Source organism: Christensenellaceae bacterium 44-20 (genome assembly GCA_041223705.1).
Classification (GTDB): domain Bacteria; phylum Bacillota; class Clostridia; order Christensenellales; family Christensenellaceae; genus QANA01.
Genome location: JBCLQU010000002.1, coordinates 165,428 through 214,376, shown reverse-complemented (window position 1 = coordinate 214,376; position 48,949 = coordinate 165,428). Strand labels below are relative to the sequence as shown.

At 55.8% G+C, this 48,949-nt stretch carries 40 protein-coding genes, 3 tRNA genes, 3 rRNA genes and 2 riboswitches; of the genes, 17 read left to right on the top strand and 29 right to left on the bottom strand.

Annotated features, from left to right (window positions below; all coding sequences use genetic code 11):
- From AALG83_07985 to purR, 10 genes are all read right to left on the bottom strand, one after another.
- A partial coding sequence (locus AALG83_07985; GenBank protein MEY8383089.1) for a collagen-like protein occupies positions 1-878 on the bottom strand: 878 nt, incomplete at its 3' end.
- A 119-nt stretch (positions 879-997) separates the two neighbouring features.
- Positions 998-2,089: a glycosyltransferase gene (locus tag AALG83_07980; GenBank protein MEY8383088.1), complete on the bottom strand. Its 1,092-nt coding sequence runs from the start codon at positions 2,087-2,089 to the stop codon at positions 998-1,000.
- Between the two features lie 424 nt (positions 2,090-2,513).
- A tRNA-Asn gene (locus tag AALG83_07975) sits at positions 2,514-2,589 on the bottom strand.
- Positions 2,590-2,630: 41 nt separating this feature from the next.
- Positions 2,631-2,747 (bottom strand): 5S ribosomal RNA (gene rrf / locus AALG83_07970).
- 115 nt (positions 2,748-2,862) lie between these two features.
- A 23S ribosomal RNA gene (locus AALG83_07965) occupies positions 2,863-5,774 on the bottom strand.
- A 147-nt stretch (positions 5,775-5,921) separates the two neighbouring features.
- Positions 5,922-5,998: transfer RNA gene (locus tag AALG83_07960), tRNA-Ile, on the bottom strand.
- Positions 5,999-6,002: 4 nt separating this feature from the next.
- Positions 6,003-6,078: transfer RNA gene (locus tag AALG83_07955), tRNA-Ala, on the bottom strand.
- A 100-nt stretch (positions 6,079-6,178) separates the two neighbouring features.
- Positions 6,179-7,711 (bottom strand): 16S ribosomal RNA (locus AALG83_07950).
- Together the 16S, 23S and 5S rRNA genes with 3 tRNA genes alongside form the textbook arrangement of a ribosomal RNA operon.
- Before the next feature lie 375 nt (positions 7,712-8,086).
- Complete coding sequence (gene spoVG, locus AALG83_07945) at positions 8,087-8,362, bottom strand: septation regulator SpoVG (GenBank protein MEY8383087.1); 276 nt, start codon at positions 8,360-8,362, stop codon at positions 8,087-8,089.
- Positions 8,363-8,455: 93 nt separating this feature from the next.
- Positions 8,456-9,268 (bottom strand): pur operon repressor, encoded by an 813-nt coding sequence (gene purR / locus AALG83_07940; GenBank protein MEY8383086.1) that lies wholly within the window; start codon positions 9,266-9,268, stop codon positions 8,456-8,458.
- 204 nt (positions 9,269-9,472) lie between these two features.
- Between purR and murC the strand changes: the two genes are divergently transcribed.
- A complete protein-coding gene (gene murC / locus AALG83_07935; GenBank protein ID MEY8383085.1) occupies positions 9,473-10,852 on the top strand; it encodes a UDP-N-acetylmuramate--L-alanine ligase in 1,380 nt (459 codons plus the stop codon).
- Positions 10,853-10,916: 64 nt separating this feature from the next.
- Here murC and AALG83_07930 read toward each other — a convergent pair whose 3' ends face one another.
- The 7 genes from AALG83_07930 to secA form a co-directional block, all read right to left on the bottom strand.
- A complete protein-coding gene (locus AALG83_07930; GenBank protein MEY8383084.1) occupies positions 10,917-11,447 on the bottom strand; it encodes a hypothetical protein in 531 nt (176 codons plus the stop codon).
- A complete protein-coding gene (locus AALG83_07925) occupies positions 11,419-11,829 on the bottom strand; it encodes a DUF4430 domain-containing protein (protein MEY8383083.1) in 411 nt (136 codons plus the stop codon). The genes AALG83_07930 and AALG83_07925 overlap by 29 nt, the downstream gene beginning before the upstream one ends.
- A 106-nt stretch (positions 11,830-11,935) precedes the next feature.
- Positions 11,936-12,124, bottom strand: a riboswitch (cobalamin riboswitch).
- A gap of 83 nt (positions 12,125-12,207) precedes the next feature.
- The gene (locus AALG83_07920; GenBank protein ID MEY8383082.1) at positions 12,208-13,119 is read right to left on the bottom strand and encodes an RluA family pseudouridine synthase; all 912 of its coding nucleotides are present in this window, start codon (positions 13,117-13,119) and stop codon (positions 12,208-12,210) included.
- Positions 13,119-13,259: a hypothetical protein gene (locus AALG83_07915; GenBank protein MEY8383081.1), complete on the bottom strand. Its 141-nt coding sequence runs from the start codon at positions 13,257-13,259 to the stop codon at positions 13,119-13,121. Before AALG83_07915 ends, AALG83_07920 begins: the two co-directional genes overlap by 1 nt.
- Positions 13,228-13,794 carry a signal peptidase II gene (gene lspA, locus AALG83_07910; protein MEY8383080.1) on the bottom strand — a complete coding sequence of 189 codons (567 nt, stop codon included), beginning with the start codon at positions 13,792-13,794 and terminating at the stop codon, positions 13,228-13,230. The genes AALG83_07915 and lspA overlap by 32 nt, the downstream gene beginning before the upstream one ends.
- Before the next feature lie 7 nt (positions 13,795-13,801).
- Positions 13,802-14,903 (bottom strand): peptide chain release factor 2 gene (gene prfB / locus AALG83_07905; GenBank protein MEY8383079.1). Its coding sequence is split into 2 segments (ribosomal slippage): positions 13,802-14,827 and positions 14,829-14,903, totalling 1,101 coding nucleotides; the frame shifts between segments, so codons are not numbered across the junction.
- Positions 14,904-15,000: 97 nt separating this feature from the next.
- On the bottom strand, positions 15,001-17,673 hold the full coding sequence (gene secA / locus AALG83_07900; GenBank protein MEY8383078.1) for a preprotein translocase subunit SecA: 2,673 nt from the start codon (positions 17,671-17,673) through the stop codon (positions 15,001-15,003).
- A gap of 194 nt (positions 17,674-17,867) precedes the next feature.
- Between secA and AALG83_07895 the strand changes: the two genes are divergently transcribed.
- Entirely contained in the window at positions 17,868-18,746 is an 879-nt protein-coding gene (locus AALG83_07895) for an aldose 1-epimerase family protein (GenBank protein ID MEY8383077.1), read from the top strand.
- A 12-nt stretch (positions 18,747-18,758) separates the two neighbouring features.
- The gene (locus AALG83_07890) at positions 18,759-19,355 is read left to right on the top strand and encodes a GNAT family N-acetyltransferase (GenBank protein MEY8383076.1); all 597 of its coding nucleotides are present in this window, start codon (positions 18,759-18,761) and stop codon (positions 19,353-19,355) included.
- 40 nt (positions 19,356-19,395) lie between these two features.
- Here the strand turns inward: AALG83_07890 and raiA are convergent, their stop codons facing one another.
- The 4 genes from raiA to metK form a co-directional block, all read right to left on the bottom strand.
- Positions 19,396-19,935: a ribosome-associated translation inhibitor RaiA gene (gene raiA, locus AALG83_07885; protein MEY8383075.1), complete on the bottom strand. Its 540-nt coding sequence runs from the start codon at positions 19,933-19,935 to the stop codon at positions 19,396-19,398.
- 433 nt (positions 19,936-20,368) lie between these two features.
- Entirely contained in the window at positions 20,369-21,028 is a 660-nt protein-coding gene (locus AALG83_07880; GenBank protein ID MEY8383074.1) for a phosphoribosyltransferase family protein, read from the bottom strand.
- Positions 20,982-23,261, bottom strand: a complete 2,280-nt coding sequence (locus tag AALG83_07875; GenBank protein MEY8383073.1) for an ATP-dependent RecD-like DNA helicase — start codon at positions 23,259-23,261, stop codon at positions 20,982-20,984. The genes AALG83_07880 and AALG83_07875 overlap by 47 nt, the downstream gene beginning before the upstream one ends.
- Before the next feature lie 13 nt (positions 23,262-23,274).
- On the bottom strand, positions 23,275-24,438 hold the full coding sequence (gene metK, locus AALG83_07870) for a methionine adenosyltransferase (GenBank protein MEY8383072.1): 1,164 nt from the start codon (positions 24,436-24,438) through the stop codon (positions 23,275-23,277).
- A gap of 64 nt (positions 24,439-24,502) precedes the next feature.
- Positions 24,503-24,598: riboswitch (SAM riboswitch) on the bottom strand.
- A gap of 128 nt (positions 24,599-24,726) precedes the next feature.
- Here metK and AALG83_07865 point away from each other — a divergent pair.
- Positions 24,727-25,455 (top strand): ATP-binding protein, encoded by a 729-nt coding sequence (locus AALG83_07865; GenBank protein MEY8383071.1) that lies wholly within the window; start codon positions 24,727-24,729, stop codon positions 25,453-25,455.
- A gap of 65 nt (positions 25,456-25,520) precedes the next feature.
- On the opposite strand, the gene AALG83_07860 is transcribed toward AALG83_07865, so the two are convergent.
- Positions 25,521-26,312, bottom strand: coding sequence for an SDR family NAD(P)-dependent oxidoreductase (locus AALG83_07860; protein MEY8383070.1), 792 nt, complete (start codon positions 26,310-26,312; stop codon positions 25,521-25,523).
- A gap of 21 nt (positions 26,313-26,333) precedes the next feature.
- Positions 26,334-26,801, bottom strand: coding sequence for a hypothetical protein (locus AALG83_07855; protein MEY8383069.1), 468 nt, complete (start codon positions 26,799-26,801; stop codon positions 26,334-26,336).
- A 151-nt stretch (positions 26,802-26,952) separates the two neighbouring features.
- On the opposite strand from AALG83_07855, the gene nagA reads away from it, so the two are divergent.
- The gene (gene nagA, locus AALG83_07850) at positions 26,953-28,086 is read left to right on the top strand and encodes an N-acetylglucosamine-6-phosphate deacetylase (protein ID MEY8383068.1); all 1,134 of its coding nucleotides are present in this window, start codon (positions 26,953-26,955) and stop codon (positions 28,084-28,086) included.
- Positions 28,087-28,203: 117 nt separating this feature from the next.
- On the opposite strand, the gene AALG83_07845 is transcribed toward nagA, so the two are convergent.
- The 3 genes from AALG83_07845 to mreB form a co-directional block, all read right to left on the bottom strand.
- Complete coding sequence (locus AALG83_07845; GenBank protein MEY8383067.1) at positions 28,204-29,862, bottom strand: phosphoenolpyruvate carboxykinase (ATP); 1,659 nt, start codon at positions 29,860-29,862, stop codon at positions 28,204-28,206.
- A 116-nt stretch (positions 29,863-29,978) separates the two neighbouring features.
- Entirely contained in the window at positions 29,979-30,827 is an 849-nt protein-coding gene (gene rsmA, locus AALG83_07840) for a 16S rRNA (adenine(1518)-N(6)/adenine(1519)-N(6))-dimethyltransferase RsmA (GenBank protein MEY8383066.1), read from the bottom strand.
- Between the two features lie 69 nt (positions 30,828-30,896).
- On the bottom strand, positions 30,897-31,940 hold the full coding sequence (gene mreB, locus AALG83_07835; GenBank protein ID MEY8383065.1) for a rod shape-determining protein MreB: 1,044 nt from the start codon (positions 31,938-31,940) through the stop codon (positions 30,897-30,899).
- 178 nt (positions 31,941-32,118) lie between these two features.
- Between mreB and AALG83_07830 the strand changes: the two genes are divergently transcribed.
- Entirely contained in the window at positions 32,119-32,400 is a 282-nt protein-coding gene (locus tag AALG83_07830; GenBank protein ID MEY8383064.1) for a hypothetical protein, read from the top strand.
- Between the two features lie 134 nt (positions 32,401-32,534).
- Here the strand turns inward: AALG83_07830 and spoIIID are convergent, their stop codons facing one another.
- Positions 32,535-32,786 carry a sporulation transcriptional regulator SpoIIID gene (spoIIID, locus tag AALG83_07825; GenBank protein MEY8383063.1) on the bottom strand — a complete coding sequence of 84 codons (252 nt, stop codon included), beginning with the start codon at positions 32,784-32,786 and terminating at the stop codon, positions 32,535-32,537.
- 144 nt (positions 32,787-32,930) lie between these two features.
- On the opposite strand from spoIIID, the gene AALG83_07820 reads away from it, so the two are divergent.
- The 9 genes from AALG83_07820 to AALG83_07780 all read left to right on the top strand — a co-directional run bounded on the left by AALG83_07820 (position 32,931) and on the right by AALG83_07780 (position 43,518).
- The gene (locus AALG83_07820) at positions 32,931-34,439 is read left to right on the top strand and encodes an FGGY-family carbohydrate kinase (protein MEY8383062.1); all 1,509 of its coding nucleotides are present in this window, start codon (positions 32,931-32,933) and stop codon (positions 34,437-34,439) included.
- A gap of 370 nt (positions 34,440-34,809) precedes the next feature.
- Positions 34,810-36,003 (top strand): DUF3798 domain-containing protein, encoded by a 1,194-nt coding sequence (locus AALG83_07815; GenBank protein ID MEY8383061.1) that lies wholly within the window; start codon positions 34,810-34,812, stop codon positions 36,001-36,003.
- Positions 36,004-36,135: 132 nt separating this feature from the next.
- Positions 36,136-37,722, top strand: a complete 1,587-nt coding sequence (locus AALG83_07810) for a sugar ABC transporter ATP-binding protein (protein ID MEY8383060.1) — start codon at positions 36,136-36,138, stop codon at positions 37,720-37,722.
- Positions 37,723-37,724: 2 nt separating this feature from the next.
- Entirely contained in the window at positions 37,725-38,810 is a 1,086-nt protein-coding gene (locus tag AALG83_07805) for an ABC transporter permease (protein MEY8383059.1), read from the top strand.
- Positions 38,803-40,287 (top strand): ABC transporter permease, encoded by a 1,485-nt coding sequence (locus tag AALG83_07800; protein MEY8383058.1) that lies wholly within the window; start codon positions 38,803-38,805, stop codon positions 40,285-40,287. Before AALG83_07805 ends, AALG83_07800 begins: the two co-directional genes overlap by 8 nt.
- A gap of 114 nt (positions 40,288-40,401) precedes the next feature.
- Entirely contained in the window at positions 40,402-41,118 is a 717-nt protein-coding gene (gene nagB / locus AALG83_07795) for a glucosamine-6-phosphate deaminase (protein ID MEY8383057.1), read from the top strand.
- 89 nt (positions 41,119-41,207) lie between these two features.
- Positions 41,208-41,750, top strand: coding sequence for a GNAT family N-acetyltransferase (locus AALG83_07790; protein MEY8383056.1), 543 nt, complete (start codon positions 41,208-41,210; stop codon positions 41,748-41,750).
- Between the two features lie 40 nt (positions 41,751-41,790).
- The gene (locus AALG83_07785) at positions 41,791-42,714 is read left to right on the top strand and encodes an AEC family transporter (GenBank protein MEY8383055.1); all 924 of its coding nucleotides are present in this window, start codon (positions 41,791-41,793) and stop codon (positions 42,712-42,714) included.
- 69 nt (positions 42,715-42,783) lie between these two features.
- Positions 42,784-43,518, top strand: coding sequence for a hypothetical protein (locus AALG83_07780; protein ID MEY8383054.1), 735 nt, complete (start codon positions 42,784-42,786; stop codon positions 43,516-43,518).
- 60 nt (positions 43,519-43,578) lie between these two features.
- Here the strand turns inward: AALG83_07780 and AALG83_07775 are convergent, their stop codons facing one another.
- The gene (locus tag AALG83_07775; GenBank protein ID MEY8383053.1) at positions 43,579-44,280 is read right to left on the bottom strand and encodes a transaldolase family protein; all 702 of its coding nucleotides are present in this window, start codon (positions 44,278-44,280) and stop codon (positions 43,579-43,581) included.
- 143 nt (positions 44,281-44,423) lie between these two features.
- On the opposite strand from AALG83_07775, the gene AALG83_07770 reads away from it, so the two are divergent.
- Positions 44,424-45,659, top strand: a complete 1,236-nt coding sequence (locus AALG83_07770; protein MEY8383052.1) for an aminopeptidase — start codon at positions 44,424-44,426, stop codon at positions 45,657-45,659.
- A 172-nt stretch (positions 45,660-45,831) separates the two neighbouring features.
- Positions 45,832-48,339 carry a cation-translocating P-type ATPase gene (locus tag AALG83_07765; GenBank protein ID MEY8383051.1) on the top strand — a complete coding sequence of 836 codons (2,508 nt, stop codon included), beginning with the start codon at positions 45,832-45,834 and terminating at the stop codon, positions 48,337-48,339.
- A gap of 61 nt (positions 48,340-48,400) precedes the next feature.
- On the opposite strand, the gene AALG83_07760 is transcribed toward AALG83_07765, so the two are convergent.
- A complete protein-coding gene (locus AALG83_07760) occupies positions 48,401-48,850 on the bottom strand; it encodes a zinc ribbon domain-containing protein (GenBank protein MEY8383050.1) in 450 nt (149 codons plus the stop codon).
- Positions 48,851-48,949: the final 99 nt, after the last annotated feature.

The following is a 48,949-nucleotide window of genomic DNA, read 5'->3' as shown; positions in this document are numbered from 1 at the left end:
TTAGCTCCTGCTGCTCCGGTTGCGCCTGTCGGGCCGGTTGCGCCGTTAGCTCCTGCTGCTCCGGTTGCGCCTGTCGGGCCGGTTGCGCCGTTAGCTCCTGCTGCTCCGGTTGCGCCTGTCGGACCTGTTGCACCGTTAGCTCCTGCTACGCCCTGCGGACCCGTTGCTCCTGTGGGGCCGGTCGGGCCCATCGCGCCGTTTAGACCATTCGCGCCAGTTGCTCCCGTGGGACCCTGAGGCCCGGTTGCCCCCGGCATACCGGTTGCTCCAGCAGGCCCTGTGTGACCCATCGGGCCAGTCGCGCCGGTATTGCCCGGTGCACCCATGGCGCCGGTCGCTCCGGTAGAACCAGTTGCACCTACAGGGCCAGCCGCACCTTGTGCTCCAGTTGCGCCAGTCGCGCCCGTTGCACCTGTCGGGCCAGTCGGTCCCATTCTACCGTTGGTTCCCGCGGCACCCGTCGGGCCTGTGGGACCAGTGGGGCCCATCGCACCATTCGTCCCCGGCGCACCTGTCGGGCCGGTCGGGCCCATTGCGCCGTTCGTTCCCGGCGCACCTGTCGGGCCCTGCGGTCCAGTCTCTCCTTTGGGCCCCGTCGGGCCGGAAGGGCCAGTAGGTCCCGTCGGGCCGGTGGGTCCGGTCGGGCCGCCTGCAGGGCCAGTGGGGCCGGTCGGCCCGGGAATGCCCGGGAAACCCATTGGCCCGGTTGCTCCAGTCGCACCCGTCGCGCCCGGAATCCCCTGGGGGCCAGGCACACCCTGCGGGCCAGGAAGCCCGGGAATTCCCATCGGCCCCTGCGGGCCAGTCGGGCCGGTGGGGCCGGTTGCGCCCCTATGGCAGCAGCACTGATTGATGGGTCTGCCGCATCTCGGGCAAATGGGCTGTCTATTAAAAGGATAAGGACTCACTTTTCTTCGCTCCTTTTCTCATATTTATGAACTGCGTTCATATCCTAAGGCTATCGCTTGCCTCGCTCTACTATATTCTAAGCAACGCCCTACTGTGATAGCTCTTTGTGTTCTGCAAAGAGTTTTTCATAATAGGCCTTGTTATATTGATAAGCCGGCGAATCCGGCCTAAATTTTCCTGCCTTTTCGTTATACTCCCTGGCCTTCCTTTTCTGCCCCAAGCGGTCATAGCAGACGCACAGCTGAATATAGGGCAGGTAGCCATAGCAGTCAGGGGAAACAAAAGCACCGGAAGCATCGTTTCTCTTTTTGGTCAGCGCAAGCTCATACCAGAAGATCGCCTGCTCATATTTTTCCTCTGTCAAAAACAGCTCCCCTAAATCACAGCACACCTCCGCCCTCGGTGTATCGTATTCAAAGGAGTGCAGAAGCGCCGTCCGGGCTTTCCTCGCCTCCCCCTTCATTTTGTAGCAAAGGGCCATCGTTCGGCAGGCCTCTATCTTGTTTTCCAGCCAGCCGCGGCCTTCCTCCAAAAACTCGCGCAACGCGGAAATCGCCGCATCGTAATTTTCGTGATAGTAGAGCTCTCTTGCATAGTAGAACTGATCTCTTGGCGAAAAAGCTTCCCCCGCTTTTTTCTGCATCTCATAGATGCGCAGGTTGCGTCCGGAATCCGCCTCTTTTACCTTTCGATGCGAGACGGCAATCTCAGAATAGACGACATTTCCCACAGGCACAATCGCCTCGTGTACCCTGCCCTCCCAGCGATATTGCCGGGTGTTGCGCACAATTCTCTCTCGATAGTAGGAAAAAGTCGGCTGGCCTTTCTCGTCAAAGGCAGTGTGGTAGCGCATCATGACGACGTCCACCTCCTCTGGCAGCAAAGCTTTGAGCCGCAGCAGCGCCTCTCGATCAGCAGTTTCCAAGATGTCATCCGCATCCAGCCACATGCAATACTGCCGTGTTGCCTTGGAAAAAGCAAAGTTGCGCGCAGCAGCGAAATCATCCACCCATGGAAAATCATAAATTTTCTGGGTATAGCGCTTTGCGATATCTATGGTATCATCTGTGCTCCCCGTATCCACAATAATGATCTCATCTGCAACGTCTTTGGCGCTTTCCAGGCATCGCTCCAGGCTCTCCTCTTCATTTCGCACAATCATACAAAGGCTAATCGTCATGCTTCTCTCTCCCCTCGCATCTATTTATCATATGAGGGAAAAGAAAAGTTGTGCAAACGAATTGAGCTAGGATAAATAAAAAGTAAAAGTTCCTTTTTTCTGCATATTTTGATATTAAAAACGAGACGGTAATACCGTCTCGTTTGCGATGACTGATGAAAATCTATTGCCAAAGCTTCCAAACATACTCCCAGAGGCCACAATCTTTGGCATTTCATAAACAAAGCTTCCCCGAGGCATTCAGCTTTCCAATATAGAGCCTATTTCTTCTTTTTACCCATAAGAGCGCAGCCAATTGCTGCGAATAACCCCATGAAAATCCAGGGAAATGCCGCATTGATAAAATCGCTGACCATTCCTGATCCCTCCTGCGAGATAGAGTTTGTGCATGAAAAAGCGGAGCAAAGATTTCTTTGCTCCGCTCTGGCTCCCCCTGTTGGGCTCGAACCAACGACATTTCGGTTAACAGCCGAACGCTCTACCAACTGAGCTAAGGAGGAAAAACTCAAAACTCTCATTGAGAGAGTTTTGATAAAATAGAAACCGGCAGCTACCTAGTCTCCCACACCGTTGCCAGTGCAGTACCTTCGGCGTATAAGAGCTTAACTTCTGTGTTCGGGATGGGAACAGGTGTATCCTCTTAGCTATCGCCACCGGAAACTTTATGCGCTTGTCATATAGTATGCCATCTTCGACTTGAAATATACCACATACTCCAAATCTTTGTCAAGCACACTCAAAACTATATAATATCCTACTCCAAACTAATTTGTATGATCAAGTCCTCGGCATATTAGTATCAGTCAGCTAAACACATTACTGTGCTTACACCCCTGACCTATCAACCTCATAGTCTACAAGGTGCCTTACTTCCTTTAAGGAATGAGAAGTCTCATCTTGAGGGAGGCTTCACGCTTAGATGCTTTCAGCGTTTATCCCGTCCGCACATAGCTACCCAGCGGTGCTCTTGGCAGAACAACTGGTACACCAGTGGTGCGTCCATCCCGGTCCTCTCGTACTAGGGACAGCTCCTCTCAAACTTCTAACGCCCACGATAGATAGGGACCGAACTGTCTCACGACGTTCTGAACCCAGCTCGCGTGCCGCTTTAAATGGCGAACAGCCATACCCTTGGGACCTACTCCAGCCCCAGGATGCGACGAGCCGACATCGAGGTGCCAAACCTCCCCGTCGATGTGGACTCTTGGGGGAGATAAGCCTGTTATCCCCGAGGTAGCTTTTATCCGTTGAGCGACGGCAATTCCACTCTCATACCGCCGGATCACTAAGCCCGACTTTCGTCTCTGCTCGACATGTCTGTCTCGCAGTCAGGCCCCCTTATGCCTTTGCACTCTAACGCATGATTTCCGACCATGCTGAGGAGACCTTTGGGCGCCTCCGTTACCTTTTCGGAGGCGACCGCCCCAGTCAAACTGTCCACCTGGCAATGTCCAACGCCCAGTTCATGGCACGTTGTTAGAGTTTCAACATTAGAAGAGTGGTATCCCAATGGCGGCTCCCTGCCTGCTGGCGCAAGCAGTTCCTAGCCTCCCACCTATGCTGTACATCCAATGCCGAAATTCAATACCAAGTTACAGTAAAGCTCTACGGGGTCTTTCCGTCTAGTCGCGGGTAACCGGCATCTTTACCGGTACTACAATTTCACCGAGTCCCCTGTTGAGACAGTGACCAAGTCGTTACGCCATTCGTGCGGGTCGGAACTTACCCGACAAGGAATTTCGCTACCTTAGGACCGTTATAGTTACGGCCGCCGTTCACTGGGGCTTCAATTCACTGCTTCGGTTGCCCTAACAGTTCCTCTTAACCTTCCAGCACTGGGCAGGCGTCAGCCCGTATACTTCATCTCTCGATTTCGCACAGACCTGTGTTTTTGCTAAACAGTCGCTTGGCCCTATTTACTGTGACCTATTGCTAGGCACTCCTTATCCCGAAGTTACGGAGTCATTTTGCCGAGTTCCTTAACAGGGGTTATCTCGCTCATCTTAGGATTCTCTCCTCGCCTACCTGTGTCGGTTTGCGGTACGGGCGCCTCTTCGCTCGATAGCAGCTTTTCTCGCCAGCGTGAATTCAACCACTTCCATACTTATGTTCTGTCCCCATCACATCCCAGCCTTAAAGGGAGACGTACTTCACTATCTCCCAAGCCTCAATGCTTGGACGGGTTCTACCATCAACCCGCTTGGTCTATCCTTCTGTGTCACTGCTTCTCTCAAACGCTAAAGGCGGTACAGGAATATCAACCTGTTGTCCATCGCCTACGACCATCTAGTCCTCGGCTTAGGTCCCGACTTACCCTGGGCGGACGAACCTTCCCCAGGAAACCTTAGGCTTTCGATGGTGGGGATTCTCACCCCACTTTCGTTACTCATGCCAGCATTCTCTCTCCTGTGCAGTCCACCACTCCTTTCGGTATGGCTTCTATCCGCACACGACGCTCCTCTACCACTTGTTAATACAAGTCCATAGCTTCGGCGGTAGGTTTTAGCCCCGGACATTTTCGGCGCAAGATCACTCGACTAGTGAGCTATTACGCACTCTTTGAATGAGTGGCTGCTTCTAAGCCAACGTCCTAGTTGTCTAGGCAATCTCACATCCTTTTCCACTTAACCTACACTTTGGGGCCTTAGCTGATGATCTGGGCTGTTTCCCTTTTGACAATGAAACTTAGCTCCCACTGTCTGACTCCCACTCAGTAATATACGGCATTCGGAGTTTGATAAGGTTCGGTAAGCTTTGAGGCCCCCTAGCCCATTCAGTGCTCTACCTCCGTATATCTTCAAGTGAGGCTAGCCCTAAAGCTATTTCGAGGAGAACCAGCTATTTCCGAGTTCGATTGGAATTTCACCGCTATCCACAGGTCATCCCCTAGATTTTCAACTCTAGTGAGTTCGGTCCTCCACGGTATCTTACTACCGCTTCAACCTGCCCATGGATAGGTCACCCGGTTTCGGGTCTACATCATGCAACTATCGCCCTGTTCAGACTCGGTTTCCCTGCGGCTTCGGCGCTGAACGCCTTAACCTCGCTGCATAACGTAACTCGCTGGCCCGTTCTTCAATAAGTACAACGTCACACGCTCTAATCGTGCTCCGTCTGCTTGTAAGCGTAAGGTTTCAGGTTCTCTTTCACTCCCCTCCCGGGGTACTTTTCACCTTTCCCTCACGGTACTATTCCGCTATCGGTCATCAAGTAGTATTTAGCCTTGGGGGGTGGTCCCCCCTGCTTCCCACCAGGTTTCACGTGCCTTGTGGTACTCTGGTACCGGCCGCCCGATCTTCTCTTTCACTTACAGGACTTTTACCTTCTTTGGTGCCGCTTTCCAACGGTCTTCAGTTAGATACCTTCGATGGCTTACGCCGGCCCACAACCCCGGACGTCCGAAGACTTCCGGTTTGGGCTCTTCCCCGTTCGCTCGCCGCTACTAAGAGAATCGTTCTTACTTTCTTTTCCTCCGGCTACTTAGATGTTTCAGTTCACCGGGTTCCCTCTGCAAAGCTATGGATTCACTTTGCAGTGACAGGCTTTTACACCTGCCGGGTTTCCCCATTCGGACATCTGCGGATTAACGCTTGTTTGCAGCTCCCCGCAGCTTTTCGCAGCTTACCACGTCCTTCTTCGGCTCTTGATGCCTAGGCATTCACCCTACGCTCTTGTTCACTTGATCATTTTTTCCTAAGACTTTTCAGATAATTTCCTTACTCTCAGCTTTTTACAGCAAAATTGTATTTCTTTTACCCTAAAAGTTTTTTTAGTTTGTTTTGCATATTATATAGTTTTCAATGTGCTTTTCTTCAAAGGCTTCCACCCTTGATGGTGGGCTCAAGTGGACTCGAACCACCGACCTCGCGCTTATCAGGCGCGCGCTCTAACCGGCTGAGCTATGAGCCCCTAATGGTGGAGATGAGCGGAATCGAACCGCTGACCCCCTGCTTGCAAGGCAGGTGCTCTCCCAGCTGAGCTACACCCCCAAAAGAGTGTGGTTTCCTTCTTCTTTACCTTGACAATATGAGCGTAAAAAATACTTGACTTAAAACAAGCTTCCCTACTAGTTTGGTTGTTACACCTTAGAAAGGAGGTGATCCAGCCGCACCTTCCGATACGGCTACCTTGTTACGACTTCACCCCAGTCATTGGTTTCACCTTAGACAGCTCCCTCCTTGCGGTTAGGCCACTGGCTTCGGGCGCCCCCAACTTCCATGGTGTGACGGGCGGTGTGTACAAGGCCCGGGAACGCATTCACCGCGGCATGCTGATCCGCGATTACTAGCAACTCCGACTTCATGTGGGCGGGTTGCAGCCCACAATCCGAACTGAGACCGGCTTTTTGAGATTCGCTTACTCTTACGAGCTCGCCGCTCTTTGTACCGACCATTGTAGCACGTGTGTAGCCCAAGACATAAAGGGCATGATGATTTGACGTCGTCCCCACCTTCCTCCGAGTTATCCCCGGCAGTCTCATTAGAGTTCCCATCCGAAATGCTGGCAACTAACAATAGGGGTTGCGCTCGTTGCGGGACTTAACCCAACATCTCACGACACGAGCTGACGACAACCATGCACCACCTGTCACCGATGCTCCGAAGAGAAGGCGTATCTCTACGCCGGTCATCGGGATGTCAAGCCTTGGTAAGGTTCTTCGCGTTGCTTCGAATTAAACCACATGCTCCGCTGCTTGTGCGGGCCCCCGTCAATTCCTTTGAGTTTCAGCCTTGCGGCCGTACTCCCCAGGCGGAATACTTATTGCGTTTGCTCCGGCACAGAAGTCTTATGACCCCTACACCTAGTATTCATCGTTTACAGCGTGGACTACCAGGGTATCTAATCCTGTTTGCTACCCACGCTTTCGTGCCTCAGCGTCAGTTACAGTCCAGTAAGTCGCCTTCGCCACTGGTGTTCCTCCTAATATCTACGCATTTCACCGCTACACTAGGAATTCCACTTACCTCTCCTGCACTCGAGCACAGCAGTATCAGAAGCAGCCCCGGGGTTAAGCCCCGATATTTCACTTCTGACTAACTGCGCCGCCTACGCACCCTTTACGCCCAGTAATTCCGGACAACGCTTGCTCCCTACGTATTACCGCGGCTGCTGGCACGTAGTTAGCCGGAGCTTCCTCCTATGGTACAGTCACTTTCTTCTTCCCATAGGACAGAGGTTTACAACTCGAAAGCCTTCTTCCCTCACGCGGCGTTGCTGGGTCAGGGTTTCCCCCATTGCCCAATATTCCCCACTGCTGCCTCCCGTAGGAGTCTGGACCGTGTCTCAGTTCCAGTGTGGCCGATCACCCTCTCAGGTCGGCTACTGATCGTCGCCTTGGTAGGCCGTTACCCTACCAACTAGCTAATCAGACGCGAGCCCATCCATAAGCGATAAATCTTTGACCCCTCTGCCATGTGGCAATGTGGTCTTATGCGGTATTAGCAGCCGTTTCCAGCTGTTATCCCCCTCTTATGGGCAGGTTGCTCACGCGTTACTCACCCGTCCGCCACTAAGTAACTAAAAATTCCTTCCGAAGAATTCCTTCTTAGTTCTTCGTTCGACTTGCATGTGTTAAGCACGCCGCCAGCGTTCGTCCTGAGCCAGGATCAAACTCTCAATTAAAATCTTAACAGTTCTGCTTTCGCTTCCCTGCTTTTTCCTTCTTAAGAGTAGTCCAAGCTCGTCTTTTTGTCTTTCTTTTTTACGCTATATTGTTTTTTCAAGGTCCGCTCCGAAGAGCGCTTCTCTATATTACCAAACACCCTCCCCTTTGTCAACTGGTTTTTTCATTCTTTTTTGAAAGTCGTGAGTTTCTTTTTAGAGGGCATAGATCGTTCGATATTATTGCCATCTTTCCCCTTCCTTACCCGTGGTATTGTTCGTGTTTTCTTGGCATATTTTTCCTATTTTCTCATATATTATGGAAAAGAAGAAAAGCTTTGACGCGAGGTCAAAGCCATTTTCTATAAAAAATATGATTGTTTTGTTAACGCTTGCTTATTCAAAGCTGCCCATTTCTTCCGGGAGATTTTCATAAGCAGTTAGAATCTCTGCCTGAATCTTTTCCCTGGCCTGCGAATTGAGCGGATGAGCGATATCCTTATATTCGCCATTGGGCATTTTTTTGCTGGGCATTGCAATGAACAACCCGCTTTGGCCTTCGATGATTTTGATGTCATGCACGACAAACATGTCATCAAAGGTGATGGATGCAACGGCACGCATTTTCCCCGGCGTGCTGATTCTTTTCACACGAATATCCGTGATGTTCATAGTGTTCCTCCCCTGGTACTATGATGATATTTACCTGCATTATTCGCCAAAGCCGGGGAAAAATCCTTTTCTGGAACACAAAAACATCATTTTTTACGCCAGATTGACACTGATGCGCAGTTTTTGCTGCTCCTCTTCGATCTGTTCCAGAACCATGAGGCTCTTATAGTGCTCGATGCGCTTGACTTCCGGCTCCCGGGTCGCAATGGCCACGCCGCATCCCACGACAATGATGCCAAACTCCTTCATCATCTCGCAGATGGCGCGCACCGTGCCGCCCCCGGCCAGAAAATCATCGATGACTAGGGCCTTTTGACCCTCGCGCACCGCGCGTTTGGAAAGCGACATGGTCTGCATACGCTTGGAGGAGCCGGAAAGGTAGTTGATGGTGACGACAGAGCCCTCGGTCAGCTTGCTCTCTTTGCGCGCAACGACAACCGGCTTGCCGAAAAACCTGGCAACATTCATGGCCAGCGGAATGCCTTTGGTCTCCACCGTGATGATAAAATCCGGGCTGGTATTTTTAAAGAAATTCCAAAGAACCCGCGCCATTTTTTCCACATAAACCGGCGAAAGGAAAATATCCGCCGTATAGAGGAAGCCGCCGGGCAGAATGCGGGCTGGGCTTTCCAGCTTCTGCGCGATCTCGGCTAGCGCGCGCCGCATCTCCTCTGCCGGCATGGCGGGCAAAAAGCGGACGCCGCCGCTGGCTCCCATCATCACCTCGATCTCGCCTATCCCTCTGCGGGAAAAAGCGGAGCGCATGATGGAAATATCTTCGGATAAAGTCGATTTCGCCGCCCCGAAAAGTTCAGAAAAATATGACAATGGGTAAAGCTGGTTTGGGTTCGCTGTCAAATACGCGCTGAGCACGCACAATCTTTCTTTTCTGGTGGCTGGCTCCATTTTTTCTCCCTCGTTCCGAATGTTCATAAATATTTTTACTTTATTATTCGTATTATACCATGCGTTTCGCGGGAGATCCAGCATCTCTATCGATTTTTCAAGATATTGTTGTTCTCCTGCCAGAGATTTAGTATAATAATGAAAGATTCACGCCTATGTTGGAAGCAAACGCGACAAGTATGTCAGGGAAAGGAACACAATATCATGGTTAGCTTTGAGGATTATAAAGAAGGAAGAATTCACTTTATCGGCGTTGGCGGATGCTCGATGAGCGGCCTGGCGCAGATCCTGAATAATCTTGGGTATCAGGTGAGCGGCTCGGATCTTAACGATTCTCCTTTTATGCAGACGCTGCGGGAGCAGAATATCCCCGTGCAGATTGGGCACGACGCCGCGTATGTGCAGGGCGCGGCGCTGGTCATCTATTCTGCCGCGATTAAGCCCAGCAATGTGGAATTCACCTATGCCAAGGAGCACGGCATTCCCATGCTGGAGCGCTCGGTTCTGCTGGGGCAGGTCAGCCGCAGCTATCAAAAATCCATCTGCATTGCGGGCTGCCACGGCAAGACCACCATCACTTCTATGCTGGCCCTCATCAGCAACGACGCGCATATCGACCCGACGGTCCACGTCGGCGGCATGGTAGATTTCCTATCAGGCGGCGTGCGGCTGGGCAAAGAGGATTGCTTCATCACAGAGGCCTGCGAATACGTCCGCAGTTTCCTGACGCTGCATCCCTCGCATATCGTCATCAACAATATCGACGACGACCACCTGGACTGCTACCGGGATATCGATGAAATTATCGATACGTTCGTGCAGTTCGTCTCCCTGCTGCCCAAAAACGGCGTGCTGTTTGCCAACCCCGACGACGAAAACACGCAGAAAGCCCTTTCCCGCGTGAACTGCAATGTCATCACATACAGCATCCAGGGCAACGGGCAGTATAATGCTGCGAACGTCGAATACGACGAGCTGGGCAACCCGGAATTCGATATTATAAAAGAAGGAAAAGCGCTTGGGCATATCGTACTGCATGTCCCCGGCCTGCATAACGTCCAGAACGCACTGGCGGCCTGCGTCGTCGCCTATGAGGCCATGGGCATTTCCTTTGAGGAAAGCGCAAAGGCGCTGCTGCACTATCATCTGGCCGGGCGGCGCTTCGAGCTGGTGGGCGAGCGGGACGGCGTCAAAATTTTCCACGACTACGCGCATCACCCCACCGAAATCAAGGCTTGCCTGGATGCCGCCAGCAACTATCCGCATAAAAAGCTCTATGTGCTCTTCCAGTGCAATTCCTTCACCCGCGCCCGGACACTGCGCAAAAAATACGGCTTGGCCTTTGAGAAGGCAGACGTCGTCATGGTGCCGAACCTGTATCCCGGCCGGGATATCGATACAGGCGATATTCACGCCACGGATCTGGTGGATGAGATCAACGCGCATTCGCACAACGCGCTCTATCTGCCCACTTTCCAGGATATCAAGGAATATCTCCTGAAAAACTGGCAGAGCGGCGATATCGTCGTGACGCTGGGCTCGGGCGACGTCTATAAACAGCAGATGATTCTGCTGGAAAAATAGCAAACATTTGGTTTCCCAGCGATTTGCCGGAAAATAAAAAGAGGAGAAAATCTCTCCTCTTTTTTTATGCAATCAGGGCCGTTTGCAGCCGGGTCAGCGCCCCGCGCAGCGGCCGGTAGAGCGCCAGCGCGGCCACAAAATTGCCCCCGCAGTGCGCCAGATCAAAGGGAATTCCCGAAACCCAATAGGAAAGCCCTGCCGCCCATCCGCCCGTCAATAGATAGGGGATGGCGCAAAGCGCTCCGAAGCTAAGGCCATAGGCCGCGGCCAGAATCGCCCAGCCCAGGCTGCTCTGCATCTTTCGGCAAAGCCACGTGAGCCCTGCCAGAGCCGGCCAGAGGTAGAGATAGGAGACCCACCAGATGCCAAAGCCATAAACAAGGCCTTCCAGCAGGATAAATACCCCAAGCATTAAGATCACCTTGCCCTGAAAAACCAGGGTGTAGACGATGACGAGAATGGAAACCAGCTCGATATTGGGCAAAAACGAGAGCGCAATCTGCGCCACAAACAGCAGTGCGCCAAAAGCGCCTGCCAGCGCAATATCCCGGGTTTTGCCCGGAAGATTAGTAGCCCACCGTGAAGGTGATCTCATAGTGCTCGCCGTCCGCAATGGGCGTGCTGTCCACGCCGGTATTCAGCATCTCGCCGCCCTTCGTGAAGCTCCACCACTCCTGGTTTGCATCGTCGACCGTCTCGCCGTCTACCGTCTTGACGAACAGGCCGTAATCCGATTCCTCGCCCGCAATGAGGTTCTCCTGCTCCAGCGCGCCGCGCAGGTATTCCTCATCCGTGGAGATCTCAAACTGTTTCTTGCTCTCATCCTTATGGACAACCTCGACGGCGATGGTCTTTGCGCCTGCCGCCGGCTTGGGCGAAAGCGCCTTCCATGCCCAAAACGCGCCGACAACAACCACCACCAGCGCCACAAGGCTAATCCATAGTCCCTTTTTCTGCCACCATTTCTTTTGTTCCATAAAAAAACACCTTTCCTTTCGCTCTGCCGAATATGCACAGCACAAAGAAAAGATGCCTCCCTATCTCAAAAGAACGCTTCTCTCATTCACCAGCCAAGCACTCGTGGCGCTGTGATCAGCCCCGGGCAAGTCTTCTGGCTTGGGCATCACCGCCCGCGCCGCCTTCCCAGTTTCCCAGTGGCATGTGGCGCGCGCTCCTCCCTTACAGCGACGAGTTCGCACAGGATTTTCACCTGTTTCCTTTTTCAGCCGGCCGCGGTTTCCCGCGCCGAGCACCCAAGGCCCTATTCGGTTTTCTGCCGCTATCATACCACGGCCGCGGTTTTTCGTCAAATTCCCGGATCAGGGATTCCGCAAAAAAGCGGCGTCAGCGCGCCGCTATCTCTGCCTTTTCCGCAGTTTGCTTAAAATTTCCTCAAAATACGCGGGCAAGGGCGCTGTAAACTCCATGCGCTCGCCTGTGCGCGGATGCGTCAGCATGAGCCTTCCCGCATGCAGCATCTGCCCCTGGGTCTCAAAAGGCGGCTTTTTGCGGCAATAGACGGGATCGCCCACAACCGGATGCCCGATATGCGCCATATGCACGCGGATCTGATGCGTCCGCCCGGTTTGCAGCGAAACTTCCAGCAGAGTATACTCCATAAAACGCTCCAAAACCCGCCAGTCCGAAACAGCCTCTCGGCCGCCGGGGACAACTGCCATTTTCTTGCGGTCTGCCTTATGCCGGGCGATGGGCGCGTTTACCTGCCCGCTCTCCTCCCGGAAGTTTCCATAGCAAAGCGCGGTATAGATGCGAGCCGCCTCCTTTTTGGCGATCTGCTCCGCGAGATTTTGATGCGCCGCGTCGTTTTTGGCGATGACCAGCAGGCCCGTCGTATCCTTATCGATGCGGTGCACAATGCCCGGGCGGATTTCGCCGTTGATGCCCGAAAGATCCCGGATATGATAGAGAATGGCGTTGACCAGCGTCCCGCTCTCGTTGCCCGGCGCGGGATGCACGACCATCCCCTTGGGCTTATCGATGACGGCAATATCCGCATCCTCATAGACAATGCAAAGCGGCAGATTCTCCGGCTCCAGCGAAATCTGCCGGGCATCCGGGATGCGCACGAGCACCTCGTCTCCCGCCCGCAGGGCATCCGAGGCGCCGGCAGGCTTGCCGTTTTTCAGAACTGCTCCTTTTTCCAGAAGATTCTGATAAAAAGAGCGGCTGTGCGAAGGCTCTGCCTCTGCCAAAAATTTGTCCAGCCGCTTATATGCCCGCTCGGCGCAAAGCTTTAACTCCTGCATTACGAGAGCTCCGCCAGCTGTGTTTCCAGCTCTGCGCGCCGAAGCTGGGCATCCGCCAGCTTGCGCCGGTTCTTCTCCACGCTCTGCTCCAGTTTTTCGATCTGCTCCCTATAGGAGATCTCCTTTTCCTTGAGCGTCACTATCTTGCGCTCCAGCTTCACTCTCTGCTTTTCCTGGCTCGTCAGTTTCTCCATCTCTCTCTTCCCCCTCTGCCAAAGCCTCTTTCCCCTCGCTTTGGAATTCCAAAAAAATCAGCGACATAAATAGGAAAATCGTCCCCATCGTAACGCAGATATCCGCCACGTTGAACACCGCAAATTCCACAAAATCGAACCGGATAAAATCCACCACATATCCCAGGAAGAACCGATCGATGACATTGCCCAGTGCCCCGGCGATCATCAGCGCCAAAGCGATTTTGGAAAGCAGATGGATTTTATCCCGGTAGCGAATCAGCGCTGCCGCCAGCAGGATAGCCAAAACTAGGGACGCGATGGCGAGAAGAACCGTCATCCCGCTGCCCATGCCAAAGGCCATGCCCGTGTTTTCCACATAAGTAAAGCTCAGCACCCCGGGAACTACCTGTGGGCTGCTGGCCATCAGATGCTCCGCTGCCCACATTTTAGAGAGCTGATCTGCCACAACTCCAAGAAAAATTATCACTGCATATATCATGTTTGCCTCAGCTCATCACAAGGTATGCGTTGATGAACAGATCGAGATCTCCATCCATCACCGCCCCGATATTTCCGGATTCCGCAGACGTTCTGTGATCTTTCACAAGGGTATAGGGCTGGAACACGTACGAGCGAATCTGGCTGCCCCATTCGATTTTCTTCATCTCGCCCTTGATGGACTGCATCTCCTCTTCCAGCTTGCGCTCCCGCTGTTCCACCAGCTTGGCCCGCAGCATATTCATGCAGGCCTCTTTGTTCTGCACCTGCGAGCGCTCGTTCTGGCACTGCACCACGATGCCCGTGGGCAGGTGCGTGATGCGCACGGCCGAATCCGTCTTATTGACGTGCTGGCCGCCCGCCCCGGAAGAGCGGTAGGTGTCGATTTTAATCTCATCGGGATTGATTTCCACATCTCCCTCATCCGCCTCGATCTGCGGAATGACGTCCAGCGAGGCAAAGGAGGTATGCCGGCGCGCCGAGGAATCGAAAGGCGAGATGCGCACCAGCCGATGCACGCCTTTTTCCCCTTTGAGATACCCATAGGCATTGAGGCCGTCCACCAAAAACGTCACGCTCTTGATGCCCGCCTCCTCGCCGTCCAGATAGTCCAGCACTTTGACGGCATAGCCATGCCGCTCCGCCCAGCGGGTATACATGCGGTAGAGCATGCTTGTCCAGTCCTGCGCCTCCGTGCCGCCGGCGCCGGCATGCAGGGAGAGAATCGCGCTGTTGGCATCGTATTGGCCGGAGAGCAGCGTCGCCAGATGGAACTGCTCCACCTCCCGCTCGGCCTGCTCCACGCTCTGCACGATCTCCTCATCCAGGCTGCCGTCTGCCGCCTCTTCCGCCAGCAGAACCAGCGTCTCGCCATCCTCCAGAACGCCTTCCAGCTTCCGGTAGGTTTGCAGCTTATTCTCCAGCGGGCGAACCGCCCGGTTTACCTTATTGGCGTTTTCAATATTTTCCCAAAACCCCGGGGCTTCCATCTGCGCCCGGTACTCTGCAAGCTGTTTCTCTAACCCAGCCAGGTCAAAGGGACTCACCTGCCTCTTTCAACATGTTTTTGGCCGCTTGCAGCCGAGTTTCATAATCTTCCAATAAAATCATGTGAAATCACCTCTTTTCATTTTGCACCATCTGGCGCGATACAGCTTTATGATAGACGGCCGCCCGGCTTTCTAAACTGCCGGCAAGCTGCCCTCTCCTATTTCCCGCAGCAGTTTTTATACTTCTTGCCGCTGCCGCAAGGGCAGGGATCGTTCCTGCCGACTTTTTTCTCCACATGCCGCTGAGCAGGCTTTTCGCCGCCCTGCCCGCCATGCGTCGCCGTCTGCGGCTGCATGGTCTGCACGCGCTCCACCTTGCTTCTCACCGTAACCCGGAACAGCATCTGAACCGTCCCCTGCTGGATGGCGGCGATCATCTCGTCGAACATATCGAAGCCTTCCTTCTGATATGCCACAACCGGGTCTATCTGGCCGTATGCCCGCAGGCCGATGCCGTCCCGCAGCTGATCCATATTGTCGATATGCTCCATCCACTTGCTGTCCACTTCCCGCAGCAGCACGACGCGCTCGATCTCCCGCATATCCAGCCCCTCGCTCTCCAGCTCGGCGCTTTTCTTCTCATATGCCTTCTGCGCGCGCTCCAACAGCAGCTCTTTTGCCGCTTTTGCATGTTTCTTTTTCAGATCCTCTGCCGAGACCGGGGCAAAATAGGCCTGGGGGATGAGATTTGCCAGCGCCAGGTTCAGCGCCTCCAAATCCCACTCGCCCGCTGAAAGCTCCTCCGGGCAATAGCTATCCGCCAAATTGCCCACAGCCGAATCCAGCATACCGGCGATGGCCTGCCGGATATCCTCGCCCATCAGCACGCTGCGGCGCTGGCCATAGATGACCTCTCTCTGCTGATTCATGACGTCGTCATATTTGAGCACCTGGCTTCTGGCTTTGAAGTTGCGCTCCTCGATGCGCTTTTGCGCCTTTTCGATTTGCCGGGTCATCATGCCGTATTCCAGCGGAATATCCTCGCCGCCGGATAGCTTTTCGATGATCATCCGAATGCGCTCGCCGCCGAATAGCCGCATGAGGTCATCCTCCAGCGCGATATAAAACCGGGAAGCGCCAGGGTCTCCCTGCCGGCCGCTCCGGCCCCGCAGCTGGTTATCGATGCGCCGGGATTCATGCCGCTCTGTGCCGATGATATACAGCCCGCCCGCCGCCACAACTTTCTCATGCTCGGCATCCGTCTGCTTCTTAAAGCCTTCATATAACTCTTGATAGAGCGCCCGGGCCTTGAGCACCTCCTCATCGCTCGTATCCAGATGCATGGAGGCGGTGTAGATCATATCTTCGTCATAGCCCTTGCGGCGCATCTCGCTCTTGGCCATATAATCCGGGTTGCCGCCCAGCAGAATATCCGTGCCGCGGCCCGCCATGTTCGTCGCGATGGTAACCGCGCCAAACTTGCCCGCCTGGGCCACGATGCCCGCCTCTTTTTCATGGTTCTTGGCGTTGAGCACCTCGTGCCGGATGCCCCGGCGCTTTAGCATGGCGCTCAAAATCTCGCTGTTTTCCACGGAAACCGTGCCCACCAGCATGGGCCGCCCGGTCTCGTGCACCTGGCAGATCTCCTCGATGACCGCCTCAAACTTGGCCTTGATGGTGGGCAGGATGATATCGTTCTTATCCTCCCGGATCATGGGGCGGTGCGTGGGCACCTGCACAACCGCCAGGTTGTAGATGCCCTCGAACTCCGCTTCCTCGGTTTTGGCTGTGCCCGTCATGCCCGAGAGCTTTTGATACATGCGGAAGAAATTCTGGAAGGTGATGGTGGCCAGCGTTCTGCTTTCCCGCTCGACTTTTACGCCCTCCTTTGCCTCGATGGCCTGGTGCAGGCCGTCGCTGTACCGCCGGCCGATCATCAGCCGCCCGGTGAACTCGTCGACGATGATCACCTGGCCGTTCTGGACGACGTAGTCGATATCCCGCCGCATGGTCTTATGCGCCCGCAGCGCCTGGTAGACATGGTGATTGATCTCCTGGTTTTCCATATCCGCGAAGTTTTCCACTTTGAAATACTTCTCGGCTTTGGCCGTGCCCTCCTCCGTCAGGTTGACCGTCTTGGCCTTTTCATCCACGACGTAGTCTTGCTCTTCCTTCAGTTTGCGGACAAAGCCGTCTGCGATGGCGTAAAGCTCGGTGCCCTTCTCACCCGGGCCCGAGATGATCAGCGGCGTGCGCGCCTCGTCGATGAGGATGGAGTCCACCTCGTCGATGATGGCATAATTCAGTTCCCGCTGTACCAGCGCCTCCCGGCTGACCTTCATATTATCCCGCAGGTAGTCGAAGCCCAGCTCGTTGTTGGTGGCATAGGTGATATCGCAGGCATAGGCCGCTTTTTTCTCTTCCGGCGTCATATCCCGCACGATGAGGCCGACGCTATAGCCCAGGAAATGATAGAGCTTGCCCATCCACTCGCTGTCCCGCTTGGCCAGATAGTCGTTGACAGTAACGACATGGACACCCTTGCCCGAAACCGCGTTCAGGCAGGCGGCCAGCGTCGCCACCAGCGTCTTGCCCTCGCCGGTTTTCATCTCGGCAATATCCCCGTTGTGCAAAATGATGCCGCCCAGCAGCTGAACGTAGTAGTGCTCCAGCCCCAGCACCCTGCGGCTGGCCTCCCGCACCTGCGCAAAGACTTCCGGCAGAAGCGCATCCAGGCTCTCGCCCCTCTGATAGCGGGCGCGGTATTCCTGCGTTTTGGCCGCCAACTCCGCATCCGAAAGTTTCTGAAAACTCTCCCGAAGCATCTCCACTTTATCCGCCTGTTTTCTGGCGTTTCTTAAAAATTTATCTTCCCGGTGAAATAGTCCCATATGTTCCTCATTTTTCAAAATTTTGGGCAAAAGCCAATTCTATTCTATCATTTCGCCCGGGCACATTCAATGCGCCGCCGGGGCGTAATGTAAACAAATTTAGAATTTCGCCCAGGCCGCGGGCCAAATCCCGCTTGAAGAGGGGGGCGCGCAATGCTATACTAAAGCTATCCCAAAAACAAAGGAGAACACCCATGATTTACACAATCGAAAACGATTGCATCCGCGTGGAGATCTCGGATCTCGGCGCAGAGCTGCAATCCATAAAATCGAAAAGCGACGGCACGGAATACCTCTGGCAGGGCGACAAGACCTACTGGAGTGGCCGGGCCTACAATCTCTTCCCCATCTGCGGCCGGCTGACCGAGGGCAAATATACCTTCCAGGGCAAGACGTACGAGATGAACCTGCACGGCTTCGCCCGCAAGACGGTTTTCGAAGTCGCCGAACAGGGGGCGGATCACATCACGTTCCATCTGGCGGCAGACGAGACTTCCCGGGCGCAGTATCCCTTCGAGTTCGATCTGAAGCTGCGCTATCAGCTGGAAGGCAGCAGCGTTAAGACCACTTTCCTGGTCTCCAACAAGGGCAGCGAGCCCATGATTTTCGCCGTCGGCGGGCACCCGGGCTTCAACGTCCCGCTCTGCGAGGGAGAGGCGTTCGAGGATTACTACCTGGAGTTCGACTGCGAAAAGCCCGCAAGAGCCATCACCATGAGCCCCACCTGCTATACCACCCGCGCTTCCACGCCCTTCGCGCTGGAGGGCGGCAAGATTTTGGCCCTGCGGCACGACCTGTTCGATAACGACGCCATCGTCCTGGAAAAGATGTGCAAAGCCATCACGCTCAAAAGCAAAAAGAGCGAAAAGAGCGTGCGCCTGGAATACCCGGATATGAACTACCTGGGGCTTTGGCACGCGCCCAAAACCCAGGCGCCCTATGTCTGCATCGAGCCCTGGTACAGCGTCCCGGCATACGACGGCGAGATCGACGAGCTGGAGACCAAGCGGGATATGATCCATCTGGGCGACGGCGAGAGCTATGAAAACAGCTACGTCATCTCCGTGAAATAGCGGGAGAAGGCCATGCCGCAAAACACCCCAGAGCTTTTCACAGAGCGGCTGATCCTGCGCCGGTTTACCCAGCAGGATATTCCCGCGCTTTTCGAGATTTACCGGGATGAGCAGGCCAATACGTTCCTGCCCTGGTTCCCCTTAAAAACGCTGGATGAGGCCGAGGAGCTGTTTTGGCGCCAGTATGCCGCGGCATACCAAAAGCCCCGGGGCTATCGCTACGCCATCTGCCAAAAGCAGGATAATGTTCCCATCGGTTATGTGCATGCGAGCATGGGAGAAGCGCACGATTTCGGCTATGGCCTGCGTTCGGATTTCTGGCATCAGGGCTTTGCCACCGAGGCGGGCGGCGCAGTCATCGCCCGGCTCCGGCAGGATGGGCTGCCCTTTCTCACCGCGACGCACGATATCGCCAACCCCCGCAGCGGGCAGGTGATGCAGCGGCTGGGAATGCAGTATGCCTATATCTATGAAGAGCAGTGGCAGCCCAAAAACCTGCTGGTGCATTTTCGGATGTATCAGTTAAATCTCGCCCAGCCGGATGCCCCGGTCTATTCCGGATACTGGGATCGGTATGCTGTGCACTTTGTGGAGCAGGATATATCGTAACAAAAAAGAGAGCCAACGGCTCTCTTTTTTCTCTTTCTATTTAATCGTACTCCGGCTCCAGCAGGCCATAGCCCCCGTCTTTTCTCTGATAGAGTACGCAAACCCGCCCCTGCTCAGATAAGAACACAAAGAAGCTGTGCCCCAGAAGCTGCATCTGCAAAACCGCCTCCTGCTCGCTCATCATCTGAAGTGGGAAGCTCTTGCGGCGGAGGATTTTGCCTTCTTCCTCCTGCTCATCCGGCAATTCCTGCTCCAAAAACAGCGGCTCCTGCTGATACGCGCCCTCATGCAGGCGCTGCTCCAGCTTTTTCCTGTGCCTGCGGATCTGCTGCTCCAGCTTTTTGAGCGCCGCATCCACCGACGCATACATATCTCCGCTGCTCTCCTCTGCCCGCAGCATGACGCCGTCCTCCAGCGGGACCATCACTTCGGCGATGTGCCTGGCCTTCTGGATGGAAAGCGTAATCAAAAGCTCTGTCTCTTCCCGGAAATAGCGGTCCATCTTGGCCGCCCGCTTTTCTGCGTTTTCTCTCAGGTATTGCGAAATATCGATGCCTTTTCCCTTTACAACCGTGCGCATAAACACCCTCCTTGTTTCCGGAAACCAGCGTTTCCCCTGATAAATAATAGTTCCCTATCCCCTCCTCATTATCCTGCCCCATTTTCCCTTCCTTTACACTTCCTTCATTTTTGCAAAACAAAAAGCGCACATCCCGTGTGCGCTCTCTTTTCTTTTAAACCGCCCAATCGCGCCAGCTGACCTGGTTTTTGACCCCACACTCGCCGCCTGGAGGGTTCGCTCATAAGGCATCTGCGCCTCCCCACTACTGCCCCTCTCGGTTTCCCGGGCGGACTTACTTCTAAACCGCACCATGATCACCGGCATTTTGCCGGGTTACGTGGATCGCTTTGCCTGCGACTGGCATCGACTTTCAACCACAGACCTGGCGCGAATGGGCAATCTCTATTATACCCGCCCGGCGCGCAAAAGAAAAGAGTCATTTTGCCGCACCCTATGCCCGGGCAAAGACGATGGCCGAAACGCTGGCGCCGGCTTTCTGCAAAGGCTTTGCACATTGCAGAACGGTTGTGCCCGTCGTCGCGATATCATCTACCAGCAAAATGCGCTGGCCGCTTAGTCTTTGCTCTCCGTTTATCAGCCCAAACGCATCTTTGAGATTTTCCACCCTCTTCTCCGCCGCCAGGCGCGACTGCACTTTTGTCTTTCTGGTTCGCCTGAGCAGCGGCAAAACGGGAATCCCAAGCTGTTTGCCGATTTCCCGCGCCAAAAGCTCGGCCTGGTTATACCCGCGCTGGAGCTGCCTTCCCTTGGCCAGCGGAACGAAGGTTACTGCGGAAAAGCCCAGCGCCCGGGAGCTCAGAAAAGATGCCATCTGCCCGCCGATGTCCTCTGCAAGCCATGGGCAATGATTCAGTTTAAAGCGAAGCAAAATTGTCCGGACGCAGGCATCATAGCGATAGCAGCTGTAAAGCGGAATGCCCGAAAGCCGCTCGGCCCGCAGGATCCGAGCCTCGGCAAGCTGCCGCGCGCAGTCTCTGCAAACCGCGCCTTCGCGAATATCCCTGCCGCACACGGCGCAGGCATGAGCATCCAAGGCCAGCAGTTCAGCGCCCGTTCCCTTTATCTTCTTCCAAAAGCCGGAACAGTTCATCCCATTCATCTCCCTGCTTCTCCTTGCCCCCGGCCAGCTTTTCCACCATCTCGGCCTGGGCACGGATCTCGTGATCCAGCGCCGTAAACCGCCGGGAAACCCTGGCATTGGAGATCATGTGCGCGACGGTACGCTCGCTGCCGATGAGGATCATCTTGCGCTTTGCCCGGGTGATGGCCGTATAGAGCAGGTTGCGCGTGAGAAACTCGCTGTAGCCATAAAAGAGCGGCAGGATCACCGTGTCGAACTCGCTCCCCTGGCTCTTATGCACGGTAACGGCATAGGCATGTTCCAGCTCGGCAAGCTCGTTTTGGCTGTACTGCGCCAGCCGGTCGTCGTCGAACAGGATTTCCAGCGTGCGCTCCGCGGAATCGATGCTGTGGATGCGGCCAATATCGCCGTTGAACGCGCCGGATCCTGCCGTCAACGCGCGCATCGTCCCCTGCAGATACCACTCCTTGTTGTAGTTGTTGACGGTCTGCATGATTTTATCGCCCTCGCGGTAAACCGTGTCGCCGAACTCCAGCTCCTTTTTTTCCACCCGCCTGGGGTTGAGCCGCTCGCGGATCTCCTTATTGATGTTGTAGACGCCAATCGTCCCCTTTTTCACCGGGCAGATGATCTGGATCTCGTCCATCGCGATGCCCTCTTCCAGCCGCTCCTGATAGACGCGCATGGTGCGCTCCAGCGCCTCTTCGGGCGTTTTGGTGGGCAGAAAGAGGAAGTCCCCGGCGGAGAAGAGATCGATGCTCTCCCCCAGGTTGACTTTATGCGCGTTCAGCGCAATGTTGCCCTGGCTTCGGAACACTTCATTCAAGATCGCCACAGGCACCTGACCGCTGCTGATGATGTCTTTCAGCACATTGCCCGGGCCGACGGAGGGCAGCTGGTCGCTGTCTCCCGTCAGAATCAGCCGCGTGCCCGGCTCCAGCGCCGCCAGCAGGTTTTTGAGCAGGAAAATATCCACCATGGAAGTCTCGTCGATGATGACGGCATCCGCCTCCACGGGATTATCCTCATCCCGGGCGAAGCGGCTGTATTCGGAAATATCCTCTCCGGGCTGGGCGCCGAATTCCAGCAGCCGGTGGATGGTTTTGGCAGAACGCAGCGTCGCCTTTTCCATGCGTTTCGCCGCCCGGCCGGTGGGCGCCGCCAGCGCCGTAACGATGCCGCTCTTCTCGAAAATAGTGAGCACCTGGTTTAGGATGGTGGTCTTGCCCGTGCCCGGGCCGCCCGTGATGACGCAGACCGGGCAGGATGCCGCCAGCATCACCGCCCGCTCCTGCTCCTCCGAGAGCATCTCGTCGCTTTTCAAAATGCTCTCCACCAGCGCACCCGAAACCTCAATTTTGGGCACTGCCTTGGAGAGCTGCACCAGCCGGTAGGCCGCATAGGATTCGGCCAGGTATGCCGTGGAGAGCGCCACTGCCCGCACGCCGTTATATGTATTTTCCGCAAGGGCGCCCCGGCCCGCCAGGCGCTCAGCCGCCTGCAAAACCTCCTGCGGCTCGGCCTGCAAAAATTCCGCCGCCGCTTTGACGGCCGCATCCAGGGGAAAGCAGGTGTGCCCCGCCTCCATCTTGAGCTTTAGGATATGCACAAGCCCGCTCTCCAGCCGCAGGCTGGCATAGCCCTCCATGCCAATCTCGGCCGCGATGCGGTCTGCCTTCATAAAGCCGATGCCCGGCACATCCTCGATGAGCCGGTAGGGGTTCTTCTCGATGAGATAGGAGGCGCTTTGCCCATAAACCTCGTAGGCCGCCATGGCCTCCTTGATGGAAAGCCCCATATTTTGCAGCGAGAGAATGACGCCCCGGATCGTCTGAAGCCCCATATACTGCTCGTGAATCTTATCCGCCATCTTGGGGCTGATGCCCTTGATCTGCGCCAATCGCCTGGGGTTATTTTCGATCACCGAAAAAGAGTCAGCATGGAACTGCTCCACAATGCGCCGGGCAATGATCTCCCCGACGCCTTTGATGAGCCCGCCCGATAAAAAGAGCACGATGCTCTCATCGCTTTCGGGCATTTTGGATTCCATGCTGACTACTTTAAACTGTTCGCCGTATGTCCTATGCGTGGTATAGCCGCCGTAGAAACGGACGTATTCCCCGGGCTGAATCAGCGGAATATTGCCCACGCAAACCACAAGGTTGCCCTCGCAATCCAGATCCAGCACGGTGTATCCGTTTTCTTCGTTGCGGTAGACGATATCCGCAACCGTTCCCTCCACATAGGACAATGCTCTACTTCTCCTCTTTTAACTGCGCCACGCGCTCCAGCCGCTCCCAGGGCAAATCCAGATCTGCCCGGCCAAAGTGGCCGTAGGCCGCCGTGGGGCAGAACTTTGTCTCTCTCAAATGCAAATCCTCGATGATGCTGCCCGGGCGCAGATCGAAATTGCGCCGGATGATCTCCGCCAGCTTCTCATCGCTGAATTTGCCCGTACCGTAAGTATCGGCCAGAACCGAAACCGGCTGCGCCACGCCGATGGCATAGGCCAGCTCTATTTCGCACTGCTCGGCCAGCCCTGCCGCCACGATGTTTTTGGCGACATACCGCGCCGCATAGGCCGCGCTTCTATCCACCTTCGTCGGGTCTTTGCCGGAAAACGCGCCGCCGCCATGCCGGGCATAGCCGCCGTAGGTGTCCACGATGATCTTGCGGCCAGTCAGCCCCGAATCGCCTCTGGGCCCGCCGATGACGAACCGGCCCGTGGGGTTGACCAAAATCCGCGTCTTATTGTCTATGAGCTTTGGATCGATGGTGGGCAGGATGACCTCCTCGATGATCCCCTCCCGCACGCGCTCCACGGGAATATCCAGATGCTGGGAAGAGACGACGATGGTATCGATGCGCTTTGGCCTGCCGTTCTCATATTCCACGCTGACCTGGCTCTTGCCGTCCGGCATGAGAAAATCCAGAATCTTTTCTTTGCGCACCTGCGCCAGACGCTTTGTCAGCGCATGTGCCGCGGCGATGGGCAGCGGCATATATTCCGCCGTCTCCCGGCAGGCATAGCCAAACATCATGCCCTGATCGCCCGCGCCCGTCTCCCGCGCGCCCGTTCCCCGGGTCTCCAGCGCTTCGTTGACGCCCATGGCAATATCCGCCGACTGCTCGTCGATGCTGGTGAGCACGGCGCAGGCATCTGCATCAAAGCCGGATGCCCCGCCAGTATAGCCGATTTTGCGGATGGTATCCCGGGCGATCTTGGGGATATCCACATATGCGCTCGTAGTAATCTCCCCCATGACGAGCACCAGCCCGGTGTTCACCGCCGTATCGCAGGCGACTCTGGCCTGCTTGTCCTGCTCCAGAATGGCATCCAGCACTGCATCCGAGATCTGGTCGCAGATTTTATCCGGATGCCCTTCGGTTACGGATTCCGATGTGAAAAGTCTGTTCATAAGAACCTCCAAAATAGAAAGAAACCCCGCCGCACTTTCGCGGCGAGGCACAAGCTGCTCTCTGGCCTCATCTCTCAGCTTGCGCCGCAGGATTTGGCACCGAATCTCCTCCGGTTGCCGGGCTTCACAGGGCCTGTCCCTCCGCCACTCTTGATGAGTGATCTGATTATATCACAGAGCGGCCGGCTTGCAAAGAGCAAACAGACATATTATACTAAAATTCAGCAAAAATGCGGCGGCAGGCATCTGTGTTTGCCCGAAACCTCCGCGAATGAAAGGAATTTCCATATGAAAAAAGTGCTTGGGTGCCTGCGCCGGGCCTGCGAAGAATTTGATATGATAAAAAGCGGCGATAAAATTGCTGTGGGCGTCTCGGGCGGCAAGGATTCCATCCTCCTGCTCTATGCGCTGACGCTCTACCGCCGCTATATGAAGATAGACTACGAGCTCTTTGGCGTAACGGTCGATCTCGGCTTTGAGGGCTTTGATACCGCGCCCATCCGTGATTTCCTGCAAAGCATCGGCGTCGCCTACCACGTGGAAAAGACGGATATTGCCCAGGTGGTTTTTGATATCCGCAAAGAGCCAAACCCCTGCTCGCTCTGCGCCAAGATGCGCAAAGGCGCTTTTTATGAGGCGGCGGCACGCCTTGGCTGCAACAAGGCCGCCTTTGCCCATAACCAGGAGGATCTGCTGGAAACCCTGCTCATGAGCATGATCTACGAGGGCAAGCTCGGCGTATTTTCGCCGGTAACGTATATGAGCCGCGCGGATATCACCCTCATCCGCCCGTTCATCTATCTGCCCGAAAAGGAGATCGTCGGCCAGGTGCGCGCGCTCAAACTGCCGGTGGTCAAAAACCCCTGCCCGGTGGACGGCATTACTAAGCGCAAGGATGCCCGGAATCTGCTGGAGCACCTGCTGACCTATAACCCCAAGGTGAAGGAGAGTATGCTGGCCGCCATCCGCAATACGGGCAGCTACCATCTTTGGGATAAGCTGCCCTCCGGCCGCTGATTTCCCGCATCAAAAAAGCAGGGTGTAAAACATCGGTTGCTTTGCACCCTGCTTTTTTTGCGCCGTCATCTGGCATAGAGCTGATAAACCAGCCAGTTCAGCAATCTTGCGGGCAAGAGCCGCGCCAGCAGCGCAATCGCCTGATAATCCACCCGGATGGCATAGAGCGGCTTCACCTTCCTCCTGCGCGCGATCCTCGCAATGATGCGCCCCGCGGCCGCAGGCTCCATGCCCTCTCTCTCATCCCGCTCCATCTTGGCCACAGAGCGGCCAATCCGCCCGCCATAGGCCTCATCTCCAGCGCTCTGCTTTTTGCGCGCGGCAGTAAACCCAGTTTTAATATCCCCCGGCATCACCGCGCAGACCGAAACCCCATAGGGCCGCACTTCGTTTGCCAGCGCCAGGCTATAGGCATTGACTGCCGCCTTGGAGGCCGAATAAAACGCCTGAAACGGGATCGGGACTGCCGCCGCCACCGAGCTCAGGTTGAGAATCCTGCCCCGCCCGTTTTTTCGCATATGCGGCAAAACCGCCCGGCACATGCGCGCCATGCCCAAAAAGTTGACGTCCATCTGCCGCGCCGCGTCCTCCATATCCGTAAACTCCGCGGCGCCGGAAATGCCAAAACCGGCGTTGTTGATGAGAATATCGATGCGCCCTTCCTTTTTTATCACATATTCTACCGTTCTCTCCACATCCTGCCCCGAGGTTATATCTCCCTTAATATGAACGCGGTCTATAGGCGCGCTCTCCCCTCGGCTCATCTCGTAAACCCGGCAGCCGTCTGCCGCGAGTATGCGCGCCACGCTGTCGCCAATGCCCGAACTGCCGCCCGTGATTAAAACTATCTGCCCCATCGCACCACGCCGCCCATCTTCCTAATATCCCAAGCCCTTGATGGCGCTTTTGACCGCATCCTTATTTTGTTCGGGGACGTTGGCATAGACAAACGTCTGCCCCACCCGGCAAACATAGCTGTATTTTCCATTTGAAGTCTGCGCATAGACGCTGAAATTGAGGCCGTTGTTTTCGTATCTGGAAGAGGCCGGCCCGCTTTCGGATTCAAACGCCGCCTTATTCTGCTCAAAGGCGATTTTCGCCTGCTGCTCTGTTTCCACTTCAAAAAACTCGATCTGGTATGCCCCGCTCTGCTCTACCGCCAAAGTCACGCTCAGAACCTGGCCGTCCAATTGATCTGTCGCGTCCAGTATGGAATACCCCTCCTGCTCCATGCGCCGGGAAAACTCCGCGGCCGTAACCGGCTCCTTTTTTGCGGCACAGCCCACAGCCGCCGCCAAATAAAGAACGCCGCAAATCCCTGCCAAAATCTTTCCAAGTTTTTTCATCACTCATTCCTCGCTTTCTTTCTCCCCCAGTATATCAAAACTTACTTGGAAAATCACCAGCTTCTCCCGAAAAAGGCGTTTTCCCCCTTCCGCTTTTCCGAGGAAAATAGTATAATGGGAATATCCATTTCAAACTTCATAGGAGGTTTTTATGCCCAAGATTAAAAACGCCCGCATCTTTAACGGCGAGGATTTCATTCCCGTTACCGCCCTGCGCTATGAAAACGGCATCATCGCGGAGATGTACGATTCCTGCGACGATCCCGATGCGCTGGATGCCAAAGGCCAGATTCTCTGCCCCGGCTTTGTCGACCTGCATATCCATGGCAGTTTTGGCAGAGATGTGCTGGAGCCAGGCGGCACAGCGCATTTGCGCCGGCATCTGCCCTCCGTCGGGACGACTTCCTTCTGCCCCACCAACGCCACGGATACCTTCGAGCACATCCATTCCTTCCTTTCGGAAGTGAAGCAGGAGATGGCAGGGCAGAGCGGCACCCGCATTCTGGGCGCGCATATCGAGGGTCCCTTCTTCGCGCTGGATAACCGCGGCGCGCACGCCATCCCGCTTTTACAGGACCCAACCATGGAAAACTATCAGAAAATGGTGGGCGAGCATGAAGACGTCATCGCCAGAGTCTCGGTTGCCCCGGAAAAGCCGGGCGGCATGGAGCTGGTTTCCTATCTGGCGCAAAAGGGCATCGTGGTCTCGGCGGCGCATACGGATTCCATGGCAAAGGAGATGGAGGAGGCCATCAGCAAGGGCGTCAGCATCGCGACGCACACTTTCAACGGCTTCTACCCCGTGCACCACCGCCAGGAGAACAGCATCGGCGTCGTCTTGACGGACGACCGCATCATCTGCGAGTTCATTCCGGATTTGCAGCATATCAACGTCTACGCCGCCCGGCTGATCATGAAGGCCAAGGGCTTTGAAAAAACCTTCATCTGCTCAGATGCGCTGGAGCCCTCCCAGATGGGCGACGGCATCTTCAGCCTGGCCGGCAGCAAAGTCATCGTCAAGGACTCTGTGGCGCGGCTGGAGGATGGCCGGCTGGCCGGCTCCACCATCTGCGTTCTGCAAGGCGTGCGCAATCTGGTCAATATCATGAAAATTCCGCTCTGCAAAGCGCTTCGGCTGGGCACCTTCAACGCTGCGAACGCCATCGGCAACGCGCATATCGGCAGAATCGCCGTAGGCGCGGCGGCAGACTTTTTGCTGCTTACGGACGATTTGCAGCTCAGCCAGACGTATATCCGCGGCAAGCTGGAATACAGCCGGGCGTAAACCGGCCTTGCAGCAATGCCAAAAGAGCAGGAGTGAACTTCTCCTGCTCTTTTTATGCCTCTTCCAAAGCAACGAAAAAAAGGATGCGAATGCCCGCATCCTTTTTTGTTTATCCGGTTAGTTCTTGGCCTGCTCTGCGACTTTGCTCATCGCTTCCAGAACCTCTGCCGGCAGTTTATCATAGCCGCCCTTGGCCTCGTCTCTGGATTTGATGAACTCGACTCTGTCGTTCATGCGTGCCGCGACCTGCTCTGCATAGGAAGCATCCGAGAAATCCGGCTCCATGCCTTCCACAGGCAGATACGAGAAGCCCTCAATCTTGCCGAAAGGCTTGAAGGAAGCCGTTCCCTCTACAACCTGCTCCAGGCTGCCCAGCGTCATCTCTTTGGTTACCTTCTTATCCATGAAGGAGCCAGTGTTGAAGATGTAGCAGGAGACATTCTTCTCCTCAAACAGCTTCTTGAAGTTGAGGTAATCCATCTCCAGCGGATAGGTGCGGAACGGGTTCGCATACGGCTCGACGACCAGCGCGTTGGGGTCTACGCCCGGGGCCAGGCGCTCTGCCGTCGTTCTCTTGGTGGCCAGCGTTGCGCCCATGGCCGAAGCGACGACCGGATCTTCGATCTTGATAACCGGCGGGAGCGTCGGGTCTTTCATCAGCCAGATAATCGCGTTCACCGGCTCCTCGAAGAGGTCTACGCGGTTGGGGCTCCAAAGGCGGCTCTTAACGGCGCGGCCATTGCCGTTTCTGATATCCTCCGGAACGATGACGATTTTGCCGTCTTTATCCACGGTAATGCCGTTGTTCTGAACGGTCATCAGGAATTTATTGTCCTCGCAACCTGCGGGGTAATCCTGCGTCTTGTCGAAGTAAGCCGGCTCCAGCGCGACGGAAACCGTCTTGTCGCCCGTATCGATGACGAACGCGTCGTCGTGCAGAACGGTAACGTCATATTTATTGTCGTGCTTGGCGTGGGTGATGGTGGATTTGCCAGAGCCCGAAAGGCCAAACACAGCCGAGACGAACTTCTTTCCGCCAGGCAGGTTGTAGCGCTTCTGGCCGCCATGGCAGGAGCACCAGCCGTGTCTGCCGGCAATGCCCCAGGCCAGCGTCAGCGTGCCCTTCTTGAGCTCGCCGAAGTAGCGCATGCCCAGCACGCAGGCGACGTTATGCTGCGGGTCGAAGAGCGAGAGGCCCAGCGGGAAATCCGGGTGAGACCACTCCGGGTCTGCAAACACATAGATATCCGGCTCACCCTCGATGACCTTGGACTGCTCATACATCTGGTTATAAACTTCGTTGCAGTACTGGAAGTTGAGCATCCAGGAAAGCAGGGAGTTTGCAAAGGTATCCGGGATCATCAGGTGCGCTTTGACCATGAATTCGGGGGAAAGGCCAACGTATGCGGAGGTCTTCAGCATATTTTTGTCTTTCGTATCGAAAATGGCATCGCGGATGATCTTCTGCAGGGAATCTGCATCTACGCCCGGCTCGCCGATGATGCGGCGCGCTGCTGCGCAGCGGCCCTGAACGCTGCCGTCGTTGAAAACCAGAACCGTCGCATCCTTGGGCAGGCCAACTTTGTCTGCGCCAAAAATGGGCATATCCGTTACAACCGTGCCAGGTGCGTTTGCGGCCAGCTTATAAGCCTCCGCAGGAGTCTCTACTTCGTAGACATTGTTGCCGTAAAAAGGCGTCTCGATGATCGTCTTAAAGTTGTTAAAATAGGAGCCTGCCTTAATCTCGGAGAGATCATAGAATTGTTTTGTTGACATTTCAAACCTCCAAATTTGTAGTGAAACTAGTTCATTTGGCAAAATTATGCCAAACTTGGCTAATTATAAAGATTCGCCGTGCTTTCCTTTTTTCCTCTTTTTTTCAAAAAAATATTTTATTTGTTTTTGCAAATTATTTCTGCCAATTTTGCAAAATCTTGCGGCGACAGGTTTTCTGCTCTGGAATTTGCTGGGATTTCGGCTTTTTCTAACGCAAGTTGGATTTCGTCATTTTTCATTTGCAGGGAATTTTTCATGTTGTTCTGCAATGTTTTTCTCCGCTGGGCAAACAGCCCGCGGACGATTTTCGTGTAATCCTCCCGCGGCACGCCAAACTGCGCCTTTGGCTCTATGCCAATCACCGCCGAATCCACATCCGGCGCGGGCAAAAAGCAATTGCGCGAAACCGTGAACAGCTGCTGAACGCGCCCATAGTATGCCACAGAGGCCGTAATCGCGCCGTAGTTCGCGTCGCCGGGCCCTGCCATCAGCCGCTCTGCCACTTCCTTCTGCACCATGGCCGTAAACCGCAGAACCGGCGCTTGCGCCTCCAGTACAGCCAGCAGGCATTTGCTGGTAATATAATATGGAAGGTTTCCCACCACAGCAAACGGCTCGCCGCCAAAATGTTCCCGGGCGATCTCCTGCAAATCCGCCTTGAGGAAATCCTGCCAGAGCACCTGGGTATTCCCTAGCCCCTCCAGCGTCTGGGAAAGCACCTGCACCATGCCTTTATCGATTTCCACCGCCACGACTTTTTTCGCCCGCCGCGCCAGCGCCTGGGTCAGCACACCCAGCCCCGGCCCAATTTCCAGCGCATTCTCCCCCGGCCGCACAGCCGCTTCCGCAATTTTACTTACGATATTTTCATCCCGCAAAAAATTCTGCCCCAGCTTTTTGAGCGGAGCCAGCTGATATTTTTTCAGCAATTCGCTGATCACTTTGGGGGAATAGAGCTCTTCCATGCTTCCTCCTGCGGCCATGCCGCGTTTTTCTGATAGAAAAGCCCCGGAAAATCCGGGGCCGCATTTTGCTTAATAGTTATCGTAGTAATCGCCGCGCTTATAGTCGTAAACCGAGTTGCCGGCATACATATCGATATGCTCCAGCGCCTTGCCCGCGCCGATGGCGACGCAGGAGACCGCATCGTCTGCCACATAGCAGGGAATTTTGCAGCGCTCTGCCAGCAGCCGATCCAGCCCATAGAGCATCGAGCCGCCGCCCGTCATGCAGATGCCGTTCTCCGCGATATCCGCCGCGAGCTCCGGGGGCGTCCGCTCCAGAATGCTGTGCACCTTTTCCATAATCAGGTTGAGCGGTTCGCGGAAAGCTTCAATCGTCTCGTTGGAGCTGATGGTTACCGTCTTGGGCAGGCCGGAGATCAGGTTGCGGCCGGTAATCTCCATATACGCTTCTTCTTTTCTCGGGAACGCCGAGCCGATGTTGATTTTGACATCCTCCGCCGTGCGCTCACCGATGATCATGTTGTATTTTTTCTTGACATAGCGGATCATCGCCTCGTCGAACTTATCGCCCGCGCACTTGATGGAGCCGCTGATAACCGCGCCGCCCAGGGAGATGACGGCGATATCCGTCGTGCCGCCGCCCACGTCCACAACCATCTGGCCCACAGGCTGGCCGATATCCAGCCCCGCGCCGATAGCCGCGGCAATCGGCTCTTCCATCAGGCAGACGTGCCGCGCGCCGGCATCTTCCGTCGCCTCGATGATGGAGCGCTTCTCCACTTCCGTAACGCCGCTTGGCACGCAGACAATGACCTTTGGCTTGAAGAACAGCCTGCGCCCCAGCACCTTGCGCAGGAAATAGCGCAGCATGCGCTCGGTATCGTGGAAATTGGAGATGACGCCGTCTCTCAGCGGGCGGACTGCCACGATATTGCCCGGCGTTCTTCCCAGCATGACCCGCGCCTCTTCGCCGATGGCGACCATCTGGCCGTTGGTCCGGTCTACCGCGACAACCGAGGGCTCCCGCAGCACAATTCCTTTTCCTTTTACATATACGAGCACGGTTGCCGTGCCCAAATCGATACCGACATCGTTATATTCAAACAAACCCATGTGTTACTCTCCTAAATCTCATCTGCGAGCCGCGCAAAGACTGTATCGTGCTCCTTTTTAATGATAATATATCGCGCGATAATTTTCAAGCGTATTTCTGCCCGGAGCTGTGTCTAACTTGTAGATTTTTTCGCATGTTCTCCATTTCTTTACAAAGCCGTTACATATCCCCAAAACTTTGGCCTGCCCCCGAATTGCAGATCGAATAGCAATTCACCGCATCGCTCTTTATTTTAATGTAGGAAACGGAAAGGCCAACGCAATTTCTGCGCTTCAAAAAATCGCCTCCGCGCAGATCACCGTGCAGGTGGATCCGGCGCGTCTGCGGCCTGTGGATATTCCCATCATCGAGGCGGATATTTCCAGACTCCAGCGGGATACCGGCTGGGAGCCAGCCGTTCCCCTGGAACAGACGCTGGGCGACACGCTCCGCTATTGGCGCGAGGCTGTCCGGCAATAATGCAATCAAAGCAAGGCGGCCAAATCATGGCTGCCTTGCTTTTTTATTATTTTGCGCGCCCGTATGCCCGGCGCTTGTCTGTCTTTTTGCCGCTGTGCGCAGCAACAGAGCCGGCCGCTCTGCATCCCGCCGGCCTATGCCTGCTGGCAGTAGCGCTTTCTGGTGGCCTCGCCGCCGCGGATATGGCGCTCATCCATATTTTTCTGCAGCACCTGGCGCACTTGCCGGGCCAGCGCCGGGTTGAGCTCTCCCAGCCGCTCGGTTACATCCTTGTGCACGGTGGATTTGCTGATTTTAAATTTGCCGGCGGCGCTGCGCACTGTCGCGCCCGTCTCGAGAATATAGTTTGCAATGCCCAGCACTCTCTCCTCTATATAAGCCTTCATTGTTCCGTCCCCTTTTACGGTGTTTGTAGATCCTATGAGGCCCGCACTTTTTTTATGAAATAACCGCTCAAAAAAAGGAAAACAGCCGGCGATCGCGAATATATAAAAAATCTGGAAAAAAATAAATAATGAGAGGAAAACATCATGGAACAGTACATCTTGGCGCATGACTTCGGCACAAGCGCCGATAAGGCGTCCCTTTTCAACACAGATGGCCAGTTTATCAGCACCATCACCACTCCCTACCACACCAACCACTCCAATTCCACCTGGGCAGAACAGGATCCCGAGGATTGGTGGAACGCATTCTGCACGGGCAACCGGGAGCTGCTCAAGGGCATCGATATCAAAAACGTACTCTGCGTCTCCTTCGACGGCACGTTCCCCAACTGCATTCCCGTGGATAAAGACGGCAAGCCGACTTACCCGGCCATCATCTGGCAGGATATGCGCGCGGAAAAAGAGGCCAACGAGCTGACAGAGCTCATCCCGGAGCAGTATCTGACGTATGGCGGCGAGGGCATCATGCGCACCGAGCAGAGCCTGCCCAAGCTTCTCTGGCTCAAGCGCAACCGCCCCGAAGCGTTTGCAAAAACCTATAAAATGCTGGCAACCCCCAGCGACTATATCATCCTTCGCCTGACGGGCAGCTTCGTCTGCGAATATTCCATGGCCAACAGCATGGGCACGCTGGATCTCGCCCAGAGCATCTGGAGCGAGGACTGCCTCAAGGCCGCCGGCATCACGGAAGAGATGATGCCAGAGCTTCATGCCTGCACGGATATCGTCGGCGAAGTTCCCAGCGGCGCGCTTTCCGAGCAGTGCGGCCTGTTCCCGGGCACCAAGCTGGTCATCGGCACGGGCGACGCGACCTGCTCCTCCATCGGCGCGGGCAACATCGGCATCGGCGATGCCTGCCTGACGGGCGGTTCTTCCGCCGGCATCAGCGCCGTCGTCCCGGCAAAAGAAGGCGTTGGCTATCACTCCAGCTATCTGCCTGAAGGCGCCAGCATGATGGGCGGCATGACCATGGCTTCGGGCTCGGCCTATGGCTGGGTGAAAAACGAGCTGTGCAAAATCGAGCAGAAGCTGGCAGAGGAAAACGGCAAGAGCGCATACGACTATATCAACGAGGAAGTCGCCTCGGCTCCTCTGGGGGCAAACGGCGTTCTGTTCCTCCCGCTGCTCAAAGGCGAGCGCGACCCGTTCTATAACCCCAAGGCAAAGGGCTCTTTCCTTGGCATCACGCTGGCCAACACCCGTGCAGACCTGCTGCGCGCAGTGGTCGAGGGTATCGGCTTCAACATCGCCCTGATTTTGGAAGGCATCCGCGAGCACTACGATTTCAAAAAGCTCACCATGGTCGGCGGCCTGGCCAAGAGCGATGTGGTCCGCCAGATTTTCTCGGATATCATGGGCGTCGAGCTGGTAACCCTCAAATACATGGATGAAGTCGCCACGGTCGGCGCGGCCATCATGGGCGGCATTGCCCTTGGCATTTACGAGGATTACAGCGCTGTCCGCAAGTTCCATGCCATCAGCGCGCACAATACGCCCAACATGGAGAACCACGAGAAATACAAGAAGATCCTGGAACTCTACCGCAAGGGCTATGAGGCGCAGGTCGAGCTGTTCGACGCAATGGCGCAGTAATTTATTTGCCCAATAAAAACAAAAGGCTTCCCACGGGAGGCCTTTTGTTTTTATGGATGCGCCGGGCGGCAAAACACCTCCCTATTTGATAAGCGCGTTTTTATGGCTCGCCCTCATTCTGCATTTTTTCATTTCCCAACATGCAAAATTTGCGATGCTATTGCTTTTATATCGGCGTTTCCCGCATTTTGTTCCGCGCAAAATTGCAGTTATTCACGAAAAATTTCTCAAAAGTTTGTTTTTTTATGGACAAACTCTGCGAGTTGTGATACGATACGCTATATATCTAATAAATATTTTTCCTTTATTTGGTATATTGTTTTGATTCTTTGCGCAAATGCGCAAAAATATAATTTGGAGGAAAACCAGAATGATGAAGAAACTCACTTGTTTGCTTCTGGCGCTTGTCATGGTATTCTCGTTTGCAGCATGCCGCTCCAGCGCCCCCGAAACTCCGAGCAACGAGCCTTCTGAATCCGCAAACACTCCGGACGACAGCCAAGGCGATGCCGAGCCCTATAAGATCGCCATCTACACCGGCACTGTCTCCCAGGGCGAAGAGGAATATCAGGCTGCTCAGAAAATGGCTGCGACCTATGACAATGTCATTACCGCAACCTACCCCGACAACTTTACAACCGAGACCGAAACCGTCATCGCTAACCTCGTTGCGCTGGCTTCGGATCCGGAAGTGAAGGTCATCGTATTTGTTCAGGCCATCCCCGGCGCTTCCGCTGCCATCGATAAGGTGCGCGAGACCCGCCCCGACATCCTGATCATCTGCGGTGTTCCCGGCGAGGATCCCGGCGTCATCTCCAGCAAGGCGGATATCATCCTTTCCATCGAGGAGATTCTGACGGGCGATGCCATTGTTCAGAAGGCTGCTGATATGGGCGCAAAGACGTTCATCCACTATTCCTTCGCACGCCACCTTTCCTACTCCACCATCGCCGCACGCCGCGAGAAGATGATCGCGAAGTGCCAGGAGCTTGGCCTGGAGTATGTCGATGTCAACGCTCCCGACCCGACCAGCGACGCTGGCGTCTCCGGCGCACAGCAGTTCATCCTGGAGGACGTTCCGCGTCAGGTTGAGAAATACGGCAAGGATACCGCTTTCTTCGCGACCAACTGCGCTATGATGGAGCCGCTTATCGTCTCCATTTCCCAGCAGGGCGCTATCTTCCCGCAGCAGTGCTGCCCGAGCCCGTATCACGGCTATCCCGCAGCGCTGAGCATCGATGTTACCGGCCACGAGGGCGACGTCGACTACATGCTCTCCCAGATCAAAGAGAAGCTGACAGCTGTCGGCCAGGAAAGCAGAATGTCCACTTGGCCGATCCCGGTCAACATGCTGATGGTTCAGGCTGGCGTTGAATATGGCATCGAATTCTGCGAAGGCCGCACCAACGGCACGCTGGATGAGGAAGTTCTGCTCGGCATCATCAAGAAGATCGCCGGCGGTGAAGATAAGGCTTCCATCCGCAACCTCGACGACGAGGAGACGGGCGAAGTTTATAAGAACTACTTCTCCATCATGTGCGATTATGTCGATTTTTCCAAGTAAAAATCTTTGACAGCGAATAAGGTCTGTCGGCTTGCCGTACAAGCCGACAGATTTTATTTTATCTTTCCAAACCACAGCCACCAAAAAGGCTTTAAAACAGTTTTTACTATATGATATAAAGGAGGTATTCCGTTGGAAACCCAATATGTCCTGAAAATGGACAACATCTCCAAAGAGTATTTTGGCAACCGGGTGCTCAAAGATGTTTCCCTGGCCGTTAAGCCTGGGGAAATCCATGCGCTCATGGGGGAAAACGGCGCCGGCAAATCCACGCTGATGAACATCCTGTTTGGCATGCCCGTCATCCACTCCACAGGCGGCTTTGAGGGGACGGTTGAGATCGGCGGACAGCCTGCCGCCATTCGCGCCCCGCATGAGGCAATCGAATACGGCATCGGCATGGTGCACCAGGAGTTCATGCTCATCCCCGGCTTTACCATCACGGAAAACATCAAAATCGGCCGGGAGATCAGCCGCCCGAATCTGGCCAGCCGCATCTTTGGCAAGCAGATGGAGACGCTGGATTCCGAGGCGATGGCAAAAGACGCCCGCAAGGCGCTGGATACCGTCGGGCTGGGCGTCAGCGAAGAGGAATATATCCGCGGGATGCCCGTCGGGTATATGCAGTTTGTTGAGATTGCCCGGGAGATCGATAAAACCGGCATCAAGCTTTTGGTGTTCGACGAGCCGACAGCCGTGCTCACCGAGACAGAGGCAGAAAACCTTCTGCAAACCATGAAAAAAATCGCCGAGAGCGGCATTGCCATCATCTTCATCACGCACCGTCTGGATGAGGTTATGGCCGTGGCCGATTCGGTTACCATCCTGCGGGACGGCGAGTTCGTGGCGCATAAAGAGATCGCCGATACCAGCGTTACAGACATCGCAGAGCTGATGATCGGCCGCAAAGTGGAAAAGCTGGTGGATGCCGCGGAGGAGGACTCCCGCTCTATCGATGAAAACGATATTGCCGTGAAAATCCGGGATTTCTGCGTCGCCATGCCGGGCGAGATGGTCAAAGGGGTGGATCTGGATATCCGCAAGGGAGAGATCTTCGGCATCGGCGGCCTGGCCGGCCAGGGCAAAATCGGCATTCCCAACGGCATCATGGGCATCTACGAATCCTCCGGGACAGTGGAAGTCTTTGGCAAAAAGCTCAATCTGAACAACCTGGGTGAGGCGCTGCGGGGCGGCATCGCTTCGGTTTCCGAAGACCGCCGGGGCGTCGGCCTGCTGCTGGATGAGAGCATCGAGGAAAATATCGTCTTTTCCGCCATCCAGATCAAAAAGCAGTTCCTGAAATTCGGCATGATGGATACCAAAAAAATCCGTGCCCACGCAAACGAGATGATCAAGCTGCTGGATATCCGCTGCACTGGCCCGCGCCAGCACGCAGGAGATCTCTCGGGCGGCAACCAGCAAAAGGTCTGCCTGGCCCGGGCGCTGACCATGGATCCGGATGTGCTCATCGTCTCCGAACCCACCCGCGGCATCGATATTGGCGCGAAAAAACTCGTGCTGGAATATTTAGCCAAAATCAACCGCGAAATGGGCAAGACGATCATCGTCGTCTCGTCCGAGCTGGTGGAGCTGCGCTCGGTCTGCGATCGCATTGCCATCATCAGCGACGGCAAGCTGGCCAGCATCATGAGCCCGGATGCGCCGGATGCCGAATTTGGCCTTGCCATGTCTGGCAGCAAAGTGGAAGGAGGCAACTAAACATGGGCGAAAAAATCAAAAAACTCTATCAAAAAATCGGCCTTCCCAGAATTATCATCATCAGCTTCTTCCTGCTGCTGCTCTTTTCTGCCGGGCCGTTGGGTCTCTCTATCCCCGGGCTGATCGGCGATGTCATCAACCGCGGCGCGATGTATGGCATTCTCGTTCTGGCTATGGTTCCGGCCGTGCAGAGCGGCATCGGGCTGAACTTCGGCATCTCGCTGGGCATTGTCGGCGGGCTGCTGGGCGCGCTCATCTCGATTCAGCTTGGCATCGCGACTAACCCGGCGCTTGGCTGGTTCGCGCCCTGGATGGCGCTGATCGTCGCCATTTTGCTGGGCGTGATATTCTCCTCCCTCATCGGCTGGGGCTACGGCATTCTGCTCAACCGCGTCAAGGGCGACGAGATGACCGTCTCGACGTATGTCGGCTTCTCCATCATCGCCTTTATGAACATCATGTGGCTGGTGCTCCCCTTTACGAGCGGCGAGCTCATCTGGCCGCTGGGCGGCGAGGGCCTGCGCAATACCATCGGCCTGGAAACTTCCTTCGGCTCTGTGCTCAATAACGCCGGCGGCTTCTACATCGGCGGAGAAAACGGCGTGTATTTCCCCACTGGCCTGGTGCTCTTCTTCCTGGGCGCCTGCCTGCTCATGTGGCTGTTCCTGCGCTCCAAAAAGGGCATGGCCATGAGCGCCGTGGGCAATAACCCCATGTTTGCCCGGGCTTCGGGCATCAACGTCAACCGTATGCGCATTTTGGGAACGGTCATCTCCACGGCGCTGGGCGCTGTCGGCATCATCGTCTATGCCCAGAGCTACGGCTTTTTGCAGCTGTATAATGCGCCGCTGATGATGGGCTTCCAGTGCGTCGCGGCTGTGCTGATCGGCGGCGCGACCACCAACCGCTCCCGGATTTCCCACGTCATCCTGGGCGCGTTCCTGTTCCAGGGCGTGCTGGCCGTGGCGCTCCCGGTGGCCAACCTGATTCTGCCCGAAGGAAACCTCTCGGAAGTTGCCAGAATCGTCATCTCCAATGGCATCATCCTCTATGCGCTCACCAAGACAGGAGGTAGCTCTCGTGAATAGCTGGAAAAAGAAGTTAGGCAAAAGCCTTTCGGATAATAAAGTTGTCATTCTATTTGCCATCCTGTGCATTTTGGCTATCGCAGTGGCAGATAAGCCGCTGACTTTCGTCGCCGGTGAGCTGTTCACCCGCATCGGGCGCAACAGCTTCATCGTGCTCGCGCTCATCATCCCGGTTCTCGCAGGCCTTGGGCTAAACTTCGGCATTACCATTGGCGCGATGGCGGCGCAAATTGCCATCTTCTGCGTGGTCTACTGGGGCTTTACGGGCATCGGCGGCTTTCTGCTGGCCCTGCTCATCGCGACGCCCCTGGCAACGCTGTTCGGCATGCTCATCGGCATCGTCTTCAATAAGATGAAAGGCGCCGAGATGATCGGCGGCATGGTGCTGGGCTATTTTGCAGACGGCCTTTATCAGGTGCTTTTCCTGTTCATCATCGGCGGCGTCATCCCGGTGAACAACCCGGAACTGATCATCGCCGGCGGTGTAGGCGTCAAGAACACCATCGACCTGAAGGATAACCTCAAGTACGCGCTGGATAATATCTCCCTGCTCACCATGGTGGAGATTGCCTTCTATGCTGTCGTCGCGGTTACGGTTCTCTCGCTGCTCATTCGCCTGATCACCAAAAAACAGGTAAACTGGAAAAAATCTCTCGGGGTTCTGGGCGGCGCGCTGATCGCCTACGCGCTGACGTTTATCCCCTTCATCGAGGCATTTTTGAACCAGAACGGCATCCTGCTGCTCTCGGCCGTAGAACTGGCCGTGGCCGGCACGGTGCTCTATCAGCTGGGGCGCATCGTCTGGATGAAATTCATCAAGAAGAGCGAGAAGTTCAACTGGAAGCGCTCTGTTGCGGCCATCATCGCCGCAGGCATCCTCTATGCGCTGACGTTTATCCCGGCGATTGAGGAGGTTCTGCTGTATGTAACGCTGCCCGCCATGACGTATCTTTGCATCATCGGCCTGTGCATCTTCAACAGCGTGCTCATGAAAACGCGCCTGGGCCAGAACATGCGCACAGTCGGCCAGAACCGCACGGTCGCCAACTCTGCCGGCATCAACGTCAACCGCACGCGCATCATCGCCATGGTGCTCTCCACTGTGCTGGCCAGCTGGGGGCAGCTCATCTCGCTGCAAAACCTGGGCACCTTCTCCACCTACGGCGCGCATTCGCAGGTTGGCCAGTTCGCCATCGCGGCGCTGTTAGTCGGCGGCGCATCCGTCCAGAAGGCGACGAACAAACAGGCTATCGTGGGCGTTATCCTGTTCCACACGCTGTTTATCATCGCGCCGCAGGCCGGCCAGGCGCTCTTCTCCAGCGCAATGCTGGGCGAGTATTTCCGCGTGTTTGTGGCATACGGCGTCATCGCGGTTTCTCTGGCCATGCATGCATGGAAAACCATCGCGAAGCCCAAGCTCCAGGTTGCCGGAAAATCCCCTGCTCCTGGCGAAGCGGCCAAAGCCATGGAGGAATAAACCAAAAGAGGGCATTTCGCCCTCTTTTTTTGCGCAAAAATCAGGAGGCATTTTTCCGTTGCTTGTCCCGCGGTTTCATGGTATGATAGTGCTATCTTTTCAAAGGAGAATACCATGAGAAGCATTCATGTAAAAAGCTATGCACAGCTGAGCTTTGAAGCGGCAAAGATCATCGCCGCGCAGATTGCGCTAAAGCAGGATACCGTCCTCGGCCTTGCCACGGGCTCGACCCCGGTCGGCGCATACCAGCAGCTTGCCGAGTGGAACCAGCAGGACAAGCTGGATTTTTCCCAGGTCCGCACGTTCAACCTGGATGAATACCGCGGCCTTGCAGGAGACCATCCCCAGAGCTACCGCTATTTCATGCAGAAACATCTCTTCTCGCAGATCAACATCCTGCCCGAGAATACGCATGTCCCTCAGGGAGACTGCGCAGACGCGAACGCAGAGTGCGCCCATTACGATTCCAGCATTCTCGCCGCCGGCGGCATCGATTTGCAGCTCCTGGGCATCGGCCACAACGGGCATATCGGGTTTAACGAGCCTTCGAGCTGCTTTGTTCTGCCCACGCACGAAGTTGCCCTTACCCAGCGCACGCTGGAGGCCAATTCCCGCTTCTTTGACGCCGCAGAGCAGCAGCCCCGCTCGGCCCTGACCATGGGCATCGCGCCTATCATGCAGGCCAAGCGCATTTTGCTCATCTCCCAGGGCGCGGAAAAAATGCCAATTCTGGAAAAGGCGCTCTATGGGCCGGTTACGCCTGAAGTTCCCGCCTCCATCCTGCAGCTGCACCCGGATCTCACCGTCATTTATAATGAGTCAGATTGCTAAAAAAGGCCGGCGCTTTGCCGGCTTTTTTGTCTCATTCTTTTTGGCTTTTTTCATGGCGCAATTTGGCATTTTATGCTACAATACCTTTTATGAATATACTCTGCAAACAAGATAACCTGGCGCTCCGCCCTCTGCTGGATCAGCCGGAGGAATATGCACTGCTCTTCTCCTGGCTCTCGCATCCGGAAATTTCCCGCTTTTACGGCGGGGATGCGGCGCGGGAAGTTGCCAGTATCCGCCGCCATGTGCAAAGGGGCGACGTCTGTTCCTGCCTGATTTTGCAGCAGGAGCGCCCCATCGGCTATTTGCAGTTTTACGAGATCCCGGATGCGGAGGAAAAGGCAAGCTTGCTCCTACTCCCCTATGCGCATCCCTATGGCATCGACCTGTTTTTAGGCGAGCCAGGGCTGCTCGGCCGGGGCATCGGCACTCGCTGCCTGGAGATGGTCTGCGGCTATCTCTTTGCGCAAAAGCATGCCGATGCGCTCTGTATCGACCCAAGGGTTGATAATCAAAGGGCCATCCGCTGCTATGAAAAGGCCGGTTTTTCCTATGTGAAAACCAAACAACAGGGCGAGAAAGTTTCGGGCGAGTGGATCGCCTGCCGCATCATGCACCGCCTGCCCGCATAAAAACCGCGCGTTTTGCGCAGAAAACAGAAAGGAACACTCCATGGATCTACTGCTCACCGTCTGCGAGCTCACTCTGCCTGTCCTTGTGCTGATTGGCCTTGGCATCCTCTGCCGCACAAAGAAAATCTTTGACGCCAAAGGCATCGACGGCCTGAAAAAGCTCATCAGCCGCTATCTCATGCCCGTTACGCTCTTCAACTCGCTGGCCAAAATCCAGCTTTCGGGCACAGTCGCCCTGCTGGGGCTGACTTGCCTGCTCATGTGCTGTGCCTCCCTGCTGCTGGGGCTGGCGACGCGCAAAGTCTGCCGCGAATTTTCCTATCATCCCTATCTTTGCAGCGCCTATGAGATCGGTATGCTGGGCGTCGCGCTGTTTCCGCTGCTCTTTGGGGATACCGGCCTTGGCTTTCTGGCCAGCATGGATATCGGAGCCTGCTTCTTTTTCTTCTGCCTCTATATCCCCATGCTCAACGGCGGCAAAGGCGACGGCCTGAAACAGACGCTGAAAAACATCTTCTCCGGCCCGGCGCTCATCGCCTGCCTACTGGGTGTTTTTTCCAATGTAACCGGTATTTCCCATTTGATTTTCGATTCGGCCATCGGCCCAGTCCTCGATTCTATCATCGCCATGCTGACCAAATCCATCACGCCGCTCATTCTCATCGTCGTGGGCTATGGGTTCAGCCTGAATCAAAAGCTGCTGCCCGCTGTGCTCAAGACCTCTGCCATGCGGCTGATCATCTCCATCCCGGTCTGCCTGCTGGCGCTGCTTCTGCTCTCGCTGTTCGGCGTGCGGGATGAGAGCGTCCGCTTCGCAGTCATCTTCGTCTCCTCGCTGCCTGCGCCCTTCTCCACCTCCGTCTATGCAAAAGACGACGCGCAGCAGGAATATATGAACACGCAGATGAGCCTGTATGTCGCCGTAACGATCATCGTTTTCGCAGTGTTATGTGCCTTGGCCTAAAAGCCAGGCGTGATATTTGCCCAGCATATCGGTTATGCTAAACTATCAGCAACAGTAAGGAGCGACAACATGAAAAACAAGCTAAAATCCGGAAAACTATGGGAACGCATCGTCTTTTGGTCGGTCTCCCTTTGCCTGATTGGCGCCGCCGTCTACACGACGGCCACCCTGCTCACCACGCCGGAGGGCAGCTGGGCGACGGAAGATCCGCATAAAACAAAGGCCAACTTCACTTTGATGACCGTGCAGTGCCTGGGCGCGTTTGTGCTCTGCCTGCTCCCGGCTCTGCTGCGCAAAGTGTTCCGGCTGGAACTGCCTCCGGGCATTTTGATGTACTACTATCTCTTCATGTTCTGCGCGGCGTTTTTGGGCGAGGTGTTTCGCTTCTACTACGCCGTGCCCCATTGGGACGATATTTTGCATATCAGCAGCGGCGCGGTGCTGGCCATTGTGGGCTACTCCATCGTCAACGCCTGCTGCGGAGAGGGCGGCATCGAGCGGCTTCCAGCCGGCTTTGCCACGCTCTGCGCCTTTATGCTGGCTCTGAGCTTTGGCGTCATCTGGGAGTTTTACGAATTCACCGCCGACGGCCTGCTGGGCATGAACATGCAGAAGTTCGCGCTGGAGGATGGGACCAACCTCATCGGCCGGGCCGCCCTCATCGACACCATGAAGGACCTCATCGTAGACTTTTTCGGCGCGGCCGCCGGCGCGCTCTCGCTCTACGCGCCGCTCAAGCATAAAAAGCCCGTGTTTCAGGCGTTCCTCATCCGGCATTTGCCCGAGAAACAGGCCGCCGCATAAAAAGCGCGCATCAAAAAAGCGGCAGGGAAGCAGATTCGCTCCCCTGCCGCTTTTGATTTTCTAGTTGATTTTCCTGCTCTCTTTTTCCTTGAAATGCAGGCCCGTCACTTCGCTGACCAGCGAATAGAAATCCTGCGTGAAATTCTCTTCAGCGGTGAACGTCGCATCGTGGTGGATGAGCGCATCCAAAACATCCGGCGAGGCGGTTACTGCCCCAATGCCGTGCTTGCAGAGATTCAGAATCTGCTGGGAGTTTTTGAAACTGGCCGCCAGCACATCCGCCTCCATATTATGCGCCCGGAACATGCTGTGAATATCCATCGCAACCTGCACGCCGTCTGCCCCCATGTTGTCCAGCCGGTTGACATAGGGCGCCGTATAGCGCGCGCCGGCCTTGGCCGCCATAAAAGCCTGCATGGCCGTATAGATGGCCGTGGCCGTGATGTTGATGCCCTCCTGCTTTAACAGATGAATCGCCCGCATTCCCTGGGCCGTTACAGGCACTTTAATGAATAGCTGTTCATCGATCTCCCGCAGCATGAAGTGCGCCTCCTCGATCATCTGCTCCGTGCTCTCCGAGACGACCTGCGCATGCAGCTGGCTGCTTTTTGGCAGGAAATCCCGGATGCTTTTCAGCACTTTGATGGGGTTCTTGCGCTCATTCATTAAAATGGATGGGTTGGTCGTAACGCCATCATAGGGATACATAGAATAAAGCCGCTCGATCTCATAGATATTCGCGTTATCGATTAAGACTAACATGCCTGGCCCTCTCTTTTGTAAAGTATTCTTATGAATAATGTTAGCGAATGCGGAGGGAAAAGTCAATAAAGTTTCCCGGGGCATGGAAAAATCAGGAGAAATTGGGTATACTATGAAAAAGCCAATGTTTATGAGGTGAAACAATGTATCGCGAAGAAACTGCAAAAGCATATGCAAAGCTCATCATCCGCACGGGCGTCAACCTGCAAAAAGGCCAGCTGGTCATCCTGAACGCCCCCATCGAAAACGCGGAGTTTGCCCGCCTGGTTTTGGAGGAGGCCTACCGCGCCGGCGCACGGGATGTTCTGCTGCGCTATTTCGACGATAAGGCCAGCCGCATCCGCTATCAATATGCCAGCGAAGATGCGCTGACCACCGTCCCCGCCTGGAAATACACCCCCATCGAGGAATACGCCAAGGCCGGGGCCGCCTATATCTGCATCGAATCCGACGACCCGGATGCCTTTTTTGGCATCGATTCGGAAAAGCTGGGCAAGGGCATGAACGCCGAAGCCCGGGCAAAAAAGCCCTTCCAGCAGATTTTCGATAAAAACGAAATTCAGTGGACGGTCGTCGCGGCGGCAGGCCGGGAGTGGGCCAAAAAGGTCTTCCCGGAGGCGGAGGAAGAATGGGCCGTCCAAAAGCTTTGGGACGCCATCTACCACACCACCCGCATGGATACGCCGGATCCCGAAAAAGCCTGGGCAGAGCACTCGGGCCGCCTGCGCAAATACTGCGATTTTCTCAACGATTCGGGTATCGCCCGCCTGCACTTGGAAAACTCCCTGGGCACGAACCTGGATATCGGCCTGATTCCCGGGGCAATTTGGGCGGGCGGCAGTGAAAAGACGGTCAAAGGCGTGGAATTTGAGGCGAATATGCCCACAGAAGAGGTGTTCACCGCGCCGCATCGGGAAAAGGTGGATGGAAAGGTCTGCTCCACGCTGCCGCTCAACTACCAGGGCGTGCTCATCGATGGCTTCTGGTTCGAATTCCAGGATGGCCAGGTTGTGGATTACGGCGCAAAGCAGGGCAAGGAGGCGCTGGATCAGATCTTCCAGGATGAGAACTGCCGCAGGCTGGGGGAAGTCGCCCTGGTGCCGTACGATTCGCTCATCTCCCGCTCGGGCATCCTCTTTTACAGCACGCTGTTCGATGAAAACGCCTCCTGCCACCTGGCGCTGGGCAGCGGCTATACTTCCAGCATCCCCGGCGCAGAGAAGATGTCCCGGGAGGAGAAGGAGCAAATCGGCCTGAACGAGGCGTATTCACATATCGACTTCATGTTCGGCAGCGCAGATCTCAAGGCCACGGGCTACACCGAAGAGGGCCGGGAAATCCCGCTCTTTGAGAACGGCAACTGGGCATTTGGGGCTTGACAGCCGCCCGCCGGGATGATAAACTACTAAAAATATTATCAGACAGCGGGTAATTGCATATCATAGAATAGAACAGGCGGCACATTTCTTTGCGCAGCCGGGCCCACTGGGCAGCAGAAAATCTGCGGGACTTCTCCCGCAGATTTTTTTACTATTTTGGAGGTTTTTTGCTATGACAATCGACAAAACCAGCCCCCAAGGGCTCACCACCCAGCAGGCCGGGGCGCTTGCCCAAAAATACGGCAAGAATGTGCTCGCGCAAAAGAAGAAGCAAAGCCTTATCCGAAAGCTTTTGCACACGGTATGTGAGCCCATGTTCTTGCTGCTGCTGGCGGCTTCCATCGTCTATTTTGTTTTGGGCGAGCCCCGGGACGGCGCCATCATGCTGGTATTCGTCGCCGCCATGATCGGCATCGACGCGTTTCAGGAGCATAAGACAGATAAAACCCTGGCGGCACTGCGGGATCTCTCTGCGCCGCATATCCGCGTCATCCGGGACGGCCGGGAGCAGAATATCCCCAGCGAGGATCTGGTGCCCGGGGATCTCATGCTCATCTGGGAGGGGCTGAAAATCCCTGCCGACGGCGTCTTGCTCCGGGCAAACGACCTTTGCATCGACGAATCTTCCCTGACGGGCGAGGCCGAAGGCATCTGGAAATCCCCGGACGCGCCCGCCAGCCAGGATCACTGGCGCCGGGACTATTGCTATGCCGGCACGCTGGTGCTCTCGGGCAGCGGGCTGGTGCGCGTGGAAAAGACCGGGCAGCAGAGCGAGTACGGCAAGATCGGCGCGAGCCTGGAAAAGGCCCCGGAAAAGCGCACGCTGCTGCAGGCGCAGACGGACCGGCTGGTCAAAACCTGCGCCATCATCGCCGTCTGCCTGTTGCTGCTCGTGAGCATCATCACCTATTGCAGCCTGCCGGATCGTTCCGTCAAAGATCGCCTCATCCAGAGCGTTTTATCCGGCATCACGCTGGCCATGGCGACGATTCCCGAAGAATTTCCCGTTGTGCTGACGGTGTTCCTCTCCATGGGCGCATGGCGGCTGGCCAAAAAGCATTCGCTCGTCCGCAATCTCTCCTCTATTGAGACGCTGGGCGCCATCACAACTCTCTGCGTGGATAAGACGGGCACGCTCACCCAGAATCAGATGAGCGTCGAGCGCAGCTGGGTCGCCCCGGGCAAGGCGGAGGCCGAGATGCTGGAGCTCATGGGCCTGGCCTGTGAGCCGGATACCTACGATCCCATGGAAAAGGCCATGCTGGCCTGCTGCCATCAGCACGGCATTACAGCCGAGCATCTCTTTGGCGGCGATCTCATCAGCGAATATTCCTTTACCAACGAGCTGAAAATGATGGGGCATATCTGGCTGCACGACGGCCAGCGCTTTATCGCGGCCAAGGGCTCTGCCGAGAGCATCCTGCCGCTCTGCGGGCTATCCCAAATGGAGAAAGAGCAGGTTACCCGGGCGGCCGCGGCCATGGGGCATCAGGGGCTGCGTGTCATCGCCGTCGCAAAGATGGAGCTTTCCCGGGATCAGCAGCCGCCGGCATCCATCACCGAGTGCCAGTTCGCGCTCTATGGCCTCATCGGCCTGCTGGATCCCCCAAGAGAGGGCATCAAGGCGGATTTGGCGCACTGCCGGCAGGCGGGCATCCGCGTCGTTATGATCACGGGCGATGCCGCCAGCACGGCCCAGGGCATCGCCCGGCGCATCGGCCTGACAAACAACAATATCCTGACCGGCGCAGAGCTTTCCGCCATGAGCGATGAGCAGCTTAGGGAGCGCGTCCGCCATACGGATATTTTCTGCCGCGTGCTGCCCGAGCACAAGATGCGCATCGTGCAGGCCTTGCAGGCAAACGGCGAGATCGTCGCTATGACGGGCGACGGCGTCAACGATGCGCCTGCGCTCAAATATGCCGATATTGGCATCGCCATGGGCGGCCGGGGCGCGGAGGTCTGCCGGGAGGCGGCAGATCTGATTTTGATGGACGATAACTTCTCCACCATTGTGGAGACCGTCCGGGATGGCCGCCGCATTTACAGCAATATCAAAAAGGCCATCGGGTATATTTTTGCCATCCATATCCCCATCGCCCTGGCCTCGCTCTTCGCGCCCCTGCTGGGCATTGCCCCGGCGGATCTGCTTCTGCTCCCCCTGCATGTCGTCCTGCTGGAGCTGATTATCGACCCAACCTGCTCCATCGTCCTGGAGCGGCAGCCGGCCGAAGCGGATCTCATGAGCCAGCCGCCCCGCTCTTCGGCAGAGCCGCTGACGCGCGGCGTGCTCTCGCTTGGCCTCCTGCACGGCCTGACCATCTTCCTGGCCAGCTTTGGCGCCTATTTCTACCTGCTGCAAACGGCGGGCGATGCCGCCCTGGCCCGGAGCATGGGGCTTGGCATCCTGGTCTTTTCCAACCTGCTTCTGGTGCAGAGCCTGAGCCAGAATACGCCTGCCATCCGCTATCTGCCCCTGCTTCTGCGGGATAAAGTGATGTGGGTTTCGCTTCTGGCCATTCTGGCCGGGCTGGCGCTCATCCTATATACGCCGCTTTGCGGGGTGCTGGGGCTCGCCGGTCTCTCGGCCGCGCAGCTGCTCATCGCATTCCTGCTCTCCTGCCTGGCCGTGCTCTGGAGCGAGCCCATCAAGCTCTGGCGCTGCCGCAAGCGCAAATAATAAAAAAGCAAGGCCGCTTCCAATCGCTGCCTTGCTTTTTTATTGCTCTGCCTATGCCGGCCTATTCCCTCGTCTGCGCCCAGTAATTCAGCTTTGGCAGCTGCGCCTCAAAATAGGCCCGGGCCTGCTCGGGCGGCCACTCCTGGTTTGCCATATGCCCCACGAGGAAATCCACCAGCTCTTCCAGGCTTGTATAGACAAATTTCCCATCCGCATAGCACCACTTGCAGTATTCCTCGTTGAACGCGCCGTCCTTTTCCCGGCTGATGGAGGAATCCTCCAGCGGCATTCCGCAGCATTGGCAAATCAGCTTGCGGGGAGAGCCCAGCAGTGTGTTGATGGAGACGTCGAATAGCTTTGAAAGCAGCTTCAGCGTCTCGGTATTTGGCACAGTCTCGCCGTTTTCCCAGCGGGATACCGCCTGCCGGGTAACATAGGCCTTTTCTGCCAGCGCATCCTGAGACATCCCGCTTTTGGTTCTAAGCTCTAAAATAACATCCTTTGTATTCATTCTCATCACCTCATAGAGAATTATACTACTGCCGCCCGCCGAGGCAAAGCAACCCGCTGTTGCGCTCCGCTTTCCGTGCAGTCAAAAAAGCAGGGCTTG

Bases quoted from the DNA above. Each gene is read 5' to 3' on its own strand.
- AALG83_07805 (MEY8383059.1), top strand. From the start codon at position 37,725: ATGGGCGAAAAAATCAAAAAACTCTATCAAAAAATCGGCCTTCCCAGA.
- spoVG (MEY8383087.1), bottom strand. From the start codon at position 8,362: ATGAACATCACGGATATTCGTGTGAAAAGAATCAGCACGCCGGGGAAA.
- AALG83_07895 (MEY8383077.1), top strand. From the start codon at position 17,868: ATGATTTACACAATCGAAAACGATTGCATCCGCGTGGAGATCTCGGAT.
- AALG83_07820 (MEY8383062.1), top strand. From the start codon at position 32,931: ATGGAACAGTACATCTTGGCGCATGACTTCGGCACAAGCGCCGATAAG.
- AALG83_07780 (MEY8383054.1), top strand. From the start codon at position 42,784: ATGAAAAACAAGCTAAAATCCGGAAAACTATGGGAACGCATCGTCTTT.
- AALG83_07845 (MEY8383067.1), bottom strand. From the start codon at position 29,862: ATGTCAACAAAACAATTCTATGATCTCTCCGAGATTAAGGCAGGCTCC.
- AALG83_07765 (MEY8383051.1), top strand. From the start codon at position 45,832: ATGACAATCGACAAAACCAGCCCCCAAGGGCTCACCACCCAGCAGGCC.
- AALG83_07760 (MEY8383050.1), bottom strand. From the start codon at position 48,850: ATGAATACAAAGGATGTTATTTTAGAGCTTAGAACCAAAAGCGGGATG.
- raiA (MEY8383075.1), bottom strand. From the start codon at position 19,935: ATGCGCACGGTTGTAAAGGGAAAAGGCATCGATATTTCGCAATACCTG.
- secA (MEY8383078.1), bottom strand. From the start codon at position 17,673: ATGGGACTATTTCACCGGGAAGATAAATTTTTAAGAAACGCCAGAAAA.
- metK (MEY8383072.1), bottom strand. From the start codon at position 24,438: ATGAACAGACTTTTCACATCGGAATCCGTAACCGAAGGGCATCCGGAT.
- AALG83_07855 (MEY8383069.1), bottom strand. From the start codon at position 26,801: ATGAAAAAACTTGGAAAGATTTTGGCAGGGATTTGCGGCGTTCTTTAT.
- AALG83_07920 (MEY8383082.1), bottom strand. From the start codon at position 13,119: ATGCAGGAGTTAAAGCTTTGCGCCGAGCGGGCATATAAGCGGCTGGAC.
- AALG83_07790 (MEY8383056.1), top strand. From the start codon at position 41,208: ATGAATATACTCTGCAAACAAGATAACCTGGCGCTCCGCCCTCTGCTG.
- AALG83_07880 (MEY8383074.1), bottom strand. From the start codon at position 21,028: ATGAACTGTTCCGGCTTTTGGAAGAAGATAAAGGGAACGGGCGCTGAA.
- AALG83_07785 (MEY8383055.1), top strand. From the start codon at position 41,791: ATGGATCTACTGCTCACCGTCTGCGAGCTCACTCTGCCTGTCCTTGTG.
- spoIIID (MEY8383063.1), bottom strand. From the start codon at position 32,786: ATGAAGGCTTATATAGAGGAGAGAGTGCTGGGCATTGCAAACTATATT.
- AALG83_07770 (MEY8383052.1), top strand. From the start codon at position 44,424: ATGTATCGCGAAGAAACTGCAAAAGCATATGCAAAGCTCATCATCCGC.
- nagB (MEY8383057.1), top strand. From the start codon at position 40,402: ATGAGAAGCATTCATGTAAAAAGCTATGCACAGCTGAGCTTTGAAGCG.
- AALG83_07775 (MEY8383053.1), bottom strand. From the start codon at position 44,280: ATGTTAGTCTTAATCGATAACGCGAATATCTATGAGATCGAGCGGCTT.
- AALG83_07890 (MEY8383076.1), top strand. From the start codon at position 18,759: ATGCCGCAAAACACCCCAGAGCTTTTCACAGAGCGGCTGATCCTGCGC.
- AALG83_07865 (MEY8383071.1), top strand. From the start codon at position 24,727: ATGAAAAAAGTGCTTGGGTGCCTGCGCCGGGCCTGCGAAGAATTTGAT.
- lspA (MEY8383080.1), bottom strand. From the start codon at position 13,794: ATGATATATGCAGTGATAATTTTTCTTGGAGTTGTGGCAGATCAGCTC.
- mreB (MEY8383065.1), bottom strand. From the start codon at position 31,940: ATGGGTTTGTTTGAATATAACGATGTCGGTATCGATTTGGGCACGGCA.
- AALG83_07815 (MEY8383061.1), top strand. From the start codon at position 34,810: ATGATGAAGAAACTCACTTGTTTGCTTCTGGCGCTTGTCATGGTATTC.
- rsmA (MEY8383066.1), bottom strand. From the start codon at position 30,827: ATGGAAGAGCTCTATTCCCCCAAAGTGATCAGCGAATTGCTGAAAAAA.
- purR (MEY8383086.1), bottom strand. From the start codon at position 9,268: ATGGAGCCAGCCACCAGAAAAGAAAGATTGTGCGTGCTCAGCGCGTAT.
- AALG83_07860 (MEY8383070.1), bottom strand. From the start codon at position 26,312: ATGGGGCAGATAGTTTTAATCACGGGCGGCAGTTCGGGCATTGGCGAC.
- AALG83_07925 (MEY8383083.1), bottom strand. From the start codon at position 11,829: ATGGAACAAAAGAAATGGTGGCAGAAAAAGGGACTATGGATTAGCCTT.
- AALG83_07930 (MEY8383084.1), bottom strand. From the start codon at position 11,447: ATGAGATCACCTTCACGGTGGGCTACTAATCTTCCGGGCAAAACCCGG.
- murC (MEY8383085.1), top strand. From the start codon at position 9,473: ATGGTTAGCTTTGAGGATTATAAAGAAGGAAGAATTCACTTTATCGGC.
- nagA (MEY8383068.1), top strand. From the start codon at position 26,953: ATGCCCAAGATTAAAAACGCCCGCATCTTTAACGGCGAGGATTTCATT.
- AALG83_07980 (MEY8383088.1), bottom strand. From the start codon at position 2,089: ATGACGATTAGCCTTTGTATGATTGTGCGAAATGAAGAGGAGAGCCTG.